General features: G+C 69.4%; 51 protein-coding genes and 4 pseudogenes (1 of these 55 cut by a window edge). 29 read left to right on the top strand and 26 right to left on the bottom strand.

Going from position 1 to position 56,425, the window contains the following annotated elements:
• The 7 genes from dxs to AC4IJH_RS10620 form a co-directional block, all read left to right on the top strand.
• Positions 1–401: the final stretch of a 1-deoxy-D-xylulose-5-phosphate synthase gene (gene dxs / locus AC4IJH_RS10650; protein ID WP_490851348.1), read on the top strand. 1,489 nt of this gene lie to the left of the window's left edge; the window shows 401 of its 1,890 coding nt (coding positions 1,490–1,890); its start codon lies beyond the left edge, outside the window; the stop codon is at positions 399–401.
• A complete protein-coding gene (gene ispG, locus AC4IJH_RS10645; protein ID WP_490851347.1) occupies positions 398–1,564 on the top strand; it encodes a flavodoxin-dependent (E)-4-hydroxy-3-methylbut-2-enyl-diphosphate synthase in 1,167 nt (388 codons plus the stop codon). Before dxs ends, ispG begins: the two co-directional genes overlap by 4 nt.
• 105 nt (positions 1,565–1,669) lie before the next feature.
• Positions 1,670–3,094, top strand: a complete 1,425-nt coding sequence (locus tag AC4IJH_RS10640) for a family 2B encapsulin nanocompartment shell protein (RefSeq protein WP_490851346.1) — start codon at positions 1,670–1,672, stop codon at positions 3,092–3,094.
• A gap of 427 nt (positions 3,095–3,521) precedes the next feature.
• Complete coding sequence (locus tag AC4IJH_RS10635) at positions 3,522–4,544, top strand: family 2 encapsulin nanocompartment cargo protein terpene cyclase (RefSeq protein ID WP_490851345.1); 1,023 nt, start codon at positions 3,522–3,524, stop codon at positions 4,542–4,544.
• Between the two features lie 17 nt (positions 4,545–4,561).
• Positions 4,562–5,413, top strand: coding sequence for a geranyl diphosphate 2-C-methyltransferase (locus AC4IJH_RS10630; RefSeq protein ID WP_490851344.1), 852 nt, complete (start codon positions 4,562–4,564; stop codon positions 5,411–5,413).
• 70 nt (positions 5,414–5,483) lie between these two features.
• Positions 5,484–6,563, top strand: coding sequence for a polyprenyl synthetase family protein (locus AC4IJH_RS10625; protein WP_490851343.1), 1,080 nt, complete (start codon positions 5,484–5,486; stop codon positions 6,561–6,563).
• Positions 6,560–7,537, top strand: coding sequence for a 4-hydroxy-3-methylbut-2-enyl diphosphate reductase (locus AC4IJH_RS10620; protein ID WP_490851342.1), 978 nt, complete (start codon positions 6,560–6,562; stop codon positions 7,535–7,537). Before AC4IJH_RS10625 ends, AC4IJH_RS10620 begins: the two co-directional genes overlap by 4 nt.
• Before the next feature lie 42 nt (positions 7,538–7,579).
• Here AC4IJH_RS10620 and AC4IJH_RS10615 read toward each other — a convergent pair whose 3' ends face one another.
• Complete coding sequence (locus tag AC4IJH_RS10615; protein ID WP_490851341.1) at positions 7,580–8,551, bottom strand: AraC family transcriptional regulator; 972 nt, start codon at positions 8,549–8,551, stop codon at positions 7,580–7,582.
• 376 nt (positions 8,552–8,927) lie between these two features.
• Here AC4IJH_RS10615 and AC4IJH_RS10610 point away from each other — a divergent pair, with 376 nt between their 5' ends.
• Positions 8,928–9,545: a DUF6214 family protein gene (locus AC4IJH_RS10610; protein WP_490851340.1), complete on the top strand. Its 618-nt coding sequence runs from the start codon at positions 8,928–8,930 to the stop codon at positions 9,543–9,545.
• A gap of 243 nt (positions 9,546–9,788) precedes the next feature.
• Here the strand turns inward: AC4IJH_RS10610 and AC4IJH_RS10605 are convergent, their stop codons facing one another.
• Positions 9,789–13,019 (bottom strand): SpaA isopeptide-forming pilin-related protein, encoded by a 3,231-nt coding sequence (locus tag AC4IJH_RS10605; protein WP_490851339.1) that lies wholly within the window; start codon positions 13,017–13,019, stop codon positions 9,789–9,791.
• Between the two features lie 220 nt (positions 13,020–13,239).
• Positions 13,240–14,583: a right-handed parallel beta-helix repeat-containing protein gene (locus AC4IJH_RS10600; protein ID WP_490851338.1), complete on the bottom strand. Its 1,344-nt coding sequence runs from the start codon at positions 14,581–14,583 to the stop codon at positions 13,240–13,242.
• A 67-nt stretch (positions 14,584–14,650) separates the two neighbouring features.
• Between AC4IJH_RS10600 and AC4IJH_RS10595 the strand changes: the two genes are divergently transcribed.
• Positions 14,651–15,700, top strand: a complete 1,050-nt coding sequence (locus AC4IJH_RS10595; protein ID WP_490851337.1) for a Dyp-type peroxidase — start codon at positions 14,651–14,653, stop codon at positions 15,698–15,700.
• A 62-nt stretch (positions 15,701–15,762) separates the two neighbouring features.
• Here AC4IJH_RS10595 and AC4IJH_RS10590 read toward each other — a convergent pair whose 3' ends face one another.
• The gene (locus tag AC4IJH_RS10590) at positions 15,763–16,485 is read right to left on the bottom strand and encodes a L,D-transpeptidase (protein ID WP_490851336.1); all 723 of its coding nucleotides are present in this window, start codon (positions 16,483–16,485) and stop codon (positions 15,763–15,765) included.
• 287 nt (positions 16,486–16,772) lie between these two features.
• Entirely contained in the window at positions 16,773–17,033 is a 261-nt protein-coding gene (locus AC4IJH_RS10585) for a hypothetical protein (RefSeq protein ID WP_490851335.1), read from the bottom strand.
• Positions 17,034–17,133: 100 nt separating this feature from the next.
• Here AC4IJH_RS10585 and AC4IJH_RS10580 point away from each other — a divergent pair.
• Positions 17,134–17,261, top strand: a pseudogene (locus tag AC4IJH_RS10580) (IS630 family transposase); the annotation flags it as partial.
• On the opposite strand, the gene AC4IJH_RS10575 reads toward AC4IJH_RS10580, so the two are convergent.
• Entirely contained in the window at positions 17,253–17,534 is a 282-nt protein-coding gene (locus tag AC4IJH_RS10575) for a hypothetical protein (protein ID WP_490851334.1), read from the bottom strand. The pseudogene AC4IJH_RS10580 and the gene AC4IJH_RS10575 sit on opposite strands and share 9 nt — an antisense overlap.
• 45 nt (positions 17,535–17,579) lie before the next feature.
• Entirely contained in the window at positions 17,580–18,287 is a 708-nt protein-coding gene (locus AC4IJH_RS10570; protein WP_490851333.1) for a GntR family transcriptional regulator, read from the bottom strand.
• Between the two features lie 198 nt (positions 18,288–18,485).
• On the opposite strand from AC4IJH_RS10570, the gene AC4IJH_RS10565 reads away from it, so the two are divergent.
• Positions 18,486–18,677, top strand: coding sequence for a hypothetical protein (locus tag AC4IJH_RS10565; protein WP_490851332.1), 192 nt, complete (start codon positions 18,486–18,488; stop codon positions 18,675–18,677).
• 412 nt (positions 18,678–19,089) lie between these two features.
• Here AC4IJH_RS10565 and AC4IJH_RS10560 read toward each other — a convergent pair whose 3' ends face one another.
• The 3 genes from AC4IJH_RS10560 to AC4IJH_RS10550 all read right to left on the bottom strand — a co-directional run bounded on the left by AC4IJH_RS10560 (position 19,090) and on the right by AC4IJH_RS10550 (position 20,021).
• The gene (locus tag AC4IJH_RS10560; protein ID WP_490851331.1) at positions 19,090–19,269 is read right to left on the bottom strand and encodes a hypothetical protein; all 180 of its coding nucleotides are present in this window, start codon (positions 19,267–19,269) and stop codon (positions 19,090–19,092) included.
• A gap of 102 nt (positions 19,270–19,371) precedes the next feature.
• Entirely contained in the window at positions 19,372–19,599 is a 228-nt protein-coding gene (locus AC4IJH_RS10555) for a hypothetical protein (RefSeq protein WP_490851330.1), read from the bottom strand.
• Complete coding sequence (locus tag AC4IJH_RS10550) at positions 19,596–20,021, bottom strand: hypothetical protein (protein WP_490851329.1); 426 nt, start codon at positions 20,019–20,021, stop codon at positions 19,596–19,598. Before AC4IJH_RS10550 ends, AC4IJH_RS10555 begins: the two co-directional genes overlap by 4 nt.
• A 497-nt stretch (positions 20,022–20,518) precedes the next feature.
• Between AC4IJH_RS10550 and AC4IJH_RS10545 the strand changes: the two genes are divergently transcribed.
• Genes AC4IJH_RS10545 through AC4IJH_RS10535 form a run of 3 tightly spaced genes read left to right on the top strand, consistent with a single transcriptional unit; the run spans position 20,519 to position 21,939 of the window.
• Complete coding sequence (locus AC4IJH_RS10545; RefSeq protein WP_490851328.1) at positions 20,519–21,412, top strand: helix-turn-helix domain-containing protein; 894 nt, start codon at positions 20,519–20,521, stop codon at positions 21,410–21,412.
• Positions 21,408–21,632, top strand: coding sequence for a DUF397 domain-containing protein (locus AC4IJH_RS10540; RefSeq protein WP_490851407.1), 225 nt, complete (start codon positions 21,408–21,410; stop codon positions 21,630–21,632). Before AC4IJH_RS10545 ends, AC4IJH_RS10540 begins: the two co-directional genes overlap by 5 nt.
• A gap of 22 nt (positions 21,633–21,654) precedes the next feature.
• Positions 21,655–21,939 (top strand): DUF397 domain-containing protein, encoded by a 285-nt coding sequence (locus AC4IJH_RS10535; protein ID WP_490851327.1) that lies wholly within the window; start codon positions 21,655–21,657, stop codon positions 21,937–21,939.
• A 1,079-nt stretch (positions 21,940–23,018) separates the two neighbouring features.
• Here AC4IJH_RS10535 and AC4IJH_RS10530 read toward each other — a convergent pair.
• The gene (locus AC4IJH_RS10530; RefSeq protein WP_490851326.1) at positions 23,019–23,795 is read right to left on the bottom strand and encodes a MerR family transcriptional regulator; all 777 of its coding nucleotides are present in this window, start codon (positions 23,793–23,795) and stop codon (positions 23,019–23,021) included.
• Between the two features lie 4 nt (positions 23,796–23,799).
• Positions 23,800–23,937 carry a hypothetical protein gene (locus AC4IJH_RS10525; protein WP_490851325.1) on the bottom strand — a complete coding sequence of 46 codons (138 nt, stop codon included), beginning with the start codon at positions 23,935–23,937 and terminating at the stop codon, positions 23,800–23,802.
• A gap of 372 nt (positions 23,938–24,309) precedes the next feature.
• Between AC4IJH_RS10525 and AC4IJH_RS10520 the strand changes: the two genes are divergently transcribed.
• Positions 24,310–25,473 (top strand): serine hydrolase domain-containing protein, encoded by a 1,164-nt coding sequence (locus AC4IJH_RS10520; protein ID WP_490851324.1) that lies wholly within the window; start codon positions 24,310–24,312, stop codon positions 25,471–25,473.
• Between the two features lie 263 nt (positions 25,474–25,736).
• On the opposite strand, the gene AC4IJH_RS10515 is transcribed toward AC4IJH_RS10520, so the two are convergent.
• The gene (locus AC4IJH_RS10515) at positions 25,737–26,075 is read right to left on the bottom strand and encodes a nuclear transport factor 2 family protein (RefSeq protein WP_490851323.1); all 339 of its coding nucleotides are present in this window, start codon (positions 26,073–26,075) and stop codon (positions 25,737–25,739) included.
• Positions 26,076–26,472: 397 nt separating this feature from the next.
• Between AC4IJH_RS10515 and AC4IJH_RS10510 the strand changes: the two genes are divergently transcribed.
• The 5 genes and pseudogenes from AC4IJH_RS10510 to AC4IJH_RS10490 all read left to right on the top strand — a co-directional run bounded on the left by AC4IJH_RS10510 (position 26,473) and on the right by AC4IJH_RS10490 (position 31,551).
• Positions 26,473–27,132, top strand: a complete 660-nt coding sequence (locus AC4IJH_RS10510; protein ID WP_490851322.1) for a HEAT repeat domain-containing protein — start codon at positions 26,473–26,475, stop codon at positions 27,130–27,132.
• A gap of 15 nt (positions 27,133–27,147) precedes the next feature.
• Positions 27,148–28,152, top strand: coding sequence for a MerR family transcriptional regulator (locus AC4IJH_RS10505; RefSeq protein ID WP_490851321.1), 1,005 nt, complete (start codon positions 27,148–27,150; stop codon positions 28,150–28,152).
• Between the two features lie 153 nt (positions 28,153–28,305).
• On the top strand, positions 28,306–29,211 hold the full coding sequence (locus AC4IJH_RS10500) for a LysR family transcriptional regulator (RefSeq protein WP_490851320.1): 906 nt from the start codon (positions 28,306–28,308) through the stop codon (positions 29,209–29,211).
• Between the two features lie 67 nt (positions 29,212–29,278).
• Positions 29,279–30,499, top strand: coding sequence for an MFS transporter (locus tag AC4IJH_RS10495; RefSeq protein ID WP_490851319.1), 1,221 nt, complete (start codon positions 29,279–29,281; stop codon positions 30,497–30,499).
• 312 nt (positions 30,500–30,811) lie between these two features.
• Positions 30,812–31,551: pseudogene (locus AC4IJH_RS10490) on the top strand (DUF6879 family protein).
• A 1,074-nt stretch (positions 31,552–32,625) separates the two neighbouring features.
• On the opposite strand, the gene AC4IJH_RS10485 reads toward AC4IJH_RS10490, so the two are convergent.
• The 4 genes from AC4IJH_RS10485 to AC4IJH_RS10470 form a co-directional block, all read right to left on the bottom strand.
• Positions 32,626–33,366, bottom strand: coding sequence for a DJ-1/PfpI family protein (locus AC4IJH_RS10485; RefSeq protein WP_490851318.1), 741 nt, complete (start codon positions 33,364–33,366; stop codon positions 32,626–32,628).
• A 42-nt stretch (positions 33,367–33,408) separates the two neighbouring features.
• The gene (locus AC4IJH_RS10480; RefSeq protein WP_490851317.1) at positions 33,409–33,594 is read right to left on the bottom strand and encodes a hypothetical protein; all 186 of its coding nucleotides are present in this window, start codon (positions 33,592–33,594) and stop codon (positions 33,409–33,411) included.
• Between the two features lie 501 nt (positions 33,595–34,095).
• Complete coding sequence (locus AC4IJH_RS10475; RefSeq protein ID WP_490851316.1) at positions 34,096–34,722, bottom strand: DJ-1/PfpI family protein; 627 nt, start codon at positions 34,720–34,722, stop codon at positions 34,096–34,098.
• A 152-nt stretch (positions 34,723–34,874) separates the two neighbouring features.
• The gene (locus AC4IJH_RS10470; protein ID WP_490851315.1) at positions 34,875–35,822 is read right to left on the bottom strand and encodes a GlxA family transcriptional regulator; all 948 of its coding nucleotides are present in this window, start codon (positions 35,820–35,822) and stop codon (positions 34,875–34,877) included.
• Between the two features lie 636 nt (positions 35,823–36,458).
• Here AC4IJH_RS10470 and AC4IJH_RS10465 point away from each other — a divergent pair.
• Positions 36,459–37,493 (top strand): FkbM family methyltransferase, encoded by a 1,035-nt coding sequence (locus AC4IJH_RS10465; protein ID WP_490851314.1) that lies wholly within the window; start codon positions 36,459–36,461, stop codon positions 37,491–37,493.
• 162 nt (positions 37,494–37,655) lie between these two features.
• On the opposite strand, the pseudogene AC4IJH_RS10460 reads toward AC4IJH_RS10465, so the two are convergent.
• Positions 37,656–37,891 (bottom strand): annotated as a pseudogene (locus AC4IJH_RS10460) (IS5/IS1182 family transposase); the annotation flags it as partial.
• A 131-nt stretch (positions 37,892–38,022) separates the two neighbouring features.
• Complete coding sequence (locus AC4IJH_RS10455) at positions 38,023–39,336, bottom strand: threonine/serine exporter family protein (RefSeq protein WP_490851313.1); 1,314 nt, start codon at positions 39,334–39,336, stop codon at positions 38,023–38,025.
• A gap of 756 nt (positions 39,337–40,092) precedes the next feature.
• Here AC4IJH_RS10455 and AC4IJH_RS10450 point away from each other — a divergent pair.
• Positions 40,093–41,088, top strand: coding sequence for an NAD-dependent epimerase/dehydratase family protein (locus tag AC4IJH_RS10450; RefSeq protein ID WP_490851312.1), 996 nt, complete (start codon positions 40,093–40,095; stop codon positions 41,086–41,088).
• Positions 41,085–41,882 (top strand): WecB/TagA/CpsF family glycosyltransferase, encoded by a 798-nt coding sequence (locus AC4IJH_RS10445; RefSeq protein ID WP_490851311.1) that lies wholly within the window; start codon positions 41,085–41,087, stop codon positions 41,880–41,882. The genes AC4IJH_RS10450 and AC4IJH_RS10445 overlap by 4 nt, the downstream gene beginning before the upstream one ends.
• Before the next feature lie 137 nt (positions 41,883–42,019).
• Here the strand turns inward: AC4IJH_RS10445 and AC4IJH_RS10440 are convergent, their stop codons facing one another.
• From AC4IJH_RS10440 to AC4IJH_RS10425, 4 genes are all read right to left on the bottom strand, one after another.
• Complete coding sequence (locus AC4IJH_RS10440) at positions 42,020–42,187, bottom strand: hypothetical protein (protein WP_490851310.1); 168 nt, start codon at positions 42,185–42,187, stop codon at positions 42,020–42,022.
• A 222-nt stretch (positions 42,188–42,409) separates the two neighbouring features.
• Positions 42,410–43,606, bottom strand: a complete 1,197-nt coding sequence (locus AC4IJH_RS10435; RefSeq protein WP_490851309.1) for a glycosyltransferase family 4 protein — start codon at positions 43,604–43,606, stop codon at positions 42,410–42,412.
• A 229-nt stretch (positions 43,607–43,835) separates the two neighbouring features.
• Positions 43,836–45,317, bottom strand: coding sequence for an oligosaccharide flippase family protein (locus AC4IJH_RS10430; protein WP_490851308.1), 1,482 nt, complete (start codon positions 45,315–45,317; stop codon positions 43,836–43,838).
• 12 nt (positions 45,318–45,329) lie between these two features.
• The gene (locus AC4IJH_RS10425; RefSeq protein WP_490851307.1) at positions 45,330–45,941 is read right to left on the bottom strand and encodes a sugar transferase; all 612 of its coding nucleotides are present in this window, start codon (positions 45,939–45,941) and stop codon (positions 45,330–45,332) included.
• Positions 45,942–46,076: 135 nt separating this feature from the next.
• On the opposite strand from AC4IJH_RS10425, the gene AC4IJH_RS10420 reads away from it, so the two are divergent.
• Both AC4IJH_RS10420 and AC4IJH_RS10415 read left to right on the top strand, forming a co-directional pair.
• A complete protein-coding gene (locus tag AC4IJH_RS10420; protein WP_490851306.1) occupies positions 46,077–47,072 on the top strand; it encodes a UDP-glucuronic acid decarboxylase family protein in 996 nt (331 codons plus the stop codon).
• A gap of 2 nt (positions 47,073–47,074) precedes the next feature.
• The gene (locus tag AC4IJH_RS10415; RefSeq protein WP_490851305.1) at positions 47,075–48,067 is read left to right on the top strand and encodes an LCP family protein; all 993 of its coding nucleotides are present in this window, start codon (positions 47,075–47,077) and stop codon (positions 48,065–48,067) included.
• On the opposite strand, the gene AC4IJH_RS10410 is transcribed toward AC4IJH_RS10415, so the two are convergent.
• Positions 47,998–49,350, bottom strand: coding sequence for an O-antigen ligase family protein (locus AC4IJH_RS10410; protein ID WP_490851304.1), 1,353 nt, complete (start codon positions 49,348–49,350; stop codon positions 47,998–48,000). The genes AC4IJH_RS10415 and AC4IJH_RS10410 overlap by 70 nt on opposite strands.
• A 180-nt stretch (positions 49,351–49,530) precedes the next feature.
• On the opposite strand from AC4IJH_RS10410, the gene AC4IJH_RS10405 reads away from it, so the two are divergent.
• From AC4IJH_RS10405 to AC4IJH_RS10395, 3 genes are read left to right on the top strand one after another with little or no spacing between them, the layout of a single operon-like run.
• The gene (locus AC4IJH_RS10405; protein ID WP_490851303.1) at positions 49,531–50,976 is read left to right on the top strand and encodes a tyrosine-protein kinase domain-containing protein; all 1,446 of its coding nucleotides are present in this window, start codon (positions 49,531–49,533) and stop codon (positions 50,974–50,976) included.
• Entirely contained in the window at positions 50,973–51,530 is a 558-nt protein-coding gene (locus AC4IJH_RS10400) for an arsenate reductase/protein-tyrosine-phosphatase family protein (RefSeq protein ID WP_490851302.1), read from the top strand. Before AC4IJH_RS10405 ends, AC4IJH_RS10400 begins: the two co-directional genes overlap by 4 nt.
• A gap of 7 nt (positions 51,531–51,537) precedes the next feature.
• Complete coding sequence (locus AC4IJH_RS10395; RefSeq protein ID WP_490851301.1) at positions 51,538–52,707, top strand: glycosyltransferase family 4 protein; 1,170 nt, start codon at positions 51,538–51,540, stop codon at positions 52,705–52,707.
• A gap of 278 nt (positions 52,708–52,985) precedes the next feature.
• Here AC4IJH_RS10395 and AC4IJH_RS10390 read toward each other — a convergent pair whose 3' ends face one another.
• Complete coding sequence (locus AC4IJH_RS10390; protein ID WP_490851300.1) at positions 52,986–54,083, bottom strand: glycosyl hydrolase family 18 protein; 1,098 nt, start codon at positions 54,081–54,083, stop codon at positions 52,986–52,988.
• Between the two features lie 730 nt (positions 54,084–54,813).
• Positions 54,814–55,605, bottom strand: a complete 792-nt coding sequence (locus tag AC4IJH_RS10385) for a hypothetical protein (protein ID WP_490851299.1) — start codon at positions 55,603–55,605, stop codon at positions 54,814–54,816.
• Positions 55,606–56,172: 567 nt separating this feature from the next.
• Here AC4IJH_RS10385 and AC4IJH_RS10380 point away from each other — a divergent pair.
• Positions 56,173–56,425, top strand: a pseudogene (locus tag AC4IJH_RS10380) (hypothetical protein); the annotation flags it as partial.

The raw sequence follows: 56,425 nt of genomic DNA, 5'->3' as shown, positions 1-56,425 counted from the left end.
TACGCGACGTTCTGTTGATCCCCGTCGGCCCGCTGGCCGGGGAGGCCCTGGAGGCCGCGAGGAGTCTGGCGGCCCGGGGCATCGGCATCACCGTCTGCGACCCGCGCTGGGTCCTTCCGGTCCCGCACGAACTGACCGAACTGGCCGCTCGCCACCGGCTGGTGGTCACCGTCGAGGACAACACGCGTTCCGGCGGTGCGGGCACGGCCATCGCCAGGGCACTGGCCGACGCCGGCTCCTCCGTCCCCGTCCGCGTACTGGGCCTGCCCGGCAGCTTTATCGGCCAGGGGACCCGCTCCGACCTTCTTGCCGCGGCCGGGCTCAGTTGCAGCGGCATCGTCCACTCCGTACTGCGGGCCCGCGCCGGACACCCGCACCACGAACGGGAGATGCCCGCATGACGGTCGATCTGGGCCTGCCCTCTGCCCGGCCCCTTGCTCCGGTGCGCCGCCGTACGCGGCAAATTCACGTCGGCGATGTCCCAGTCGGCGGCGGCGCACCGGTCTCCGTGCAGACCATGACCACCACGCTGACCGCCGATGTGGATACGACGCTCCAGCAGATCGCGGAGGTCACCGCGGCGGGCTGCGACATCGTCCGGGTCGCCGTCCCCTCCCAGGACGACGCCGATTGCCTGCCCGCCATCGTGAAGAAGTCACCGATCCCGGTGATCGCGGACATCCACTTCCAGCCTCGGTACGTCTTCCAGGCCATCGACGCGGGCTGCGCTGCCGTGCGCGTCAATCCTGGCAACATCCGCAAGTTCGACGACAAGGTGAAGGAGATCGCCGCCGCCGCGTCAGCGGCCGGCACTCCGCTGCGCATCGGCGTCAACGCCGGTTCGCTCGACAAACGCCTGCTCGCCAAGTACGGCAAGGTCACGCCCGAGGCGCTGGTGGAGTCCGCGCTGTGGGAGTGTTCCCTCTTCGAGGAACACGGCTTCCACGATGTGAAGATCGCGGTGAAGCACCACGACCCGCTCACCACGATTGCCGCCTACCGGCTGCTCGCGGAGCGCTGTGACTATCCGCTGCACCTGGGAGTGACCGAGGCGGGTCCCGCTTTTCAGGGCTCGATCAAGTCCGCGGTCGCCTTCGGCGTCCTGCTGGCCGACGGCATCGGCGACACCATCCGGGTCTCGCTCTCCGCACCGCCCGTCGAACAGGTCAAGGCCGGCTGCCACATTCTGGCGTCGCTGGGCCTGCGCCCGCGCAAGCTCGAGATCGTCTCCTGTCCCGGCTGCGGCCGCCTTCAAGTCGACATCCACAAACTCGCCAACGAGGTCGAAGCCGCCTTCGACGGCTTCCCGCACCCCCTGCGCGTCGCCGTCATGGGCTGCGTCGTCAACGGCCCCGGCGAGGCCCGCGAAGCCGACATCGGCGTCTCCTCCGGCAACGGCAAAGGCCAGATCTTCGTCAAGGGCGAGGTCATCCGCACCGTCCCCGAATCCAAGATCGTCGAGACGCTCGTCGAGGAAGCCCTGCGCTTCACCGAGACCACGGTCCAGGACACCGAGACCGCGGTCCAGGACACCGAGACCACGGTCCAGGACACACCGTCCTGAGCCCGGCGCACCCGCACCTGCCTCGCACACCGCGTGAAGGGAGACGTCCCCCGCCGGCACCACATCGCACACCACCACGGTCACCATCAGGGAGGGAACCCGATCATGACCACCCACCAGCACCAGGTCACATCCACGAAGGCCGAATTCACCGAGTCCCGACAGGCTCTGAGCACCGCGGCCGCACGCAAACTCACCACCACCACCAAGTCCGTGCCGCAGATGCAGGGAATCACCTCCCGCTGGCTGCTGCGCATGCTGCCCTGGGTGCAGGTTTCCGGCGGCACCTACCGTGTCAACCGGCGCCTGCAGCTCCGGGTCGGGCGCGGCCGCGTGCGCTTCGTGCAGAACGGGGCGGACGACGTACGGATCGTCCCGGAGACGCTCACCGAGTTCCCGGCGCTGCGCGGGTTCGAGGACGTCGACGTCCTGACCCAGCTCGCCGGGAAGTTCACCCCTCGCGACGTGTGCCCCGGCGACGTTCTCGCAGAGGCCGGCACGCCGGTCGAAGAGGCGTACATCATTGCGCACGGCCGCTTCAACCGACTGGCCACCGGCAAGTACGGCACCGACGAACTCCTCGGTGTACTGGCCGACGGTGACCAGCTCGGCGACGAGGCGCTCGGCCAGAGCGACCCCCTGTGGCTGCACACCGTCAAGGCGGCGACCGCCGGCACGGTCATGGTCCTGCCCTGGGCCGTCTTCGGGGACCTCCTGGAGCGTGCACCGCACCTGCAGGACCACATCGACGCGTACCTGGCCAACGCCCGCAGGCCGGTGAACCGCAAGGGCGAGGCATCGGTCGCCGTCACCTCCGGGCACGAGGGCGAGGCCGACATCGTCAGTACGTTCGTCGACTACGACATCGAACCGCGCGAGTACGAACTGAGTCTCGCCCAGAGTGTCCTGCGCGTCCACACCCGCGTCGCCGACCTCTACAACGACCCGATGGACCAGGTGGAGCAGCAACTGCGCCTGACCATCGAGGAGATGCGCGAACGCGAGGAATGGGAGCTGCTCAACAACCGCGAGTTCGGGCTGCTGCACAACGCCGCCTACGACCAGCGCATCAACACCTGGTCCGGCCCGCCGACGCCTGATGACATGGACGAGCTGCTCAGCATGCGCCGCAAGACCCGCATGTTCCTCGCCCACCCCAAGGCCATCGCCGCGTTCTTCCGCGAGTGCAACAAGCGAGGGCTGAGCGTGGACTCCGCCGAGGTCGAGGGGAGTCGGGTGCCCGCCTGGCGGGGCGTACCCATCTTCCCGTGCGGCAAGATCCCCGTCTCCGACACCCACACCACCTCCATCCTCGCCCTGCGGCTCGGCGAGGAGGACCAGGGCGTCGTCGGCCTCCACCAGACCGGAATCCCCGACGAGTACGAACCGGGCCTGAACGTCCGCTTCATGGGCATCAACGATCAGGCGATCATGTCCTACCTGATCAGCGCCTACTACTCGACGGCCATTCTCGTTCCCGACGCCGTCGGCATTTTGGAGAACGCCGAAATCGCCGCTCCCCGCTCCTGATCCCGCGCGAGAAACCGAGAAGGTCAGCCATGTCGCAGCACGATGGCACCATCGCGTGGCCGCGGGAGCGGGATGCGGGCGGGGCGTCGGCCACGGGCGCCCCGGCGCCCGCCGCGTCCCCCGCAAGCTCGCGCCACGCTCTGCCCGGACCGACCGGTCCGGGCACGTCGGCCCCCCTCCGCTCCCTCCTCCCCACGACGCGCCAGGCCGGCGCGCCCCCGCCCGGCGGGGGTCTTCACCCTCCCTGTGCCCCCGCCGGGTTCCGCGCCGCCCACCGCACCGAACTCGCTGCCCTACCCGTGCGTTCACCGGCCCCTGGGCGCCCCGGCACCCACCGGGACTGTCCCTTCCTCGGAGACACGCGGCGCGCACGGCCCGGAGCGACGAACAGCCCGCCGGAGGGCCTTGCCCGTCTGGTGGTCGGCCCATGAAGTCCCTGCAGACTGCCTCGCCCTGGAGGAAGACGCGCGGTCCCCGGCCCGGTGACCCCATCCCCGGCTTGTACTGCCCGCCTGCCGTACCGGCCGACCCCGCCAAGATCGCCGAGGTGGACCGCCGGCTCGAAGCCTGGTCCCGCGAGCACGAGCTGTTCCCCCAGAAGTGGCTGGAGGACTTCGCGGGATTCGGGTTCGGGCGCGCGGTCGTCCTCCAGCACCCCGGCGCGGCCGATATGGAACGCCTGGTCACCGCGGGCAAGTTGCTGGTCGCGGAGAACGTCGTCGACGACTGCTACTGCGAGGACTACGGCGGATCGCCGGTCGGTCTGGGCAGCCGGCTGCTGATCGCACAGAGCGCGCTGGACCCTTTGCACACCGCCAAGGAGTACGCCGGGCAGTGGGCATCGGGCCTGAGCGCGGACGGGCCGCTGCGCTCCTATCACGAGGCGATGCGCGCCTACCGAGTCATCGCCAGCCCGAGCCAGGCGACCCGCTTCATCCACGACATGGCTCGCCTGCACATGGGCTATCTCGCCGAGGCCGCCTGGTCCCAGACCCGCACCATGCCTCCGGTGTGGCAGTACCTGACGATGCGGCAGTTCAACAATTTCCGTCCGTGCCTGTCCATCGTGGACTGCGTCGACGGCTACGAACTGCCCGAAGCGCTCTACTCGCGCCCGGAGGTCCAGCGGATCACCGCGCTGGCCTGCAACGCCACGACCCTCGTCAACGACCTGTACTCCTTCGTCAAAGAGATGGCCAATGACCAGCGCCACCTCAACCTCCCCGTCGTGATCGCCGCCGAGGAACGGTGCGGCCTCAAAGCCGCCTATCTCAAGGGCGTCGAGATCCACAACGAGATCATGCGCGCCTTCGAGAGCGAGTCGGCGGCCCTCGGCTCCAACAGCTCTCTCCTGGCCCGCTACGCCACAAGTCTGGCCGGCTGGGTCACCGGCAACCACGAGTGGCACTTCACCAACACCTACCGCTACCGCCTCCCCCACTACTGGTGAAAGAAAGGGTCCACGCCATGACCACCTCAACCAAGCCCGCCGCCGCCTCGCTCTACCAGAAGTCGGTCGCCGACTACTGGGACCGGGAGAAGAACCCCGTCAATCTGCGCCTCGGCGACGTGGACGGCTTCTACCACCACCACTACGGCATCGGCGACGCCGACTGGTCCGTCCTGGAAGGCCCCGAGGAGACCCGGGACGAGCGGATCATCACCGAGCTGCACCGCCTGGAGAGCGCCCAGGCCGACTTCCTCGCCGACCACCTGGGCGAGATCGCACCCGAGGACCGGCTGCTGGACTCCGGCTGCGGCCGAGGAGGCGGCAGTCTCGTGGCCAACCGGCGCTTCGGCTGCCAGGTCGACGGCATCTCCATCTCCCAGGCCCAGGTGGACTTCGCCAACCAGCAGGCCGAGAAGCACGGGGTCGCCGACAAGGTCCGCTTCCACCTCAAGAACATGCTGGACACCGGTTTCGAGACGGGCGCCTTCGCCGGTATCTGGAACAACGAGTCCACCATGTACGTCGATCTGTCCCTGCTCTTCGCCGAGTACGCGCGGATGCTGCGGCACGGAGGCCGGTACGTCACCGTCACCGGCTGCTACAACGACAGCTACGGTCTGCCCTCGCGCGAAGTCAGTGCCATCAACGCGCACTACATCTGCGACATCCACCCGCGCAGCACGTACTTCAAGGAGATGGCGGCCAACCGCCTCGTCCCGATCAGCGTCGTGGACCTCACCGCGGCGACCATCCCCTACTGGGAGTTGCGCGCCAAGTCGTCGCTGGTCACCGGCATCGAGGACGCCTTCTTGACGGCGTACAAGAACGGCAGCTTCCAGTACCTCCTCATCGCCGCCGACCGCGTCTGACCCTCACCCACACCCCGGGCACGGGCCGTGGTGCGGCACGGCCCGTGCCCGGGCCGAAAGGAACCAGGCCATGTCCCCCAGCAAACTCGCAGCAAAACCACTGGACCTGGAAGGCATCCGCTCGATGGTCGATACGACCATCAACGACTTCCTCGACGACATCAACAGCTCCCTGGAGCACCCCCACCTCATCAAGTTGACCAAGGCGCTGCGGGACTTTCTCGCCGCGGGCGGCAAGCGGCTGCGCCCCTTGCTGTGCGTCGTCGGCTGGCATGCGGCCGGCGGCGTGGGCAGCCGCATTGCCGTACTGCGGCTCGCCGCCTCACTCGAGCTGCTGCACGCCGCGATGCTCATCCACGACGACCTCATCGACGCCTCCGCCACCCGTCGCGGATTCCCCACCGCCCATCACGCGCTGGCCGCCCAACGCCCGGACGCCGCCCCGGCGCACGCCCTGCGGTACGGCACCAACGCCGCCCTCCTGCTCGGCGACCTCACGCTCGTCTGGTCCGAGCACATGGCGGGCACCCAGCAGCTCACCGACCAGCAGCGTGCGAGCGTGCTGCCCATCCTGGAGGCGGTGCGCCGCGAGGTCCTGTGCGGCCAGTTCCTCGACCTGCTGTCCACCGGAGACCCCGGGCCCGATCTCGATACGGCCCTGGCCATCGCCCGTTACAAGACCGCCCACTACACCGTCGAGCGTCCCCTCCAGGCCGGTGCCGCTCTGGCAGGCGCGGCCCCCCGGACCCTGCAGTCCTGCTCCGCGATCGGCATTCCGCTGGGCGAGGCATTCCAGCTCCGCGACGACCTGCTCGGCGTCTTCGGCGACCCGGCGCACACCGGCAAACCCGTCCTGGACGACCTGCGCGAGGGCAAGCACACCCCGCTGATCGCCCTCGCCTTCCAGCGCGCCACCCCCGCTCAGCGCGCCTTCCTCCGTCAGCGGCTGGGCCGCCCCGGCCTGACCGAGACCGACGCCGCGGCCATCCGGAAGATCCTCACCGACACCGGCGCCCGCCACACCGTCGAGGAGATGATCGCCGAGCGCCATCGTCTGGCCCTGATCGCCCTGGAATCGGCTCCCTTCCACCCCGACGCGGAGTCCGCCCTCTACCAACTCGCCGAGACCGCCGTCCGGAGGATCACATGAGCAGCCGCACGGATACGCAACGCCGCATCCTGCTCGCCGCTCCCCGCGGCTACTGCGCCGGCGTCGAACGCGCCGTGGCAACCGTGGAGCAGGCCCTCAAACAGCTCGGTCCCCCCGTGTACGTCCGCCACCAGATCGTCCACAACGCCCATGTCGTACGCGCGCTGGAACGCAAGGGCGCCATCTTCGTCGAGGCCACGGACGAGGTGCCCGACGGCGCCAACGTGATCTTCTCCGCGCACGGCGTCGCCCCCGCCGTCCATGCCGAGGCCGCACAGCGCAACCTCAGCGTCATCGACGCCACCTGCCCGCTGGTGACCAAGGTCCACAAAGAAGCCCGGCGCTTCGCCGACGAGGGGTACGACATCCTCCTGATCGGCCACGAAGGCCACGAGGAGGTCATCGGCACCATGGGCGAGGCCCCCGACCGCATCCACCTCGTCGAGGGGCCCGACGCAGCGCAGGACATCACGGTCCGCGACGAGGATCGTGTCGTCTGGCTCTCCCAGACCACCCTGTCCGTCGACGAGACCACCGAGACCGCCGCGGCCCTGGGCAAGCGCTTCCCCGCCCTGGTCAGCCCGCCCAGCGACGACATCTGCTATGCCACCCAGAACCGCCAGGAAGCCGTGCGGCAGATCGCCGCCGACTGCGATCTGCTGCTCGTCGTCGGCTCCGCCAACTCCTCCAACTCCCGCCGCCTGGTCGAGGTCGCCCTGGCAACCGGGGCCGGAGCTTCCTATCTCATCGACGCGGCCGAGGACATCGACCCCGCGTGGCTGGAGGGGGTGGCGACCATCGGGCTCACCTCGGGTGCCTCCGTCCCCGAAATCCTGGTCAACGGTGTTCTGGAGTGGCTCGCGCCGCACGGCTTCGACCGGATCGAGGTGGTGACCACCACAGTGGAATCCCAGCACTTCGCACTGCCACGGGAACTCGCCTCCCTGCCCGGTTCCCCGGACGGCACGCCGTGATACCGCCGTCCTGCCGGGCAACGAGCGTCTTGCCGTGGGGGGTCAGCCGCGCAGGGTGTGGCTGGGCAGGGTGTTGTAGTGCTCTTTGTAGTAGGTGGTGAAGTGGCTGGGTTTGGCGAAGCCCCAGCGGGCGGCGATGACGGCGACGGTGGTGCCGGCGGGATCGGCGGCCTGGAGGTCGCGGTGAGCGCCCTCCAGCCGGACGCGACGCAGGTAGGCCGTGGGGGTGAGGTCGAAGTGGCGGGTGAAACCGACCTGGAGTGCGCGCAGGCTGATGCCTGCGGCCTGGGCGATGCCGGTCGCGGTCACGGGCTCGTGGGCGTGGTCCTCGATGTAGGCCATGGCACGGCGCAGCGCAGCGGGTGCCACGCGGGTGGGGCCGTGCGGGGCCGGGGCGGTGTCGGCGGTGGTGGGGAAGGCGGTGAGAATCGCGGTGGCGGCCATCTGCGCGAGTTGGGCACGGACCAGGGGCTCTTCCAGGGTGCTGCCGGGCTGGGCGGCTTCCTGGTGCAGGTAGTGCATCAATCGGCGCCAGGTAGCGGCCTTGACGGGGCTGGTGGGGGTGAGGGCTTCGAGGCGGAAGTCGGCCTCGGCGATCCCGGACATCTCCGCGGCCCGGCGCCGCAGGAGGTCGCCGGGCAGGGCGAAGACCCTGGTACGGGCCTTGTGGCAGGTCACGTGTACCTGTCCGGCCATGGGGAACAGACCGAGGGCGCCCGGCCCCAGTACCGCCTCCTGCCGGCCGGCGGACAGGTGCGTCGTGCCCTGGACCACGGCGACGGACAGCAGGTCACCGCTGGCTTCGCACCAAGCCTCGCAGTCGGCGCCGTATTCGGCCGTATCGGCGCGGAAGACGCCTGCGTCCACCGCGCGGACCACGAAGCGGAACCCCTCGCGGCGCACCGGCCGCACCGGCTGCATCGCTGTGTAGGTCTGTGAGATGAACTCGTGCGCCTCACCCGGATCACAGGTCAGGAACGAGGAACGGGTGACCGGTCGTGCCGCCTCCTCCACGCCCGGCCCCTTCCTTCCTGCCTGTCTGCCGGGCAGGCCACTGATTTAGCCGCCCGCACTCGGCTGTGATCAACGAACATGCCGTCGGGAAGTCGCAGTCGGGCCCGCCCCTCCTCCGGAGCACGTGGGGGTGCGCCGAACCCTGGGCGGCACGGACTCTCAAACCACGGAAGCACAGCCGCAGTTCGTTCCGCTCACTGCGCACTCGCCACCGGTTTCGGTTGTGCCGGTGCCGAGAAATCGATCAGGTCTGCCTCTGCGAAACAGCAGCGGACTCAAGTCCGCGATCCGGAAGATATAGACCTTATGGGTTAGTTGGGAATGGCTGTCACGTGTCGCAGCGTTCTCTCGCATGCCGAGTCATTAACCTGCCGATATGCCCGTGACAAGTCAGGGGTCGGGGCCCCGAGACATGACGCCACAAGGCCCTGTCCTTGTATGGCCGGTGTGGGAACTGCAAGGTTACGGTGGGGCCTCTCCTGACTTTTCGAGTAGGCAATGGGGCGGCACGGGAGAACAGACCCTGCCCGCATGGTTCAACGTGCGGCTCACCCTCAAAGACGGCACATGCATCGACATCCTGGCCGTAGTCTGCAATGAGCAGATCGCCATCGAGGATATCCGCTGCAACCCTCCGCTGTTTCTGGACAGCTTCGACACGATCGCTGCCCGTGTAGCCGCCCCCCTCAAAGATGCCTACCAGGCACTGTCCGGGCAGCGCCTGCAGCAGCCGGAGGAGGAGCACGCGCGCTGGGACGCCTCTGATATGCGGCGCGAGTGGTTCGAAAACGTTCCGGCGCGGCAAGGTATCAGGCCACGCGGCCGCCTGGCCCGTCTCATTACCGCTGAGGCATATCAGCGAGCCCGGCAAGAGGGGCGAGACCCCATCCTCGCAGTCATGTGCGCGACCGGCCGCAGTCGCCGAAGGTCGCTTCGCCTGATCGCCCATGCCCGTGACGACGGTTATCTTTCCCCACGCCACAACAGACGCTGAAAGTCCAGCGCCAAACATTCCGACTGGCAAAATCTCTTGCGCGGGAATCACTTGCAGGGATTTAGAAGAACCCTTCGGCTGCCGAGAGTTGAGCAGGACGGTAGCCTGCCGACGGAAACGTTGAACGGTGAGCAGAGCAGCGCCCTCGGCCGAGCCGCGGTGTGAACGGGGCGGAATGAGCGGCGCGGCGACCTCCCCGCCGGGGGAGGCCGCCGCTCCTGCGCCGTGCGGCGCGGGTTCCTGCTATTTCTTCTTCTTGCCGGATTCACCTCGTGAGTTGTAGAGGGTGGCGACGATGCGCTTGGTCGTGTCGGTGATGCGGTGCGGCCCGGAGACACGGTTGCGGGGCAGCGTGTAGCCCTCCGGTACGGCCGTCTCGTACAGGTAGTAGGCGCCGTTGGGGACGGTGAAGCGGCACTGGCCGTTGCCGTCGGTGGAGCAGCCGGCGCCGGACCGGGTGTCGGGGCGCGCGCCGGTGCGTTGCAGACCGGGCCGGCCGTTGGTCTCCCGCCAGAGCTGGAAGACGGCCCCGGGCAGGACCTTACGGGTCTTGGCGTCCCGCTTGACCACGCGCACCTCGCCCGGCTTGGGCTGGTTCTTGACCGTGACGGACGCGCCCGCTTCCCGGTTCTCCCGCGTCAGCGTGAGGGGGAAGACGTTGGGCTTGGGCAGCTGGTGGCTGGCCGGCGCCTTGGTCTCCTGCCAGTAGTACGTGCCCAGGGGACGGTCGCCGTGCCTGCACAGGCCACCGCTGTCGGTCGTACAGGCGCCGCCCACCTTGGTGTCGGCCGTGCCCGTCGTCTGCAGGTCGCTCCTGCCGTTGGTCTCCTGCCACAGCTGGAAGACGGCGCCCGCGAGCGGCCTGCCGGTCTTGGCGTCGACCTTGACCACGCGCACCCCGCCCGGCTTGGGCTGGTTCTTGGCGGTGACGGACGCGCCCGCTTCCCGGTTCTCCCAGGTCAGGGTGACAGGGAAGACGTTGGGCTGGGGCATCTCGTGGCTGGCCGGCGCCTGGGTCTCCTGCCAGTAGTACGAGCCCAGACGCTGGTTGCCCCGCTTGCACAGGCCGCGGCTGTCGGTCGTGCAGGTGGCACCCACCTTGGTGTCGGCCTCGCCCGTCGTCTGCAGGCCGCTCGTACCGTTGGTCTCCTGCCACAGCTGGAAGACCGCGCCGGCGAGCGGCCTGCCGGTCTTGGCGTCGGCCTTCCACACGCGGACTTCACCGGTGGGCTGGTTGTAGCCGAAGTCGTAGGTGTGGTTGTCCTGGCCCGCGCTGCCGGTGGTGATGGTGTGCTCGGGGAAGCGGCCGCCGGGCGGCACCTTGCCGTCGCTGTCGATGAAGTCGTTGTCCCCGGCGTCGTTCTTGGTGACGGCCCAGCGGTAGAGCGGGCCGCCCTCCTCGTAGTCGGCCGGGTTGTCGATCTTGATCGTGTACTTGGTGCGGAACTTCAGACCGTCGTTGACGCTGTCGAAGTAGTACTCGCCGCGCCGCGTGGTCGTCGTGGTGGCGACCAGATTGCCGTTCTCGTCGTAGAGGTTGACGGTCGCGCCCGGGACCGGCTTCTCGCCCGGGTCCTGGATGCCGTCCTTGTCGACGTCGTACCAGACGCGGTTGCCGATCTGGATCGGTGCCTCGTCGCACAGCACCTCCAGGTCGGCCATGGCGGCGCCCTTGCCGAAGCCCCGGAGGAGGACGTTGCCGCCCTGTGCGCCGCGCGGGCTGGTGCCGTCCCAGCGGTTCACGAACGTGGTGCCGTTGTTGTAGACGTCACCGGTCACGTCGATGCCGTTGCTCGCGACGGTGTCCTCGACCTTGGACAGCGCGATACCGGCGAAGGCGGACTCCATGTGCAGGGTCTGCCGCCAGTCGCCGGGGTAGAACTCCTTGACGTTCTGGTCCGCGGGCTGGTTGCTGTTCTGCACCGTGGCGTTGTTCTTGCAGCCGCCGTTGCCGTCCAGCACGAACTTGCCGTCCGCCCCGGGGCAGGCCCGGTTCAGATCGCCGCCCGCGACCGGGTCGGAGGACCTGGGCCCGCCGGGCGTTCTGACGAGCGCGTACGCGTGCTGGTCGTTGTACCGGTCGCGGAAGCCGAGCACCAGGTCGCCGTTGGTCTCCACGACGATGTCGGCGAGGATCGGCTGCGGGTAGGCATTGCGGGCGGCGCAGGTTCTGCCGTCCTGCTTGTCGCGCCACACATCGGCCCACGGGTACCACCGGTCGCCCCGGCAGCCGGCGGGGACGAGGTTGTCGGCGATGCCGCGGGGGAAGTCGAGCTTGTCGTTCATGATCGTGCCGGTGAACCGGCCGCTCGTCGGGTCGAACTTCTGGACCACGGCCCGCATGTCGGCCTTGTCCCCGCTCGACTGCGCCGAGCAGACGCCGCCCACGAAGACCTCGCCGTCCTGGACGCCGAGGCCGTACGGACGCCAGTCACCGGCCGTCGAGCAGCCGGGGTCGGGAATCGCGTACGACGCCTTGGGAGCGTCCGCGGTGGGCTGGGTGGCGTCGTAGCGGTAGAGCTTCTTGTCGTTGAGGTTGACGACGTAGAGGTCCTTGCCGTCCTCGGAGACCTCGACGTCGCCCAGCGACTCCTTGGCCACCACCGCCTGGAACGCCAGGTCCTGGTCCACGTCCTGGACGTGCGCGGTGGTGCCGACGTTGGGGACCGTGGTGAACTGGGTGGTCTCCTGGCTCTCCCGGTCGGTCAGGTAGATGGCTCCCGCGCCGCCCGGGCCGTAGTTGGAGCCGCGGCGGGCCATTGCGCCGGAGAAGATCCACTTCTTCGGCTTGCTGTAGCCGATGCCGTAGACCGCGCCGATGGTGTCCTTGTCCGACAGGTCGGTCGTCTGGTTGTTCTCGCCGCGGGCGTTGTACGGGAAGCCGAGCAGCGTCCTTGCGCTTCCCTCATTGGCGCCCGGGACGGTGTCCCTGCCGATGCACGCGGTCACCAGCTCGGCGTTCTTCTGGCAGTAGTCGGCCGGATTCCAGTACGCCGTGGTGAATTCGACGTCCTTGCCGCCCCCGACGTCGACGAACTCCTCGGTACTGCTCAGCTTGTCGGGGGCGCCGTCCAGGCCCTCGCGTGCGGCGAAGGCGGAGTACAGCACGCCAGGCTTGGGGTTGATGACCTGGACGCGGTACTTGCCGCCCTTGAGCGCCGAACCGGCCGGGTTGAGGGTGACGACGCCGTTTGCGTCGGTGGTGGCGGTGATGGTGTTTCCGGCGTCGTCGGTCAGCCGGACCTGCACCTTGTCCATGCCGGGCTCCAGGACCTTGTCCCAGGTGCCGTTGGCGTTGACCTCACGGACGACGCGGACCTTGACGGTGCCGTCACCGGCCTCGGCGGCCTGCGCCGGTGGCGCGGCCGCGAGAAAGGCGGTTGCGGAGGCCAGTATCGGCAGCGCCACGCCCATGGAGACAGCACGATGCAGCAGAACTCTGGGGCAGCGCGCCGGAATTGAAAGTGTGCGCAAGGTGTCTTCCTGTGGTGAGGGAGCCTTGAACGGATCGGGCCCGCTCGCCTCATAGAGCGAGCAGGCCCGTCATGGCATGATCCGAAGAATCCGCACAAAATCTTTACCAACACGCCCAATTACCGGCGAAACGGTACAGATCTCCCCGAACGGCGGTCAGGGGCATCCCGCCCCAGCGCCGCGTCGCGCTCCTCGGCCGGCTCCGCGCGCTGCGCGGTTCTCAGCCGGCGACCGGTGCCGGCAATCGGTAGTGCCCCGGGTCGACCGGGCCGGGCAGCCCCGTGGCGGGCCGCGCTCCGGCACTCTGCGCGCCGGGCATCTGCTCCTGCGGGGGCGGGGCGGCGACCTGCCGGAACGAGACACCGGGCGGGACCTTCACCGGCACGGGGGTGCCCGGGCGGGGCAGCGGCACATCACCGCCGGGGCAGGAGGCCACGGCGGGCGGCAGCGGCCGCGGGCTGGTGGCGGCGGGTCCCCCGCCCGTAAAGCAGTTCCCGCCGGTACGCGACGCGGCAAGGACGAGTGCGAGGCCGCCGCGGTCAACGGCGTTGCCCTGGATGCGGTTGCCCCGTACGGGATAGCCCTGGACGTCGCTCAGCACGAGCGCGGCCGCGCGGTGGCCCTCGATGCGGTTGCGTTCGACGCGGTTGCGGGTGCCGCCGCCGATCCCGACGCCGATCCCGAAGCCGCCGTCGGCCTGCTCCGGACTGCGGTCGTCGTTGTTGTCGGTGATGGTGTTGCCGATCACAACGGCCTCGTGCTGCGGGCCGAGCGCTTCGAGGTTGTTGGAGTTGACGGTCAGGCCGACCCGGTTGCGGCGCGCGGTGTTGGCCAGGAAGTACAGCTCCCGCGAGGCGTTGGTGACCTCGATGCCGACCGCGTTGTGCTCCACCGTGTTGTGCCGCACCACGGTGGCACAGGGGTCGCACTGCCCCACGTAGATGCCCGAGTCGGACTGCCCGGAGGCGTAGGAGTGTTCGATGAGGCCGCTGCGCGCGTCGAAGGCGTAGATGCCGTACAGGGCGTTGTTGTACGCGGTCACGTACGAGGCCCGAAAGCCCTTCAGCGGCGGGAACTTGGCGGTGTCCAGCGGGTCGTAACCCGCGCCGCCCGCGCCCGCGCCCTGCAGGCGCTCGTCCGTGACGCCGGTGAACAGCACACCGTTCGCCAGATGATTGCGTACGGTCAGGTTCTCCACCACCGATTCGGCACCGGTGACGGTGATCCCGTTGGCCCGGGTGAACTGGCCGTCGATGACGGTCTTGTTGCGGTCGGTGCCGCGCAGCACCACACGGGGCCGGCGCAGGGCCACGCTCTCATGGTAAACACCCGAAGAGACCAGCACCACGTCCCCGGATCGGGCGACATCCACGGCCTCCTGGATGGACGGGTACTGGGACGGCACCCGCAGCACGGCCGGAGGGCCGGTCGGCCCGGGCTTGCCGTCCGGGCCTGCGGTTCCGCACCCGGCCAGCGCCAGCAGCACCGCCGCGGCCAGCGCCGCGCTCCATCCGGACCGCGAACTCCAGCTACGTGTCCGGCATTTCGTGACAAGAGATCTCATGGCAGAAGGTGTATCGTCACGCCGCGCCGTCCGGCAGACCCTGTGCTATCCCTGCCCTGGAGTCCTGGTGACCGTCCTGCCCCCGCCCCGCCGCCGCACCCTGCTGACCGCTCCGCTCGCCGCGGTCGCCGCCTGCGGCCCCTCCCCCACGGACCCCAGCGCCTCCGACAGCCGGCCACTGGCCCGCCCCCAGCACGGCATCGCCACCCCACAGCCCGCCCATGTCCTGCTGGTCGCCTACGACCTGGCCCCCGCCCGGCCGACCGCCACGGCCGTCCGCCGCGCCCTGTCCGACTGGTGGTCCCACCCCGCCCCGGACGTCACCCAGACCGTGGCCGCCGGCCCGGGCCTGTACCGCAAACTCGGCCTGACCGCCCCGCCCCGGCTCAAGGACCTGCCGCTCTTCCCCGGTGACCGCCTCGACCCGCGCCGGGGCGGCGGCGACGTCCTGGTCCAGCTCTGCGGCCAGAGCGCGGCCGCCTGTGACCGCGCCGGCGCCCGCCTCACCGCCCGCTCCGCCGGTGTCCTGACCCCGCGCTGGCGGCAGACCGGGTTCCTTCCGGCCCATTCCACCGGGCAGACCCCGCGCAACCTCTTCGGGTTCAAGGACGGTACGGAGAACCCCGCCGCAGACGAACTCACCCGCTGGGTGTGGAACGGCGACGGCAGCACCTACCTCGTCTACCGCCGCATCCACATGGCCGTCGACGCCTTCACCGCCCTGTCCGTACCCCGCCAGGAGCAGGTCGTCGGACGCCACCGCGCCAGCGGAGCCCCCCTGGGAGGCCGGCGCGAGCACGACCCGGTGAACCTGTACGCCAAGTCCCCGCAGGGCCGCTACGACATTCCGGTCGACGCCCATATCCGCCTGGCCCACTCACGCCTCGACGGCGGGGCCCGGATGCTGCGCCGGGGCTACTCCTACGACGACGGTGCCGGCGACCAAGGCCTGCTCTTCCTCGCCTACATGCGCGACCCGGCCCTGTTCGTACGCGTCCAGGAACGGCTGGCCGCCTCCGACGCGATGAACGCCTTCGTCGAGCACCGGGCCTCCGCCGTGGGGCACGTCCTCGCCGCCCCGCTCCCCGGCAAGTCCCTGGGCGACGAGCTGCGCTGACCGCCCCTGCCGCATACCGCTCCGGGCCCGCGCGGTGCACCGCCGCACCGGCCCGACCGGGATCAGCCCTGGCCCGCCCGGGCGGTGCCGGGCTTCGTACCCCAGACGTAGACCCAGTTGCGCACCTTCAGCAGGCGCCACAGCCGCTTCGCATCGGCCAGCCGCAGATTGATGCAGCCCGCCGAACCGCCGCCGTTGTACAGGTCGTGCGGGGTGCCGTGCAGGGCCTGGCCGCGGTCGAAGAACTGCGCGTACGGCATCGGCGCGCGGTTGTAGAGGCTGGAGAAGTGGTTCTTGTGCTTCCGGTAGACGCGGTGCCATCCCCTGCGGGTCTCCAGCCCGTCGCGTCCGGTCCGTATCGGTACGGGGCCGAAGAGCACCTTGCGTCCGCGCTGCAGCCAGAGCAGCTGCCGGTTCATGTCCACGCACGTCACCTTGTACCGCCGCACGGGGCACTTGCCGGCCTTGTTCGGCTTCTTGCCCGCCTGCGCCACGAGCATCGTGCGATACGTCCGCAGGTTCGCCGAGCCGTTGGCCGGGCGGACCTTGTGCTTGGTCTGAAAGCGCCGGATCGCCTCACAGTCGGCGGTCGACTGCCTGCCGTCGGCCTTCCGGCGCAGATAGCGCTCCATCTGCCGCTGGTAGGGCCCGGTGTCGGCGGTACACGCGGCGACGGCCGCGGAGGCGCCGGTGAGGTCCGGCCGCTGGGCTGCCTCGGCCGCGGTGACCGGGACCAGCACGGTGAGCAGCGTCGCCGTCACGGTTGCGGCTCTGAGTCGGTTCATGGCGTTCCTTCATGCGTCGAGGAGCTCCGCTCCGGATTCGGGCGGAGCTCCATGGACAGCGGTCAGTCGCACCCCCGTGAGGCCGGTGGCTCTTCGGCATCCGGCCGCCCCTGAGGAGAATCTCGCAGGCGGCAGGTGGCGGAACCTTGTAGCGGGCGATCGGGTGAAATCCGCGGGCCCCTGTCAGCCCGGACAGCATCGGGCCGCGAGCGCGCTCGCCCACGTCACAGGACACACAGGCCGCGATGGCCGGCCCGGCGGGGTCCCTGCCGGGCCGGCCACCGGAGCTACGCGCGGGTGAGCGGGCTGGTGGCTTTGACGACCAGGAAGTCCCGGATCGTGAGACCGCCCGGCGTCGTGGTGAAGGCGTGCTCGAAGAGCGGCTCGGCGCATTCGCCCGTCGCCCCGGAGTCGGCAGGGCGCAGCGGGCCGGTGATGAGCTGGCCCCAGGCGACCGTGAAGGCCCTGCCCGTGTAGCCATCCCAGCCCTCGCCGCGCTTGACGCTGTCCGTACCCGTCGCTGCCGCAACCCGCCCGCACCCGATCAACGGCTCGCCTCGATCAACGCCCGCTGGTCGACAGGCTGATCGCTACACCGCCGGGTGTGACGCTGTGGGCGGTACCGGCGGCGGTGCGGACGTCGAACGCTGCGCCCTCGACCGGCTGGAGGCGCCCGTACGCAACCGCCTCAAGCGTCTTCAGAGCCGGCCCTCCTCCCTCGACGGATTCGTAGCCGGAACCGGCCCGGCACCCTCGACATCCCAACGTCATCCTGATAAGCCGAAATAAGTGACAAGCCTGGGGTGGTGGTGCGGCTTTGCTTCCTCCCCGGCGCGCAGATCGGGAGCCATCCGCAAGTTGATCTTCGATGTGCAGTCCTCGCCACGCCCCAGCACGAACTCCGCCTCACACGCGTTCCCGTCGAGGTCGGGAATCAGCAGCCAGTGGTTCGCTCTGACAAAAGGACTCCCGCAGAGCACCACCCGAGCCGCCAGGCTCCGCTGCCGGACCTCACGCCGTCCGTTCTCGGTAATGGCCTCGTCGACCAACTCCGGTGGAAATGCCCTTCGTCAGGCCCTCAGCGCAATCCGGGCTCAGTGCTGCGCCGGGGTGGTGATCGCTTCCTTCAGCGGCCATTCGTGGGTGATGAATCGCGCCTTGAGGACCGTGTAGGTCACCGCACACCGTTCGTCGCGGCTCCACTGCGCGAGGGTCTTGCTCTCCCCCCACACCACATAGCGGGTGCCGCGCGGGCGGGAGGGGCGGTCGGCCAGCCGCACCAGTTGGTGCCGGGGAACGTCGTTTACGTGGTTGGTGACCATCGTTCCCTGATCCCGTCGGGGCTGGGTGAGCAGGTAGAACTCTGCGAAGAGCGGATCAAGTCCGCCGCGCACCGTGGCTACCGAGACGCCGAACTCTTCGGCGAGGAGGTCCAGGGTCGGTATCCGGGTGCTGGGAGGGTAGATGCGGTCGGCGAGGCGTTCGCGCATGATCGACTCCACGTACACCGTCAGCGGAACCTGGGTGTCCCTTCCTGGGGTGTTCCAGGTTTCTCCGTCGATGACAACGCGGGTTCCCAGGCGGGGGCGGGTCTCCATCAAGCCGTCGCGGCGCAGGAGCCACAGTGCGGCTGCGACAACGGCGCAGCATGTGCTGTAGGTGTCGCACAGTTGCGGGTAGGTGACGATCTGGCCGGGGACGAGTTGTCCATTGCCGATGCCCTCGCGGAGGCCGGCCAGGACTTCGGCAACGCGTCGGCGTTCGGCTGGGGACAGGTGGCGGGACCGCGTGGGCGGCAGCATGTAGTTCTGACTCAGACATGCTTCCTTGGTGCGGTGTTCGCAGTGTGGCCGCGCTGGCAGGTTGCGAACTGTCAGGCGGCGATCCGCGGGTTTCTGCTGCGTGGGGCGGGGCTTCTTGTGGAGGGCCAGGGAACGCGGCGCCCGCTGAGCAGTTCCTGCAAGACCCGGCGGGTGCCTTCGCGTTCAGGGCCAGACTGCGTGTCCGGCCGCGAGCAGGGCGACGGCGAGCAGGCCGATCCAGATGAACCCGGATACGGGAATGTGTTCGAGCTTGGGCTGTTGGCGGACGGCGGGGACGATCTCTTGCCCGCCGCCGGGGATGTGCCGGATGCGGTGGGCGGGCCCTTGACGGTCGCAGCACTCATCTGCCGCGCTGTCGCCTTCGGCTGACCGGGGTTGCGAGGGAGGGCCCGCCAGGTGCGCGAGCCTGGCGGGCCGATGGCAGCCGTACTGTCATGGGCTGCCCACACCCGGTCCGCGTGGTTCGTACGGGCGGGTGTGGCTGGAGGTCTCCGCCCGGCCCTGCCGTTGACGGCGGGGCGGGGCGGAGGCCGTGGGGTGGCCCGCCCCGTGGGGGCGGGCCGTGCGCGTTCCCCCCTTCGTCGGGGAGGTTCCTTCGCCGACTGGGCCCGCTGGGCATGGTGGGGGCCTCCGTGAGGAACGCGCCCGTGGTGTCCGGCGCTGCTGCTGGGCACCCCGGTGGTCTTCTGCTGCTAGTGGCTTCGTGCGATGCCGACGCCGAGGACGAAGGCGATCACCAGCAGGAAGTACGCGAGATGCAGCGTGGTGCGGGTGCGTCGGGTCATGGGGTGATGACGCGGTACCACTGACGCTCGTACACGCCCGCGCCACCGTCATGCCCGGAGTCGGGGGTGGGGGTGGCCTCCGGCAGGGTGCGCCGGCCAGTGACGAAGACGCGCCCGCGCGGGGGCCTGCGGCGGGGTGTGAGGGTGGCGTAGGGGGTTCGGGTGGGGAGCGGCATGGCGGTTGGCTCCTGTCTGTTGTTGGTTCAGCGTTTACGGGTGGCGATGGCGACGATGACGCAGCCGATGACGGCGGCCACCAGGACGGGGATCAGCACCGGTCAGGCCTTCTTCACTTCGGCGATGGAGGCTTCCCAGCCGCGCCCAATCACCCGGATGGGGTGGCCTGACGGGGCTTCCTGGCGGACCCAGACTTTGCCTTGGGTGTAGGTGCCGGGGTCAGCCTGGACGATGGCGTACACGAGGCCTTTCTGGGGGTGTGGGGCGCGCACTCTGTCACCCATCGCGAGCTGCCCGGTTCCGGTGTCGGGTTCGGCGTGGATGTTCACAGGGCACCGTCAGCGGCGAGGTCGGGGACGCGCTCCAGGACGGGAAACTTCGCCCGAAGGACCCACAGGGTGACGCCGAAGTGGCGTAGCCAGTCATTGAGTTGGGGGCGGTGGAAGGGGTTCCAGTCGACCATGGGAAGCGAGGACACCAGGAGGTTGCGTACGTCGCCCTTCTCCACGAGGGCTTGCACCTTCTGGAAGGCGTCGCGTTCGAACAGCGGGGGTGCGGTGTCGATGCTCACACGGTCCACGAACCCCGACTTGGGCTGCGCCAGGGGAAGTTGGAGGCGTCGGGCTTCGGCGCGCAGACAGTCGAGCGCGACGGTGGCCGCCGCGTCTGCGCCCCGCGCAGGGGGGACGCAGGTATAGAGGACCGTCAGCCCTGCACGGTCGAGGTGCATGGTGCTGTGGGGTTGCTTCATGAGGTACTCCCGGGTCGCCGTCCTCTGCCTGGCCGTGGGGGTGCGGCCGGGGTGTGGCGTACAGGCCGGAGAGGGGCACGTGCAGCAGACACGCTCCCCGGCCTGTACGCCACCGACCACCAGTCGACAGACGGCGGCACCGCTGGGGGTGTCGCATTGCCCGCAGCACGAGAGCCGGGGCCTGCGTTGTGGTGACCGGGCTGCCACGCTGGAGCCCACTCGCGTGTCCGCGCGGCAGCACTGCCAGACGGCCCGTTGGGAGGTGGCCGGCCCGGCACCAACTACCCTGCTGCAATTGCGATTTGACATGCAACCTCATCGTCAATTCGGCTTGAAATGGCAAGTGCCCCTGCGGGAGCATGGGCACGAGCAGGGAAGCTGACGAAGGAAGCTTGCGAGCTGAGTGCAGGGATCAGCGAGCAAGGGTGCCGATTCGGCGAACTGGGTAGCTCTCATGACGAGCAGCGCCCCCAGACACGCTCTAGGAGGGCGATCAGGTGGCAGCACGACGCGGAGTCACGTTCCGCAAGCGTCAACTGGGCACAGAACTCGAGCGACTTCGGGAGCAGGCAGGACTAACCCAGGACGGCGCCGTGGACAAGGTAATAGAGGCCACGGGAGGCGGGAATCGGTCATCCCTCAAGTCCAAGGTGTCACGCGTCGAAAGCGGCCTGAGCGGCATCCGGCTGTTCGAGCTGGAGCACCTCCTGGATGCCTACGGCGTAGATGACAAGGAACATCGCCAGCTCCTGATCGGTCTACAGCGGGAGGCCACGAGCCGGAATCCGTGGACCCCGTTCAAGCACGTCATGCCGTCGGGCATGCCCATCTACGTCGACCTGGAGCAGGACGCCCGGATCATGCGGGCCTGGCAACAGAACGTCGTGTTCGGGCTGCTCCAAACCGAAGACTATGCGCAATCCCTGTTCAACATGGCCAAGCCGGTTGACGAACGCACAACGCAGTGGGTGGAGCGCAACACCCGCATCCGGATGGAGCGAAAAGACGTTCTCACGCAGGACAACCCGCTGCGCCTGTGGGTGATCCTTGCGGAGTCGGCGCTGCGCCGCATGATGGGGACGGCCAAGATTATGCGGGAGCAGTGCGAAGAAATCATCCGGCTGACGGAGCTGGAAAACGTCACCATCCGCATCATTCCAGACCAGGCACACACCTACCGCTGCGGTGACAACTTCGTCCTTCTAGATTTCGACGAAGGTCTCGACAGTCTTGTCGAGATGGATACGTCGAAAACCGTCACTGTCATGGACAACCGCGATGATGTATGGCTGTTCGGTCAAAGGTTTGACGCCATGCGCGATGGCGCGCTGCCGAAGGCCGAAACGCCGAACTTCATCGACCGACTAATGAGAGAGGTGTGGTCCGATTAACACTCACGTCCGGGCGTCTCAACTAGCGCCGGAAGAAGCATGGGTCAAGTCGTCTTACAGCAACGAGGGCGGCGCCACGTGTATAGAGATCGCGATCGTGTCGGCACGCTTGGCTGTTCGGGACTCCAAGGACAAAGCGGGGCCCGCGCTGCTATTCACCGACATTGCATGGTCTGAGTTTGTCGACCACGTGTCAGCGGGCAGGATCGACGGAAGCTGACCGACAGAAGGAAGTGAGCACCATGGGACGGAGCTCGATTCCGGAACCCACGTGGCTCAAGTCCTCCTACAGTGGCGAAGGTGGCGCAGCGTGCGTCGAAGTCGCCGACCTGATCCCGAGTTCTGCGTGGTTCACGTCATCTCATAGCGAAGCGCAAGGCGGGGCCTGCGTTGAAGTTGCCGGATTGGCGACACGTGTGGCGGTGCGTGACTCGAAGGACAAAGAAGACCCGACCCTGATGTTCAGCGCTCATTCCTTCGCGGCCTTGATTACCAGCGTCACAACCGATCAGTTCACTACCTTATGACAGTGGCCCCCTAGGAGAAGTAGGGGGCCACCCCGGGACGGTGCTGCTTCAACTATGGAGCAGCACCGTCCCTTTGTCGCCACACCCGATCACCCATGTCGGGCCTCGTTGCACCACAGAGTATCGTTCCGGCCACATTTCCCACACTCGTTGAACACCCCGCGCACCGCCCAGGACCATAGGGGCTACGTGGGCCCCGCTCTCTCGCCGTCACGGCGGGGGGCCCACGGCCTATCCAGACCGGCGCCTGCCCGGCGCTGCCTCTACTCCGTGCCCGTCCCGTCCCGGGCAGCCCGCACACAGCAGTGCTTGGCTTCCAGCAACTTGCGTGGTCCTGCTGTCAGCTCCAGTCCATCTGGCAAAGCTGCAATCATCTGCGCCGCCGGGGCTTGGAATGGACAGCTGATCTGCTGACGGTTCGCAGGCAGGTGCACATAGTCGGAGTACCAAGCCAGACGCGCCGTCGCCGGATGCACTCCGCTGGCTTCCATTCCGCACTCTCCCTATCACGCCCGAAGCTGCATAAGCCGTGTGAAGACGTCTTCGTCTTCCACCACGTGGCACTTGTACGTCGCCCGCAGCACGTACCGAGTAGCGGCGTCCGACCCCGCGGCGTCCGCTGCCTGCCACAAGAGCGATGTCCTCTCGCGAATCGCGTTGGGGTATTTCTTCGTGTCGCAGACGCACCGGCCGATATGTACAAACGCCTGACGGGATTTGAGGCACCCGCGATCCGAAGTTCACCGCCGAGGCCGCACCGTCCGGACAATGAAGGATGTGAAGGGCCATCCGTGCGGGACCCTGTTAACCAACGTACCGGGTGTGCAGGGCATCACGGTCACAACGGCCAACGGTGCCTTGCGCATCGAGGTCCGGGCGATCGGGACAGGAGGCACTCTGTCTGGCGTGTGACAGTTGTCTCCGCGGGTGCGCGGCTCGCATGTGCGGTGCCCTGCTGAGCTCCCGGTCGCCGGTGAGCATGTGGTGATCAAGCTCAGAGTCCGCCGGGCGGATTCCCATCCAGGAAGCGGCGGGACAAGGTGGGTGTCCCGCCGCGGCACCAGGTCTGCTGGGGGCCGTCACTGACGCGGGACATCGATGCCGGCCGCGCGCAGGTTCGCCTCGACCAGCGCGTTCAACCGGGCGATGGACGGCGATTGGCCTTCCCGGTGGTGGTTGACCAGTCCGTACCGGGAGGCGGCGTCGGACCGGTTCTCGAATCCGGCCGGCATCGTCAGCAGCGCGCGGTTGGCGAGCAGTTTGTCGGCCAGCGCGGACGCCAGTTCCTCAATCCGCGGGTCGTCCGGATTCCAAGACCTCGCATCCCAACCGCGCTTGGTCAGCTCTACGTCCTCGGGATCGTCGAGGAGGTTTTCGAGTCGGGTCAGGAAGCTGTCGAAGATCTCCGGAACCAGCGCCCGGGTCAGCACCAGGGCCTCCCGTTGAGCGGCCAGGTAGTCGGGGCTGAAGCCGAGATCGGCGAGTTGGTCCAAGACCGCGCAGGCCCGTTCGGGCAGCAAAACTCGGTCGCCATGTGTGAGTTGGTGCAGCGTGTCGCGGCGCGCGATCAGGTCGTCGATCCGTTCGGTGAGCCGGCGACGGACGTCGTCCAGGGCGGCGGCGAACCGTTCGGGATCGGCGTCGAGCAGGTCACCGATCTCGGCCAGCGGTACGCCGGCCCCGGCCAGGGTCCGGACCTGGATCAGCCGGAGCAGGTCGGCCGATCCGTATCGCCGGTAGCCGGAGCCGTCACGTTCCGGCTCGGCGACCAGGCCGAGCCGGTGATAGTGCCGCACGGTCTTGATCGTGATGCCGACGAACGCCGCCGCCTGTCCGATCGTGAGTCCGTCTGCCATCGGCTCAGCGCACCTCCAGATCGTGGGCCGCTGCGATCTCGCGAATCGCGTCGGCGACGGCCGGGGAGTCCTTGCGCAGGCTCGAGCCGTGGTCGCCGGCGACCTTCGCGCTCGCCTGGCGGTACGGGTTGTGGGCGATCACAGGGGCGAGGGTAGCGCGCCTCTGTTCCAGCTCATCCCCCTGGTCGCCGAGGCCGGCACCCGAGCGACCACGTACCGCGCCGCGACGGTCAACGTGCCGGGGGCCGGGCCGAGGGCGGCGTGGAGCGCGTGGGACTCGATGGCGATCGCGGAGTACGGGTCGGCGCGGTCCGCGGCCAACGTCTGCTCCAGGCCGGGGACTTGCGATCGGTCCCGGTCAGCCCATGGTCGCGATGGAGGTTGACCTTGACCTTGGGTCAGGGTGCACGCTCATCGCAGTGCCCCTTCGAAGGGGCCGGTCGCCACCAGGGCCACGCCACGGTGTGCTGTCGAACTGCGCCGTACACCTGCTTTCGCGAGACAAGGAATGACCATGGGTGAGTCCCTCCACACCACGAAGAACTCCGTTGCCGGGCCGGATCGCCCGGAGCTGCAGAAGGCCATCCAGGAGATCGTCGATGCCGGTATCGCCGGAGTGCAGCTGCGCGTGCACGACGAGCGGGGTGAGTGGGTGGGCAGCGCCGGGGTGGCCGAGCTGGGCAAGACCGCCGAGCCGCCGACCGACGGGCACGTCCGGATCGGCAGTAACACCAAGACGTTCACCGCGACCCTGGTACTGCAACTGGTGGCCGAAGGAAAGGTCGGACTGGACACCCCGGTGGCCGACTACCTGCCCGAGTTCGGGCTGGACGAGCGGGTCACGGTGCGCAGGCTGCTGCAGCACACCAGCGGGGTGTTCAACTTCACCGGTGAGCTCTACGAGGACGGGACGGTGGTGCCGGGGATCCCCTCCACCATCGCGGGCAAGGAGTGGGTGGACAACCGGTTCAAGACCTACCGGCCCGAGGAGTTGGTACGGCTGGCGCTGTCCAAGCCGGCGCGGTTCGAGCCGGGGGCGGGCTGGAGCTATTCCAACACCAACTACGTACTGGCCAGGCTGCTGGTCGAGAAGGTCACCGGCCGCTCGTGCGCCGGGGTGACGCAGGAACGGATCCTGGGGCCGCTCGGCCTGTCGGGCACCGTGGTGCCGTACACCTCGCCGGAGATCCCCCAACCGCACGCCCACGCCTACTACCGGTACGAGGAGAACGGCGAGCAGAAGACGGTCGACGTCACCCGCCAGAACCCCTCCTGGGTCTCCGCCGGCGGCGACATGATCTCCACCACCCAGGACCTGCACACGTTCATCTCCGCCCTCGTGGGCGGCAAGCTCCTGCCGGCCCCGCTCCTTGCCGAGATGCGCACGCCGCATCCCGAGAGCGGCTTCGGCCTGGGGTTGCGCGTGCAGAACGTGGGCGAAAACGGCGGCACCGTCCTCTTCCACAACGGCGGTCACGGCGGCCACGCGGCGCTGATGTACAGCACGCCCGACGGCAGCAAGACCCTGACCGCCGCGCTGAATTACGTGGACGACGCCGCACTGTCCCTGGCCCAGGCCTTTCTGAAGGCGCAGGAGCGGCTCGTCGAGGTGGTGTTCCGCGGCGGGCAGACCGAGTCGGCTGACGAGGCGGCCGATCCCACTCGGCCGACGGGCTGAGCACCTCGGGCCCGTACGCCTTGACCGTGGGCTTCCTACGGCCGCACGTCGGCCAGAGCGCGAACCGGGCCGCGCTGAGCTCGCTCAACTCGACGCGGCCGGGCCACGTGCGCGGGACACCGGGTCGGCCGAGCAGGCACAGCCGGTCGGCGCTCCCGTCGGGGACGAGGTCGGCCGGGGAATTACCTGCTCGGCCGCGCCTGTCGGAAATAGTGGCAGGACGGCGTGCGTGCTCAGGTCCCGAAGGTGCCTCAGATGGTGCCTCAGATGGCGAACCACACCTTCTCGATACGTTCCTCGCCCACCTGATAGAGGGCCATGGCGGTGCGGACCTGGTCGCCCATGAAGCCCGTGACCCGTTCCTGGTCGATCACGATGCGACCGTGCTGGACGCGGGATACCAATTCGGCGTGCAGGTCCGGGCTGGACGCGAAGAGCCGGGCATAGCGCTCGCGGAACGCGGAGCCCGAGCGGTCGGCGAGGACCTCGCCCGAGGGGAAGGCGTGGACCGGTATGTCGTCGATGTAGAAGCTCAGGAATTTCTCCAGGTCGCCCGCGTTGTAAGCGGCGAGCTGACCATCGACGATCTCTTCCGGAGACATGGTGATTCCCTTCTTCGCCCGGCCGGTACGAGCGCCGAGCGGATACGCGTACGGACGGAGAACAGCGCGGTGGCCGGCGCGAGGCCGCCCGCAATGTGAAGCAGGCCGGAACAGGGGCAACCCTCACCGCAGCTCCAGCAACAGACCGACGTACTGCCCCCGACGCCGAGCACCAGGCCAAGTTAGAAGATCATGATCGCCCTGACCAGCCTGATGCGGGCCACAGGGGCCGGTTCGAGGCTGCGTGCGCTGGTGAAGTGGATCCAGTCGCACGTCTCGTCTGACATGACAAGCGCCGGACTCGGCGGGCAGAGGGTGCCTGGTGTTCTCGCGGCGTGGCCCCGCTTGACCTTGTCACAGTGACAAGGCTTTCACTGTGGCCAAGGAGGTGGTCCCGATGACCATGCCGAAAGAGGACACGAACACGATGCGAGCCCTCCAGGGGCTGGAGAACAGCAGTTCTTCGGTGCGGCTGCAGGCAGCGCTGGCGGTCGGTACGACCCCTGACCCGCGGTTCATCGACAAGCTCATCGAACGATGCGCGATCGAGCCCGAATTTTATGTGCGGGAAATGCTTACGTGGGCGCTCACCCGCCATTCACCATCCATGACGGTCCCGGAGCTTCTCCACGAAGTCCGCTCGGAGCGTGCGCAGGCACGGAGCCAGGCGTTGCACACCCTGTCCAAGATCGGGGACCGGCGAGCGTGGCCGGCGATCACCCGGGCGCTTCTGACCGACGCCGACGGTGAGGTGGCGCGGAGCGCCTGGCGGGCAGCGGTCGTGCTCGTACCCGAAGGTGAAGAGCCCGGGCTGACCGCGGTGTTGGCGACGCAGCTCGGGCGCGGCGAGCGTGAGATGCAGTTGAGCCTCAGCCGGGCGCTGATCGCGCTCGGTGAGGTGATCATGCCGACTCTGCGGGGCGCGATGGAGGATCTCGACCCGCGCGTGCGTCAGCACGCGATCGCCACGGAATGGCTGTTGCGCAATCCGGATGCCGGGTTCGAGTTCGCGATCGAGGAGGCGAAGCGCATCATTGCCCTCGGCATGACCAGCTAGGAGTGGTGATAGGCAGTGTTGATCGGTGATGTGGCGCGACGGTCCGGGGTCAGTGCCCGCATGCTCCGGCATTACGAATCGCTCGGCCTGGTGCGGCCGACGGGGCGTACCGAGGGTGGTTATCGGGAGTACTCCAGCGAGGACATCCGGCGGATCTTCCATATCGAGAGCCTGCGGTCATTGGGGCTGTCGCTGCGTGAAGTCGGGAGCGCCCTGGACGATCCCGACTTCGCACCCTCCGAGCTCGTCGACGACCTCATCCGCCAGACGCGAGAACGCATTGCGGGTGAGACCGCGCTGCTGACGCGACTCCGTCGGATCGGTGCTGCGGAGCCCGCCGACTGGGAAGACGTCCTCCAGATCGTGGCACTCCTCCAGGCATTGGGATCCGAGAGCGCTGGCAAGCGCCAGCGCGCGGCTCTGTCCTCAGCCGAAGAGGTTCCGGTGCCGGTGGAAGCTCTGGTCGAGGCAGCGTTGAGCGAGACGGACCCGAACGTCGCCGGAGCCCTTCGATGGGCTCTGGCGCAATCGGGCGATCGCGGACTGGCACTGCTGGCGGAGGGCCTTGGCTCGCCAGTGGCCGAGGTGCGGAAGCGCGCCGTCCAGTCCATTGCCGAGATTCCGAGCGGTGAGGCGACCGCGCTGTTGCAGGACGCCCTCGCGCATTCCGACATCGTGGTCCGCAGGTATGCAGCGCTGGCGCTCGGGGCGCGTGGAGTAGCCGACGCGGTCCCGACGCTCATCGACATGATCGTCGGGGAAGCGAACGACGCCGATGCGGCCGATGCGCTGAGCGCGCTGGCGAGTGACCCCGCATTGACGGATCAGATCGCCACCAGACTCGTTGGCTGCCTCGCCGACGGCACCCTTGAATCGCCTGCACGCCGACGGCTGACACAGGCGCTCGCGGATATCCCGGGAATCACGGCGTCACGTGCTCTCGCGGATCTGTCACAGGACGACGACCGTGCCGTTGCGCTCACCGCGACATACATTCTCGGGATGCGCAACGCACGCTAACCATTCAATCCCGGGTTGCTGTGTATGGGGCCCAGGGTTGCTGGTCGCCGCCGAAAAGGCCGCAGCAGCGGGCTCGCCGAGACGCACACGCCGAGCATGACGGTCTCCTCCCTCTCAGCCTGGCCGATCTGACGGCCAGGTAGTGTCGGCCGGATGATCGAGCGGCTCGAAATCGAGAGTTTCCTGGTGCTGGCGGAGGAGTTGCACTTCGGACGTACAGCTGAGCGTTTGCACGTCACACGGGCCAGGGTGAGCCAGGTCATTCAGAGCCTGGAGCGTCGCATAGGTGCTCCGCTGTTCGAGCGGACCAGCCGCCGGGTCCGTCTCACGCCGCTCGCACAGCGACTGTACGAGGAGGTGCAGCCGGGCTATCAGCGCATCGAGCAGGCTCTGGCGAGTGCCCGGGCCGAGGCCAAAGGCGTTGAGGGAGTCCTGCCGGTCGGCTATCTGGGCAGCGCTGCCGGGGAGTTCGTCATGGACGTGATCCGGATCTTCGCCGTCCGGCACCCGGGCACAGAGGTGGAGATCCACGAGACACAGTTCAAGGACATGCTGGGACCGCTGCGCACCGGCCAGGTGGACCTACTGGTCACACAGTTCCCGGTGGAGGAGGACGACCTGGTCCGGGGCCCGGTGGTGCTGCGCGTGCCACGGATGCTCGCCGTCCCGGCCAATCACTCGCTGGCCAAGCGGGACGGAGTATCGGTGGAGGACCTTGCCCGCGACCGGGTCTTCGCTTGTTCCGGCGATGTGCCGCAGTACTGGCAGGAGCACCTGGCACCGTCGCGAACTCCCGGTGGTCAGCCGGTGCGGCGCGGCCGGTCGGCGGCGACGTTGCACGAGACGCTCACCCAGGTCGGCGCCGGGCAGGGCATCTCACCGGTGGGCGCCGACGTCGCGCGGCACTACACGCCGAGGGGCGTCGTCTACCTCCCCTTCCGTGATGCCGACCCGTTGGAGTACGGGCTGGTGTGGCGCACGGCCGGGGAGACGGCCCGCGTACGGGCCTTCGCCGCGGCGGCCGCAGAGGTTGCCGATACGGCCCCACAGGATTGGTAAGTCAGCCTTACCAATCATTACGCAGACCGCGGCTGATCAAGGCCCGCCGTCAGGCGAGCCTGAAGCCATGACCAACAACCTTTGCGCTGCAGAAACACAAGCAGCGCCACGTACCACCTCGTCGCCAGGCACACGCGGGAGAGGGAGCACCGCAGCGCTGCTCGCACTCGCTCTGGGAGCCTTCGCGGTCGGCACGACCGAAGTCGTCATCGCCGGACTGCTGCCCGAAGTGGCAGCCGACTTCGACGTTCCGCTGCCCACCGCGGGATACTTGGTGTCGGGGTACGCCTTGGGGATGGTCGTAGGTGCCCCGCTGCTGACCATCCTGGGGACCAAAGCACCACGGAAACGGATGCTGCTGGGGCTGGTGGGCCTGTTCATCGTGGCCAGCCTGGTCAGCGCCCTGGCGCCGGCCTACCCGGCGCTGCTGGCGGGGCGCGTGCTGTCGGCTCTGGCAGGCGGGGCCTACGTCGGCATCGCCGCGGTGGTCGCCGCCGGCATCGTCGCGCCGCAGCGCAAGGCCAGCGCGATCGCCATGGTGTTCATGGGACTGAGTCTCGCCAACGTGCTCGGCGTTCCGGGTGGAACAGCACTGGGGCAAGCGTTGGGCTGGCGGGCCACGTTCTGGGCCGTGACAGTGATCGGTGTGGTGCTGCTGGCCGCTCTCGCACTGCTCGTACCGCTGGTGCCGCGCGAGGCGGAGGCGGACATCAGGCGCGAGCTGGCGGTCTTCCGCCGCGGACGGGTCTGGCTGGCGCTGGCCGCCACGGCCTTCGGGTGGGCGCCGTTCTTGACCGTCCTCACCTACATCTCCCCCTTGCTCACCGAGGTGACCGGCTTCGACTCCCGATCCGTACCGCTGCTGCTGGTGCTGCTCGGCATCGGGATGCTCATCGGTACTCCGCTGGCCGGACGGCTGGCGGACCGGGCACTCATGCCGACGCTGTACGGCGCGCTGGCCGCGACCGCGGCTGTCTCGGTGCTGCTGCTCGCCGCGGTGCACAGCAAGCCGGCGGCCGTCGTCGGCTTCCTCCTCTTCGGCCTGGTCGGCGCCGCGGTCATCCCTCCGCTGCAGGCCCGGGTGCTGGCCACCGCGCAGGGCGCGGACAACCTCGCCTCAGCCGCCAACATCTCCGCCTTCAACGTCGGCAATGCCGGCGGCCCGCTACTGGCCGGCGCAGCTCTTGCCGCAGGCAGCGACTACACCACACCGCTGTGGATCGCGTCCCTACTGGCAGCCGCCGGGCTGCTGTTCGCCCTCGCCCAGCGCCGCGGCCGAGCCACCTGACTACGGCCACGGCCCTGTTGCGGCTCGGGCGGCCTTCGCTCCCGTTCGTACCGAGGAGTTACGACGTACATCCGCATGACGGTCAGCCCGCGCCTGTGACCGTCGTGCGGGTGTCCTCGCACCACAGGCGGGGCAGGAGTCGCGGACTGCTGAGGCCTCCAATCCGGCATCGGCCAGTTCGTTGTCGGGGCGGATTGCGCGCAATCAATAACTCGACTGCCAGCTCACGCAATCTTCCGCAATCTCGAAGCGGAGTGGAGTGGAGGACGATCCGCGCATGCTGAGGCATCAACCAGCGATGGGGAGGCGCACATGGGGCTCAGGTTCATCGGCACGACCAGCGACCACGGAGACTGTCCGACCCTGTACGAGGTCGAGGGCACCGAGGACATCCTGGTCCAGGGCGAGCGGGTGACCGATCCCGAGCATCTCGCCCAGCTCCATGACGTGAAAGAGACGGAGGCGTTCGTCGTCGTCCCGCGCTCGCTGCTCACTCGGTTCGCGCCGAGGAGCGCGGCCTCCGAGCTTGTCCCGTTCTCCGACGTCACCCCGCCCGTCCGGGAGTTCAAGCACACCGCATGGCGGCTGGAGACCCGGCGCGGCTACGCTTCGGACCGCCGCAGCCCCAAGTGGCAGCGGTTCCTCGACGGGGAGGACATCGCCGCCGAGCCGGACGACGAGTGGCGTGCGAACGTCCGGCCCATACTGCCCAGGGCAAGCGCTTTGAACGGGTCCGGCTGGTCGATGACCCGCCGACTGACGGGCAGCGCTTTCTGCTGGCCAGTGGGCTGGGGAACGTCGCGGCCGGCGAGGACATCCGCAACCTCGGCCGGGCCGAGGCCGAGCGGATCGGACTGCCTAACTGGGACTTCTGCCTCTTCGACTCCCGCCTCCTCATCCGGTTCGCATTCGACGACCAGAACACCACCCTCGGCGTCGTCCTGAGCGAGGACCCCGCTGACGTGCTCGCCGCGTGCCAGGCCCGCGACGCGGCGTGGCATCACGCCACGCCTACAACGGAATTCCAGGCAGGGGTACGTTCCACCATGTGACTTCCGATTTTCAGGCCGGACGGGACAACCTGGGCGCGCGACTCCGTGAGCTGCGCACCCAGACCGGGCTCAACGGCAAGGACAGAGGCGGCCCCCATCTGCCGTGGCGGAATGGACAGCACCGTCCCCCGGGGCTCGGGCTGACCGATTCACTGGGGCGGACGCGTCAACTCTGTTCCGTCCGAGCCATGTTGGCGTCTGGGATCAGTGCCGCGCGCTCGCTGGGGGGAAGGGGGCGGCAACCCACGCCCAGGCGCGTCCGTAGTCAATGCTGATGGAGCCGTAGTGGCCACTTGTGTGTGCTGAGGATGAGCCGGCGCGGCTCCATGACCACGCGGTTCAGAACACCAGCGTTCCACTGGCCAGGGCAGCGACGGGAAGTGATTGGCTGAAACTTTCTCGCGGCTTCACAATCCTTCTTTCCATGCCCTCCACGCCTCATCCCCTTAGGCCGATGCGGAATGAGCCATGCCCACTCTGCATCTGACACATCTCCTCGTCTCTCATAGAGCCCACCGAGTCACCTGTCAGATCATTACGCGTCACACCGGACAGCCCCCGGGCCGAGTGAGCATGGGATAGCAATGAATTCTGGAGCGTGTCATACGAACCGTTCCCGGAAGGTGCCGTCGTGACTCTTGTAGTCGTTGGCGCCAATCCAGAAGTCGCGCGGGCTACCGCGGGCCCATCCGGAAACCTGGAGTATGTCCGATTGCCTGGCGACCCCGCTCTGGATGCCAGTGCACAGGTGCCCCCGAGGAAGCGGGCGAATGAGGCGACGGAACTGGAGGCAAGGACGGAGACAGGGTGCGAAACTCCGGGCACAAGGACGGTTCTCACCATCGACTGCCATGACCGACCTGTCCTCCGGCGGGGAACCGGAATACATCCGCGACGACCACTGTGCGGCGATACGGGACAAGAATTCCACGGAGGCGTCAAGTCCGGCCTCTTCCTCGCCGGTTACGTCGTCGACGGTGAGAGTGAGGCCGACGTGGCGGTAGAAGAGACCCATCGGCGCGTCGGCCTGAGGCTTTGGAAGGCTTTCGGGGGTTGACGTGCGGTCAGAACCCTCTAGGAGGTCCAGACGGTGCCGCGAGTCTCGTACTCCAGCATGGACTCCAGACCGAGCGCGGCGTCGACGCCCAGTTCACGGCGGACCAGCCACAGGGCGAGGTCCAGGCCGGAGGTGACACCGCCGGCGGTGACCAGGTCGCCGTCGTCGACGACCCGGGCCTTCTTCAGCACACCGCCCTGCTGTACGAGATCCGGCTGCGCTCTGTGGTGGGTGGTGCAGGGACGGCCACGAGTGACACCGGCGGCGGACAGGAGCATCACGCCGGTGCACAGGCCGGCGATAGTCAGCCCCGGCCGGCGGGCGGCGGCCAAGGCACGAGGCAGGACGCCCCGGCGGATCTCGGCCCAGACACCCGGACCCTCGCGGCGGGCGTATCCGCCGCCGGGCACGATAAGGAGGTCCGCCTCCTCGGGGGCCCAGCGGTTGTCTGCACGGAGCCGGGTGCCAAAGGAGGCGGTGACGGCACGGGGACCGTCAAGGGCGACGTAGCGCACCTTGACGTCGCGGTCGGTGAAGCGGTCGGAGGCGGAGAGCACTTCGTACGGGGCGGCGAGGTCGAGCTCCTCGACACCCTGGAAGAGCACGACCTGGACGCGCAGGGGGCCGCGGCGGCCGGGCCCGGGGGGTGAGGCGGTTCCGGTTGCCGCGACCGCGGCGGTCGTGGTGGCGGTGACGCCGGTCGCGAGGCCGGCGGCGCCGAGGGCGGTCGCGGTGCGCAGCAAGGTACGTCGGTTCACGCGGATCTCCTGTGTTCGTTGTCGACGGGGCGGTTGGAGCGGTCAGCGGGCGAGTGGTTCGTCCGCGAGGTAGGGCAGCGCCGGGTCGTACCGGATCTCACGCCGCACTGCACGGGCGTGCTCGCGGCCATGCGGATGTCCTGCGAGCCGGAGCGCGCTGTCCGATTCCGGCGGAACTCCCTGACTGGTCAGCAGGCGGTCGTCCACGACGTACCGGGCGTCGGACACGACGGTGACGTTGTCGCGGGCCGCCAAGCGCTTCCTCGTACTGCCAGGGTGGCGACCCGGCAGACGCGCGCCGGGCCGGCGGCGTGCAGGAGGAGCGCGCCGGTGCGGACGCTGACGGCCGACTCGGCCCGTGCGGCTGGGGCGTCGATTCAGCCGGTGACGCGAGGGTTACGCGGTTCGGTCTCGCGGGCGCCGGATCCTCCGGGGAGGGGGAGCACGTCGATCGGGGGCGTCCGGAGTGTGATCCGGCAGAACTCTCATCCCCTTGGCGCAGCGGACAGGGCCGGGGCCTGCGGTCAGGGCAGGGCGCTGGCCAGCCCTTCGCGCAGGGCGGCGGAGGTGGTGAAGACCTCCCGGGGACCGACGAAGCCGAGTTCCTCGGCGGTGTCGAAGAGGAGCATGCCGTAGGTGGTCATGGGGAAGTCGTCCGTGTCGGGTGTGGTACGTCCGCGATACGCGGAAGCCGGAGCACGGTCGGCGGCGTACCGGGAGCGGCGCCGGTCACGCGCTGTTCACGATGCCGCGGCGCTCGTATTCGAGGACCTCCTCGGCGAACAGAGCCGTGTCCGGGCCGAAGAACCGCTCGATCAGCCAGATCCCGAGGTCGACGCCCGAGGTGACGCCTCCGCAGGTGACCAGGTCACCGTCGTCGACGACCCGGCCGCCGACCACGCGACCCCCCTGGGCCCGGAGGTCGTCCAGAGCGATGTGATGGGTGGTGCAGCGGCGTCCCTTCGTCAAGCCGGCGGCGGACAGCAGCATGGTGCCCGAGCACACCGCGCCCAGGACCAGGCCCTCTCTCCGGGCCGCCGCGACTGCCCGGGGCAGGATGCCGCGGCGGATCTCCCGCTGGAGGCCGGAGCCGTCGCCGTAGCCCCCGCCGGGGACGATGATCACGTCGGCCGAGTGAGGCGCCCAGGCATCCCGGCAGACGATCTCCATGCCTGCGGACGTCGTCACCCGGCGAGCTCCGTCCACAGTGACGAAGGACTGGGTGAGGCGCTCCTCGCCGACGATGCCGAACACCTCGATATGGCCGGCGAAGTCCTGTTCCTCCACACCGTCGTAGAGCACGGTGTGGACTCGCAGCGGGCGCGCGGGGCGCGGAGGAACGGACGGGGAAGGCATGAAGGACCTCCGTGACGTGAGGACGTGGCGCGTTCCCGGAACGGGCCGGGAAGCGGGAGCGCGATCAGTCTTCCGGCGCCCGCCGACCGGCAACACCGGCGCGCGTGCCCATGGTGCGCAAGATACGGCCAGGCTCCGGGCCCGGGACGCCGTCAGTGGCGGAAGGTGGCCCGGTACGCGGACGGGGTCGTGCCGACCTGCCGGGCGAAATGGTGGCGGAAGGTCTCGACCGATCCGAATCCGGTCGCCTGCGCAACCTGCGTCAGGGGCAGCCCCGTCGTCTCCAAGAGTTCCCTGGCGCGCTGGACGCGCTGAGCGAGCAGCCAGCGCAGCGGTGTCGTGCCGGTTTGGGCGCGGAAGTGCCGGGCCAGGCTGCGCCTGCTCATCATCGCGTGTGCCGCGATGTCGGCCAGGGAAAGCGGTTCGCCGAGCTTGCCCTGCATCCACTGCAGCGTCTCGCCAAGGTCGGCGGAATCGGTCTCGGGTGCGCGGTGCTTGATGAACTGCGCCTGCCCGCCGGTGCGCTGGGGCGGCATCACTAGCATCCGCGCGGCGTCCGCCGCGGCAGCGGCACCGTAGTCGCGGCGCACCAGGTGCAGGCACAGATCCAGGCCCGCGGCGATGCCGGCCGACGTGAGCACCTGCCCCTCGTCGACGTACAGCACGGACGGGTCGACGTGGATCTCCGGAAACTGCTCGGCCAGCGCATCGGCGAACCTCCAGTGCGTCGTCGCGCTGCGCCCGTCCAGAAGCCCGGCGTGCGCCAGGGCGAAGGCGCCGGTGCAGATGGAAGCGATGCGGGCTCCGCCGTCCGCCGCCTCCCGCAGCAGCCGTATTGCCCGGGGGTCCGGGGCGCCTTCGGCAGCGATGCCGGGCACCATGACCGTGTCCGCGCCGAGCGCGTCGTCCCAACCGTACGAGGAAGAGATACGAAAGGGCGCCGTGCACCCGGCCGTTGCCGCTGTCTCGTGGTCGACGCACACCCGGACGTCGTAGGCGGGCGTCCCGTCGGGACCGGTGACGAGCGCGAACACCTGGCAGGGTATGGCGAGATCGAAGGCCGATACCCCATCGAGCGCGAGAACCGCAACCACATGCATGCGCATGAGGCTACCTCCGGCCGTGCGGCATCCACGCAGCTGCATTCGCCGTGATCGCCGCTGTCGCGGTCCTTGGTGCCGTCCTTTGTCTTTTACGCGACCAAGGCGTTCGTCGGCCGCTTCGGGGGGCGCTGGTGGCACGTTGTCGCAGCTATTGCTGTGCTAGTCACCTTGGGTGTGTCCGCACCCTCAGTGGCTGCGAGTGCGGCGTCCGCGCCGTCGTCCAGCAGCTCGCGGGTGATTTGATGAGCCGTCAGTTCGCCTTTGTGGGCGGCTGATTCGTCGGCGTGGATACAGCTGGTACGAAATGCGCGGCTCCCGATCACGCGAGGTCGCCAGTTTCACACAACCCGGAGCCCCGCGAGTCCGCGAAAACCGAAGGGAACCACCCAGTGCCGCCCGCGGTGCCAGCCCCGGATCTTCAGGTCCGGGTGCGGGCACAGGCTCTCGCGACGGCATCGGCACTCGCCGCCCGCATCCCCTTGGACATGAGTCAGCGAATTCCTTTCAAGGGCTGCATCGACTTCGATGCGGGACAACTCCACACTCGACGTGAATCCGACAATCATCCGTTCGGCGCAGCGCGGACCGTGCGCCTCGCACCACCGCACGGATATCGCATCGTCTAATGCATCCATGAAGCAGACTCGCATTGCCCCGCTGACGGCCCGTCAGCGTCTGATGGCGGCACTCATCCAGCGGGGCAGGCGCGCTTTGCGCGGCACGCCCTGGCAGGGAAGCCGCCTCACCCGCGCCGTCTCGTCCCGTCTGTACCGCTCCGCCTTCCCGCCGTCACACGACATCCCCGCGGTCACCTACCGCGGCCTGCGGCTGACGGCGGCCCGTGGTGACCGCTGCGTCCTGCCCGCGCTGCAGGCAGGCGGTCACGAGAGCCTGGAAATGGAGCTCTACGAACTCCTGGCGCGACGCAGCAGGTGCATCGTGGACGCGGGAGCGAGCATCGGCCTGTACGCCTGCGCGGGAGCCGTTCAACTGCCCCCCGGCGGACGGGTGATCGCCTTCGAGCCCGTACCGGACAACGTCGCCGCCCTCGAGCGCAATCTCGCGCTCAACTCCTGCTCCGACGCGGTACGAATCATGAACATGGCCGTAGGGGACGCGGAAGGCTCCCTCACCCTCCACCTCTCCACGGTTAACAGCGGCGGACACAGCGCGGCGGCCGCGCTGAACGGCCCGAGCGCTGCCACGGTCACTGTCGCGCAGACGCGCATCGACGCCTGCCTGGCCGCCGCGCCGGGCCTGGGCGCGCCCGACATCCTCAAAGTGGACGTCGAGGGGTACGACCTGTTCGCGTTGCGGGGCGCGGAGCAGACCATCGAGCGCGCCCGTCCGGCCCTCTTCATCGAGTTCCTGCCCGAGCAGCTCGCCCACTGCGGGGCGGATCCCGGGGAGCTGGCCCGCTTCCTTTTCGATCACTACGAGCAGGTCTTCGCGATCGATGAGGTCTGTGGGGAACTGCGCGCTGTCAGCGGCGCGGACCTGGCCTCGTGCCTGACCGACGACGAGCACCGCTCGAACCTGCTCGCCGTGAGTCGGCCCGACCACCTCGAAGCCGTACGGCCCTATGCCACGGCGCGAACCACGTGCCCCCAGGCCGCTCGGCGCCACGCAGGTGCGGGGAGCGGAGCCGCGCCGCGGCACGGTCAGTAGCGAACGCTGGATCCATGACCGGGCCGCCGTCCTCATCCTCCGGGGACCGACAAACCGATGCCGCGAAGGTGAAGACCCGCGTCGGGTGTCGGCTGGGCCGCGGCCCGCTCGTTCGCGCCGTCTTCGACGGGCGGACGCGTGAGTTGAACCACGTGCCGGAGGGCGCCCGGGCAGCACTCGCGAGAACCACAACGGGGTGCCGTCCGGGCGAGCGACGACCTGGGGGTTCATGCCGTGCCTCGTGTGCTTCCGGCTGCAGTACGGCTGGTCGCGGGGATCCGGCCGATGGGAATCAGGGAGCCGCCAACGATGACGAAGTCCCCTCCGCCCAGGCCCACCAGAGCCTCACGCAGGCCCGGCGCCCGCGCGGCCAGGGCCTCAACCGTCTCGTCCACGTGAGTTGGAAAAGGGGTTCATGGACGTCATCACAGGCAGCAGAGAGCGGTTGCGTTGCCTTCGTTGGCGACGTGTACGGCAGCCCCTGCCGCGTGCCCGGACCCACTCCTCGTGGCTGTGACCAGCGCTGGTGCTAGGTCCTTCCCATGACGCCACCTTGCTGGTGCCGACTGCGCAGTTGGCGTAGAAAGGCGACCGCTTCGCTGCTGACGCTGACCCCTACCGCAAGAGTGATCCACAAGGCGATGGCCTGAACCAAGTGCGAGGTACCGCCCTGTGTGTTTCCGACGGCCAGTTCGCTCAGGGCCCGGTACAGCATGCTCCCGGGCAGGAAGGGGGCGGTGGCAGGGATGACCCAGGGCAGCGCGGAGACGCCCTGCCTGCGGGCCAGGAGCTGGCCGGCCGTGCCGATCGCCACGGCCACGCATCCGATGGACAGCAGCCGGGAGAGGCCCGTGTCCCGCAGGGCGATGTAGGCCACCAGGCCGCCGACCCCCATGGCCATCACGATGATCCACCCGCGCGGCGGGACCCGCATGCGTGAAGCGATGGCGAGGGTGAACAGCGCCACTCCCAGCAGGCGCCAGGAGAAGTAGTCCAGCTCGCTGGTCTGCGGAAGCAAAGGCAGGCTGTTGCCCAGCCGAGCGGCGAGCGTGAGCGCGGCGCCGATACCGGATACCAGGGCGAGGAAGGCCAGCAGAGCGTCCATCAGATGCGCGTACGCGGTGAGGTAATGCCCGGTGAGCGAGTCCTGGACCGCGCTGATCACGGTCAGGGCGGGCAGCAGCGCCAGCACTCCGCCGACAATGATCGCCGGGCTGTCGTGCGCGTGTCCGATCTGGTCCATGAGGACGGCCACCGCGGCGGCGGGCAGCGCGGCCACGGCGAAACGGTAGAAGGGCAGCACTCCGTAGGCAGCCAGGGTCGTGGCGATGTGCAGGGCCAGCGTGGCAGCGATGAACGACGGCAGGATGACGTGCAGGTCGCCTCCGGCGACCAGGCTGCCGGCCGCGGCCACCACTCCACCGTGCGCGGCATTCCTGCCCCAGCGGGCCGCCCGGCTCTGCCTGGACAGGTCCACGGGTTCCGGGCGCAGGGCGAAGACGCGCTCGCGCGCCTCGGGCGCGGACACCTTGCCTTCGCTGATCTCCTGAATCAGCTGCTGTGTGGCGGCCAGGGTGGTGAAATCCGTGGTCCGGCGGCGCACCACGCGCTGCTCGACCGTGGGCACGGTGTCGTCTACCATCCGGCCGGACAGAGACACCACCCACAGCGTCACGTTGGGCTCGCACCACCGGAGTCCGTACGCCTCCGAAGTCACCAATATGCCGGCCGCCGTCTCCTCGGCGGACGCGCCATTGGCCAGCAAGGACTCGGCGATCAACAGGGACAGCGCGATGACGAACGCGGCATCGGGAGCGTCGGCGTCCGCCGGTGGATCCAGCATCGGATCCGGATCGGCCTCCAGCCCTCGCAATCGCCCCAGGCTCCGCTGCAGCCACGGCAACGACTTGCTCGGCACCGCTCTCCCTTCGTCCCAGGGCCCGTGACGCGCAACTCAAGCACCCGCGAGCCGGTCTGCCCCGTGTCCCGTGGGCGTGTGCCGGCAGCATCCACTGTCCGGCGCAACGGCGGCGGCATAAGGAGGTGCCCGCGCGCTGCGGGTCGACTCCCCCGGTGCCGAACGCGCGCTGCTGGGTGGTCACCAGCCGCTCGTCTGAGCGCAGCGGTGGGCCCAGCCCCCGGAGACCACAAACCCAGTTCGGGCTCTGCCCGGAAGGCAATGGGCACCTCGCCGGCCCTCTCACGAAGAAGGCCGCCGCTCTCCCCGGGAACGCGTTCTCGTTCTCCAGCTCACGCACTGAGCGCTCCAACTCACGCACTCGGTGCTCCAGTTCAGCCATCCTGAGCCCGGTCGCGCCCCTCCCGCGCCGATGACGTGTGCCCCGGATCCTCTCCTTCTCCCGCAGCACCCAGATGCGAACGGCGACCACGACCGGACCATCATCACGAGCCCTCACTGCGCCGGCACCGGCTTCCAGGGACACCTTTCGCAGCCCCTGCCCCAGGTGCGCCGTCCGGGCTGTTCGCGTTGCCCCAAACGGATGGGGACGCCGTCGCCCGCTGCGTTCATCCACGTCGAGCGACGGCACGTATGTAACTTTTGCGGCGATTCATTCCGTCCACTAGAAGGAGGGCGACCATGCCGCACATCGATGCCGTGGTGACCGGTGCGGGAGGGTTTATCGGTGGCCACCTCACCGGTGCGCTTCTCGCGGAAGGCAAGCGCGTGCGGGCCGTGGACCGCAAGCCGCTGGACGCCTGGTACCAGCTCCACGACGGTGCGGAAAACGTCGTACGCGATGTCTCGTTGCGCGACTCCTGCATGCGGACGCTGGACGGCGGCGCCGAGGAGGTCTACCACCTGGCCGCCGACATGGGGGGCATGGGCTTCATCGAGTCCCACAAGGCCGCCTGCATGCTCTCGGTCCTCTCCAGCACCCACATGCTCCTCGCCGCCCGCGACTGCGGTATCGAACGGTACTTCTACTCCTCCTCGGCCTGCGTGTACGCCGCGGGCAAGCAGACCTCCACCGTCGCTCCGCCGCTGCGGGAGGAGGACGCCTACCCGGCCATGCCCGAAGACGGCTACGGGTGGGAGAAGCTCTTCAGCGAGCGGATGGCCGGCCACTTCCGCGAGGACTACGGCCTGGCCACCCGGATCGCGCGCTATCACAACGTCTACGGCCCCCACGGGACCTGGGACGGCGGCCGGGAGAAGGCTCCGGCGGCGGCCTGCCGCAAGGTAGCCACCGCCGTCCTCACCGGCTCGAACGAGATCGAGATCTGGGGCGACGGGGAGCAGACCCGCAGCTTCACCTACATCGACGACTGCGTCGAGGGCACCCTGCGCCTGACCCGCAGCGAGATCACCGACCCGCTCAACATCGGCTCCGATCAGCTCGTCTCCATCAACCAGCTCTACGCCATCGTCGAGCAGATCGCCGGAGTACAGCTGACGCACCGTCACATCCCGGGTCCGCTGGGCGTGCGCGGCCGCAACAGCGACAACGCCCGCATCTTCAAGGAACTGGGCTGGGAGCCCTCCATCCCGCTCCTGACGGGCCTGGAGGCCACCTACCGCTGGGTGTACGACCAGGTGAGCGCCAAGCTGGCGGGCCTTCCGTGCCTCGCGTGACCGAGCTTGCGGCCGAGCGCCGTCCACCGCGTATCGCACGGGTCGATGTGCTCGGCGTCGGCATCAGCACGGTCGACCCCGCGATGGCACTGGATGAGATCACTCGCTGGATCGACACGGGCGAGCGCTCCTATGTGTGCGTCACCGGCGTGCACGGGGTGATGGAGAGCCGGCGCGACCCGGCACTGCGCACGATCCACAACCGCTCGGGGCTCACCGTCCCCGACGGCATGCCCATGGTGTGGGCCGGCCGGCGGGCCGGCGCACCGTGGATGAACCGTGTGTACGGCCCCGACCTGATGACCACCGTACTGGCCAAGGCGGCCGAACGGGGCTGGAGTTCGTACCTCTACGGGGCTGGAGCGGGCGTACCCGAACTGCTCGGCGAACGACTGGCCGGACGTTTCCCCGGTCTGAAGATCGTCGGTGGGTACTCGCCGCCGTTCAGGCCGCTCACGCCGCAAGAAGACGCCGCGATCGTCGAGCGGATCAACGCCAGTGGAGCGGATCTGGTCTGGGTCGGCCTGTCCACCCCCAAACAGGAACGGTGGATGGCCGAGCACCGTGACCGACTGACCGCTCCCGCCCTGATCGGCGTGGGCGCCGCCTTCGACTTCCACGCCGGGCTCAAGCCGCAGGCACCCGGCTGGATGCAGCGGCACGGACTGGAGTGGTCCTACCGGCTCGCCAAGGAGCCGCGTCGGCTGTGGCGACGCTATCTGCGCAACAACCCGGCCTACCTGGCACAGATCGCGATGCGCCCACCGCGCCTGACTCAGGGCGAACTCCCCTGACGACTCTGCGGATCGTGCTCGTCCACAGCCTGCAGCCCAGCGGTGTGAACGGAGTCAAGCGGAGGATGCCGAACTCGTAGCCCTGTCGGGTTCGCCCCGCGCCAGGAGCGTGGAGCGAACCCGACAGCCATGCTGCCCTACGCGTTCGTATGCAGCCTGACAAGAGCCGCCAGATCGCCCCTGCCGCCGCTGACATCGAAGGATCGCGCTTCGCCCCAGCCGCACACCCACGAGCTGTAGTCGGTGTCGCCGGACTCCGGGAACTTGGCACGCACGTCCTCGGCTTGAGGCTTGAGCGAAGGCATCCGCGATCACCACCTCCAGCGCAGGGACGAGCGAGGCGGTGCACCACTTGTGCCCGTCACCGCGGGCCCGGTCGGGGAGGGAACCGCACCGTGCGGCCGCCTCGGGGCGCGACTGGTCTCGAAGACACAGGCCAGCGTCGGCGAGCTCCTTGCCGGGTCGCCGGCAGAACAGCAGCCGGGAGAGAGCGAGACGGGACCGCACGTCGGTGATGCGGCGCCGCTTCACTGCTGTGACACCTCGTGCGCCGTTACGCCTTGGTGCGACGCCGACACGTGCTCGTACAGGGCGGTCATGCGCCTGACCCACACCGGCTGCGCGTATCGCTCCTCGAAGACGCGCGCGCAGTGCCCGCGCAGGGCAGGGAAGCGCGCGGCGGCCTGCGCGAGCGCGTCGGAGAGGGCTGTGTGTGCGGCGGCGACCAGTCCCGTACCCTGCTCGCGCACCACTTCCGCGACGGATGTGCCCTCGAAGGTGAGGACCGGCAGTCCGGCAGCGAGCGCCTCCAGGACGACCAGAGGCGGGCAGGCCGCCTCCCAGCCGAGGCCCGGGAAGACGAGGCCGCGGCATTGCGGGAGGCGGGTGCGGAGTTCGGATCGGTCCAGCTGCCCCAGAAAGCGGACGCCGGGAGGGGCGATTTCCCTTGCCCTGTCGAGGAGTTCGCCGGTTCCGGCCACGTCCAGGGCAGCGCCCTCCGGCCACTGTCGCAGGAGTTCGAGCAGGCCTTTGCCCTCGGTGAGGCGGCCCACGAAGATCCAGCGTCCACCGTCCCCGTTCGGCGGGCCCTCCGCTGAACTCCGGTGGAACGGGACGAAGTTGGGGACCAGTGCGAGCCGCTCCGCCGCCACACCCGACTGCTCGTACATGGCCCGGCTCCGCTCCGACAGGACGACCAGCCGGTCGGCGCGGGCCAGCAGTGGATCTCGACCGCCGCCACTGCGCCCCGCCCAGGCCAGCGGCGCGGTGGCGGTCCGGGAGTCGCGATAGCAGCCGAAGCGCAGGCCCGCCCAGCGGTCGCCGTCGGGGCAGCGGGTGCAGGGGGCGCCGGCCCGGTAGAGGGTGGCGGCGGCGCACAGCGGGCGGTGGTTGTGCAGGGTCGCGACCAGTGGGCCCGGCCACTCCCGCGCCCAGGTCCGGCCGAAGTTGGGGAAGAGGTTGTGGACGTGCACGACGTCCGGGGCCAGAGCGCGCAGCGCGGCGAGGGGGGATCGGCCGCGGCCGGTTGCCACCCGGGCTGCCGCCCGCACGGGGTACAGCGGCTCGCTCACGAGGTCGTCGGTCCGCGCGGCAACCAGCTCGACCTCGTGCCCGGCCGCCCGCAGCGCCGCCATCTGGTCGTGCACGGTCTCGTTCTCGCCGCTTGGCTGACCGGAGGCGTAGAAACTGTGCACCAGCGCGATCTTCATGGGGCCATATCTCATCAGCTGACGGTGGGTCACACGCGAGAGGGAGGGGGTAAGGTGACGATTTTCGGGCGATATTCCATCATTTGCCCTATCTCTGCATGGGCGGCATGACGACCCTCCCGGCCCAAAGGGCCCACCAGGTGGTCTGCGGCACGCTCGCCTCCATGCTTCGCCGAGTCCATGCTTCGCCGAGCGCGCCCGGGCCGGGCCCTCGCAGTGACCCTTCGGCGAGGTAGTGGCGAGGTCACCCCGTGACCAGCCCGCGCGCCACCGCCGCGGCGTACAGCGGGAGTCGGCGCCGCAGCACCACGCACAGCAGGGCCACGGGCACCATGCCCAGCACTCCGTACGCGATCTTGGACAGGGGCCCGGCGCCGAAGTGCGCCCCCAGCGTGCCGCAGGCGTACAGCGCGACGCCGATCGCCGCATGCGCCAGATAGGGCGCCGCCAGCGACGGCATCGGGCACAGACCGGCGCGGTGCCAGCGGACCAGCTGGTGCAGATGGCCGACCGCTGCGGCCACCGCCCCCGACACGGCGATCAGCACCGGACCGCGGGATGCGACGACCGTCAGGAACAGCACGGTGCCCGCCAGCACGAGCAGCTGGCTGTGCAGCAGGGCGCGCAGCGCTTTCATGACCTCGTCCACGGCGTGGCCGACCTGGCACAGGAGCACGAAGGCGGCGCCGGCGGCGAAGTACGGCACCAGTGAGCAGGCCTGCTCCCACCCCGGCCCCAGGAGCAGCGCGAGCGCGGCCGGCCCCACCGCGGCCAGGGCGCCGAAGGACACGAAGGCGATGGCCGAGGCCGCGCCGAGCGTATCGGGCAGGGCGCCGCCCAGGCTGCGCCCCTCGCCGTTGGTGCGCGCCAGGGACGGTACGAGCGCACGGCGCAGGCTCTGGCACAGCAGGGCGACCGGCAGTCCGACGGTCAGGGAGGCGCGGGAGAACTGGCCGGCCGTGACCGGCCCCAGGAAGCGGGCGACCGCCCACAGCGGGACATTGTTGATCAAGGCCTGGATCAGTCCGTATCCGGCGAAGGCGGCGGACAGCCCGAGCACCGCGCGCGCCGGGACCGGCGGGCCGTGCGGGACCGGGAGGCGGGCCAGTCGCGGCGCGGCGACGAGGAGGGTGACCGCGGCGGTCACGGCCGGGGTGGCGGCCAGGCCGTACGGACTCCAGCCGGCAGCGAGCAGGGCGCAGCCGGTGGCCATGCCGGTGAACTGGGCGAGGGTGTCGGTCATCGCACAGAAGCGGGCGCAGCCCAGCCTGCGCAGTGCCGCGGTGGCCGCGTTCCCGGCGGGCTGAGCCAGGAAGAACAGTCCCAGCAACTGCACGATGGTCGAGGCCTCCGGCATGCGCAGCAGCTGGGCGATGACGGGTGCGGTGGCCTGTGTGGCGGCGCAGCACAGGGTGCCGGTCACTATCGAGACGCGGTAGGCGGTGCGTACCGTCTGCCGCGTCAGGTGTTCGGCGCGCAGCAGGTAGCCGGCCAGGCCCGCCCCGGCGAAGTAGCCGACGACGGTCAGGGCGCTGCTCGCGGTCGCGTACGCGGCATAGCTGCTGGGGAGGACGGCGCGCGCGGTGTAGGCGGTGTAGGCGAGCTGCAGGACGGTGCCGGCGATGGCCGAGGAGTAGTTCCATACCAGTGCGCGCAGCGTGCTGCGCGCCCGTGCGGCGCCCTTCTCGCCGGGCCCGGCCCTTGTCCGGTCTGTTTCATCGCCCATGGCCGTGCCGGGTCAGTGTGCGCCGCGGGCGGTGAGGACCGCGGGGATCGTACGGACCAGGAGGGCGAGGTCGAGCCGCGCGCAGTGATGCTCGACGTAGTACAGGTCCAGGCGCAGCATCTCCTCCCAGGACAGGTCGGAGCGCCCGCTGGTCTGCCACAGCCCGGTGATGCCGGGCGGCACCAGCAGTCGGTCGCGGGCCCGCCCGGTGTAGTCGGAGTCCTCCATCGGCAGCGGACGCGGCCCGACGAGGGACATCTCGCCGCTGAGGACATTGATGAGCTGGGGCAGTTCGTCGAGGGAGAGACGCCGCAGCAGCCGGCCGACCGGTGTGACGCGCGGGTCGTCGCGCAGCTTGAACAGGTGGCCGTCGGCCTCGTTGTGACCCGCCAGCGCCGCGCGCGCCGCGTCGCTGCCCGGGCGCATGGTGCGGAACTTCAGCATCGCGAAGGGGCGGCCGTGCCGGCCCGCCCGCGCTTGCCGGAACAGGACGGGGCCGGGCGAGGTGGCCTTTACGGCGAGGGCGATGCAGGCCATCAGCGGTGCCGACAGCAGGAGGAGGACGGTCCCGAGGGACAGGTCGATGCACCGTTTGACGGATGGTCGAGCGGCCAGTTCCTGCATTCTGCACCTCCTTTCGGACGAATCGGTCAATAACGTCACGAGCTATCACTTTTCCGGCAAGTACTTTCGCATGGTGAACACGGTGATCGAGGAGTGCCACACGCCTTCGCGTTCCGATCAGAGAGGGAGAGCCAGATGCGCGCAGTAGTAACGGGAGGGGCAGGATTCGTCGGTTCGCACTTGTGCGAGCGGCTCCTGGCGACCGGATTCGACGACGTGGTGTGCCTGGACAGCTTCCTGACGGGCAGTCCGCGCAACGTCGCCCATCTGGCGGGACACACGGGATTCCACCTCGTCGAATGCGATGTCGCGTGCGGTATCGAGGTCACGGGGCCGGTGGACGCGGTCCTGCACTTCGCCTCCCCGGCCTCCCCCGCCGACTACCTGCGATATCCACTGGAGACGCTCCATGTGGGCTCCGAGGGCACGCGGCACGCGCTGGAGCTGGCCACGGAAAAGGGCGCGCGGTTCGTCCTGGCGTCCACCTCGGAGTCGTACGGCGATCCGCAGGTACACCCGCAGCCGGAGAGCTACTGGGGGCACGTCAACCCGGTGGGCCCGCGCAGCTGCTACGACGAGGCGAAGCGTTTCGCCGAAGCCTCGGTCATGGCCTACCGAGGGACCCGGGGCACCGACGCGGGGATCGTACGGATCTTCAACACCTTCGGCCCACGGATGCGGGCGGGCGACGGCCGCGTGGTACCGACGCTCATCCACCAGGCCCTGCGCGGCGCGCCCATGACCGTGACCGGCGACGGGTCCCAGACACGATCGCTGTGCTACGTCGACGATCTCGTCGAGGGCGTCCTGGCGATGCTGCGCTCGTCGACCCCCGGGCCGGTCAACCTGGGCAACACCCGCGAGATGACCATGCTGGAACTCGCCGAGTGGATCCGCCGCCTCACCGACTCCTCCTCGGAGATCGTCCTGGTGCCGCTGCCGCACGACGATCCCAAACGCCGCCAGCCCGTCATCGCACGGGCCCGCACCGAACTGGGGTGGGAGCCCCGGACACCGGTGGAGGCCGGGCTGCGGCAGACCATCGCCTGGTTCGCCGAACAGGCGGATGCGGGCGCCGTGCCGGCGCCGGCCTCCTCCGTGGGCGAGGGCGTCGACCTGGTCGGGGCGTAGGCATGCCGGACGAGACACCGAAGCCGGTGCGCCCGGCCTCGCGCCGACGGAAGGTGGTGCGGGCACTGATCGCGGTGAGTGTCCTCGCTGCCATGACGGCGGGGCTGTCCGGGTGGTGGGCGTACGAGAAACTCGACGGCAATATCCGTACGGACGACACCACGGAGAAGCTGCTCGCCCCGCAGACCGCGGACCGGCCCCGCAAGGTGGACTCCGCCCTGAACATCCTGGTCATGGGCTCCGACTACCGCCCCGAACTGGGCAGCGCCCGTTCGGACACCGTATTTCTGCTCCACCTGTCCGCCGACGGCAAGCGAGCCGAAGTCACCAGCGTGCCACGGGACTTGATGGTGCGTATCCCGCGCTGCCAATCGGCCGACGGCGGCGCCAGCCGCGCCATGTTCGCGCAGTTCAACTGGAGCTTCCAGTTCGGCGGCGCGGCCTGCACCATCCGCACCTTCGAATCACTCACCGGCATCCCCGTGGACCACCATCTGGTCCTGGGGCTCGACGGGTTCAAGAAGATCGTCGATGAGGTCGGCGGCGTCGAGATGACCCTCCCCCGGGCCGAGCGCGACCCCAACGTGGGACTCGACCTGCCCGCCGGACGGCAGGTCCTGCACGGTACGGACGCGCTCGCCTACGTGCGCGCACGCTCGTACGTCGGGGACGGCAGCGACATCAACCGGATGGCCCGCCAGCAGCGGTTCATGAGCCGGCTGTCCGACAAGGTGCGCGCCGACGGGTCGCTGCTGCGTCCGGGCCGCTTCTACCGGATGCTGGACGCGATCACCGCCTCGGTGACGGCCTCCCCCGGCCTGGACTCGCTCGGCGAGCTGTACGGGCTGGTCAAACGGTTCCGGGCCGTCCCCGAGGAGCGGGTGCGCTACGGCACGGTGCCGCAGCGCCCCTACCCGGCAGACTCCTACCGCGTCGTGCTGCGACAGCCCGCCGCGTCCGAGCTGTTCGACAGGCTCCGCACCGACCGCCCGTAGGCGGCCGGCCGGGGCAGGGAACACGGCGGATGGGCCACGTGCCCATCCGCCTCCTTGCTGTCGGCGCTCAGCACGAGGGCGCTCACCAGGACGACCAGGAGAAGGTAGGGGCTGAAGCCGACGCCGCGCAGCGGGGCCTCGGATACGCAGAACACCAGGACGATCGCGGCCAGCGCGACGGTCAGCCCGGCGCTCGCCCGCGCGCAGCGTAGGGCCGCGAACAGCAGCGTGGCCACGAACAGCACCAGGCCGACAAGTCCGACCAGCCCGGAGGTGCCAAGGGTCTGGTAGAGCTGGCTGTGCGCATGCTCGAAGGCCCCGTGCGCCGGGGAGGCGGGGTCGGTGAACAGCGTCGGCCCGTAGCCCCACAGGGTGTTGGTGTGGAAAGCGTCCAGCGCCACGTCCCAGACCATGGTGCGGCCGTGCAGCGAGGTGATCTCGCTGTCGGACCAGGTGGCCGTGAGGAGCTTCGTGGTCGCCGGCACGAGCAGCGCCGCGCAGGCCGCGAAGGCCAGCACGAGCCCCCGCATGACCAGGGGGTGCACGCGGTGCGCCACGGAACGGCGGTACAGGAACGGCAGGCCGGCCAGTGCCGCCATCCAGGCGGTGCGCGACTGCGCCAGCAACAGGACCGCGGCGGCCGCTGCCGCGTGCGCGGCCCACAGCCGCGTGCGCAGCAGCGGTGCGACTTCCACGGCCAGGGCGGCGGTGGCCAGCACACCCAGCAGGATGGGGTGGTTGGCAAGCCCGATCAGGCGGTGCGAACCGACGCCCGGCAGCCGGAAGTTCACGATGTGACTCACGGCCAGCGCCCAGTCGGGGGCGATCGCCATGACACCCAGACTGCCCCACGTATAGACCCGAAGGATCATACGGAACAGGCGCAGCAGGTCGTCCGACGAATAGGCCGGTGCCGCATGGAGGGCGACGATGGCCAGCGGGGCGAGCCAGAGCCGCCAGTCGCCGACGCCGCCATGGCCGCCGAAGACCCCGGACAGCACCGGGCCCGCGTACACGGCCAGGGCGGCGAGGGACAGGGCGGTGCCCAGGCGGCTCGCCCGGGGCCGGGGCCCGGCCCAGGAGCAGACCACGACCCACAGCAGCAGCCCGATCGTCACCAGGCCGTAGAGCGTCCCGGCGTACAACCGCCAGGCGTCCGGGACTGCTTGCACTTTCGTCTCGCCCCAGAGGGCAGGCTCGCCCGTCGCCGACCGGGCGTCCCCCCAGACCACGACGGCGAAGAAGGCGGGGCTCAGGCCCACGGCCCATAGTGCGGCCGTCATCGAGCGAGCAGCCACAACAGTGGAGCGGTATCGCACACGGACTCCTCGGATGGGTGAAGGCAACTCGCTGAAGGGTGATGCGAATTGGCCTGAGGTCACAAAAGGGATATATCAAATCTTGCTGCTCAATTCCGGACACTGCGGCCGCCGTGCCCGGGACAACCCGATGAGGGGTACAGGTTGGATCTCCGCGATTGCCTCAAGGCGCTGCGCCTACGATGGCTGACCATCACCGTGCTGACCCTGCTCGGCCTCGGTGCCGGCCTCGGCGTCACCGCCGTCTCCCAAGACCAATACGAGGCGCACAGTCAGCTGTTCGTCGCCGCACGCTCGACATCCGATGCCGCATCGCTCAACCAGGGCAGTGCCTTCTCCCAGGCACGGGTGAAGTCCTACGCCGCCGTCGTCACCAGCCCCCGTGTCCTCAGCCCCGTCATCAAACGGCTGGGCCTTAACACCACACCCAGCCGCCTGGCCGAACGGGTCACCGCCGCCGCCGAGCCCGACACCGTCCTCATCGACATCACGGTCGTCGACTCCGACGCCGCCCGGGCCGCGCAGGTCTCCGACGCCCTCGCCGCGGAAGCCCGCCGGCAGATCATCCTCCTGGAGACCCCACCCGGGGGCGACTCCTTCCCCGTGTACATCGGCATCACCCGCACCGCAGCCATCCCCACCGCCCCCGTCTCCCCCAGGCCCCTGCTCAATGCCGCAGCCGGACTCCTGGCCGGGCTGTGCGCCGGCGTCGCCTTCGCCCTGCTGCGCCACACCCTGGACACCACCTTGCGCACCGGCGACGCCCTCGCGAAGGTGACCGGACTGCCGGTGCTCGGCTGGCTGCCCTACGACAAGGACGCGTCAGCCGACCCGGTGGCCGTGGCCCCCGGCACGCACAACGCACGCGCCGAGGCCTTCCGGCTGATCCGCGCGAACCTCCAATTCGCCCAGGTGGACCGCAGACCCAGGGTGATCGTGGTGACCAGCCCGCTGCCGGGCGAGGGCAAGACCACCACCGCGGTGAACCTCGCCCTCTCGCTGGCCGAGACGGGCCAGAGCATCTGCCTGGTCGACGCCGACCTGCGCAAACCGTGCGTCGCCCGCACCCTCGGACTCATCCAGGACGCCGGACTGACCAGCGTGCTGATCGGCGACGCGAGCGCGGCCGAGGTGATGCAGCAGATCGGCGAGAAGAATCTGCGGGTGCTCACCTCGGGCCCCGTACCGCCCAACCCGTCCGAGATTCTCGCCTCGCAGCGCATGCGGCAGGTCCTGGAGGACCTCGCCTCCTCCTTCGACACGGTCATCGTGGACAGCGCTCCGCTGCTGCCCGTCGCCGACACCGTGGGCCTGGCCCCGGCCGCCGACGGCGCGATCCTCGTCGTACGCGCCGGGCGCACCCCCAGCGACCGGGCACGGGCGGCGGCCGGCGCGCTGAGCTCCGTGGGCGTCCCGGCCCTCGGCGCCATCCTCAACATGGTCCGGCAGCACGAATCCAAGGGATACGGATACGGATACGGCGAAGCCGCCGCCGCTTCCCCGGCCCGCCTGAACCCGCCCCGCCCCCGCGACACACGCCGCACGGACACCGTGGCCGCACAGGCGACCAACCCGGACGCAGGAACATGACCGGGGCCCAGGTGCTGTTCGTCTGCACCGGAAACCTGTACCGCTCCCCCCTGGCGGAGCGGATGCTCGCGGCACGCCTGCAGACGACAGCACCCGGCATCCGCGTCAGCAGCGCCGGCACACACGCCCAGCCCGGTGCGCCGATGCACCCCCTGGCGGCCTCGGTGCTCGGCGAACTGGGCGGGAACGCGCACGACTTCGCCACCCGACGGCTGACCGCCGACCTCGTGGCGGAAGCGGATGTGGTCCTCGGCCTGGCCCGCGAACACCGCGAGGCAGCCGCACGACTCCACCCCAAGTCACTGCGGCGCTGCTTCACACTCCGGGAGTTCGCCCGCCTCGGCGGCGGGCCAGGGACCTCCCCCGACCCGGTGGGACACGCGGCGGCCATGCGCGGCGCAACGCCCCCTGCCGCGCCCGGCGATGACGATATCGGCGACCCGTGCGGCCTCCCCATCGACGACCTGCGCTCGTGCGCCGCCCGCATCGACGAAGCGCTGAGCCAGGTGGCCGACTCACTGGCCACCCTCCATTCCGCCGCACCGAAAGGCTGAGCGGTCCATGCCCTCGTCCCCCACTCCCCTGCCCCGCCCGCGGGTAGCCGTGGTCGTACCGCTTCTCTCGGAGTTCCGGCGGCCGTTCTTCCAAAAGCTCACCGAAGACCTCGACGCCGGCGGCATCGACCTGGTGATCGCGCACGGCGCCCCGTACGACACGGACCTGCGGGCCCGCGAGGACGCCGTGCCCGTCGAGGAAGCGGTGCGGCTGCCGCAACGGACTCTCCGGATCGCGGGCCGCTCCCTGGTGCACAAGCGGCTCGGGGCCACCGCCCTGGTACGCACCGCGGATGTCGTCGTGGTGGAACAGGCCCTGCACAACCTGGAGTTGTACCCCCTGCTGCTCCGGCCGAGGGCGAGCGGGGGCCCCGCGGTGGCCATGTGGGGGCACGGCCACACGTACACCAAGCGCCACTCGCCGCTGGAACAGTCACTCAAGGCCGCCCTGACACGCCGCGCCCGTTGGTTCTTCGCCTACACCGAAGGCGGCGCCCGGTCCGTACAGGCGCGCGGCTTCCCCCGCGACCGGGTGACGGTGGTGCAGAACGCGATCGACACCACGGCCCTGCGAGACACGCGCCAGCAGCTGAGCAGGCGCCAACTGGCCGACATGCGAAGGGAGTACGGCCTCACGGAGGGCAAGACCGCGTTGTTCGTCGGCGCCCTGAGCACCGGCAAACGGCTGGACTTCCTGCTGGAGGCGGCACAGCGAGCCGCCGCGCTGCTCCCCGGTTTCCGCCTGCTGGTCGCGGGAACCGGCGAGCAGCGCGATCTGGTGGAGGCGGCCGCGGCCCGCACACCACAGATCCTCCCCGTCGGGCAGGCGTTCGGCGCACGCAAGGCCCTCCTCGGCGCGCTCAGCGACGTCTTGCTGATGCCCGGCCGGGTCGGACTGTGCGCCGTCGACTCCTTCGCCCTGGAGACCCCCATCGTCACCACGCCCTGGCCCTACCACGCACCCGAGTTCGAGTATCTCCAGGACGGCCATAACGCTGTGATCGCGCCGGACGACGCCGAGGCGTACGCCCGCGCCGTGGTGGACCTGCTCAGCACCCCCGAGCACTTGGCTCGCCTCAGAGAAGGCTGCCGCGCGGACGCTCGGCAGTACACCGTCGAAGAGATGAGCCGGCGCTTCAGCCAGGGCCTGGCACACCTGATCACCGAGATCCGCTGATCCAGGACCACCTCCAGGCCGTGCTGGCGCCGGCCCACCGCCGTCTCAACGTCCTCTGGGCCGTGATCCGCGACAGCACACGCGCACAACTGCGTCGGGAAGCGTGACACTTCGGCGAACGCATCCCGCAGGACGCCCTGATACCCGAAGCTCACGACCACGGCCTTCGTACTGATTCCTCTGCCTCTGTGACGGAGCACAGGATCAGACGAAGGCCGCTCTCATGTCCGCTGATGTATACCGCGCGGGCGGGCTCGCCGCCCGAGGCGGTGCTGCGGCTAATGATCTCGGACCGCGCTCCAGAACTCCGGGTCCTCCTGCCCGAGCGCCCACAGGCCGGTGTTACGTACCCCGTACTTCTTCAGCACCGGCAGGTGGACCGCGACTCCGTCCCCGTCCTGGTACCACACCTCGTGCTCGGCCTGGCCCTCCTTGTAGTTGAAGTGCGCGTTGCCGGAGGTGTGCAAGTGGTAGGGGATGTTCTTGCTGCGGCGCAGGTCCTCCGCCTGCTGCCACGTCACCAGGCGCGCGCGGCTCTTGACGCCCTTGGTCCACTTCAAGCCGTACCCGGGCAAAGCCATCTCGATCTTGTGTCGGGGGGCGCGGGCGGTGGCGTAGCGCAGGAGGGATTCGTACCAGGCGCGGGAGGACAGCGGTCCTGGTCCGCTGAGCGACCAGTGCAGGTTATAGGCCATGATCCGCATGCGGTCGGCGGTCTTGCCGATGTGGCGGTAGTCGTACGCGCCGCCGTCGCCGGTGAAGCGGGGCATCACCGTGATCACGCAGACCTTGCCGCGGGCGTGCAGCCGGGAGCACAACTCGCTGATCAGCGCGTTGTATCCGTTCCGTACCCGGGACCGCAACTGCTTGTCGGGGGTGACGTCCATCTTCTCGTAGTTCAGGTCGATGCCGTCGTACGGGCGGCTTGCGACCACCTTCAACAGCGCGTTGACATGCGCGGTGCGCTGGGCGGGGTTTCCCAGCACAGCGGCCATGGCCTTGGCGTCGAGGCTCTCGACGACGGTGGGGACGACCTTGATGCCGGCCGCGTGCAACCCGTCGATGATGTGCTCTGCGCCCGCTCCCTTGTAACTCCTGATGTCCGTGACGGATTTGGTTCTGTACCAGAACGGGCTGACGGTGTGCAGCTGGCTCGCGTGGCGAAGCGCGTCGGCGTAACCGGTCTCCACGTTCCAGTAGGGGAGCCAGGCGGAGACGGTACGGGAGTCCGGCGCGGGGACGGTACGGGGGTCGGCAGCGGCGGCCCGTGTGGCCGATGCCGGTGTGCCGACGGCGACCGCAACAGTGGCTGCGGCGGCCAGCAGGAGTACGGGAACCCGGCCGGGCCGCAGCCTGGCGGCTGGTGTTTGGTCCATGTGCTGAGCGTTGCCCGGCCAGGGGCGACATGCCGCGCTGATTCGTCCGAACGGGCACGCCGGCTTGGCCGTCCGCTTCAGCCGGGAAACCGCCGCGCCGGAGGCGCGATTGCTTCGGGACGCAGAGGCCGTGGGTTCACATCCCGCCACTCCGACAGAGAAGTAGCAGGTCAAGGGCCTGGTCCTCGCTGGGAGCCAGGCCCTTCCTGTGACTGCGATGCTCGTCTGGGAGAAACCGGGAGAAGATCTTGGTTGGGGTCCCCGAATGGCGGCCTGCACCACCTCGTGCGGCACGCCACGGGTCCGGGCCGGCCTATGCCTCCACGAATCCGAGGACGGTGGAAAGTTCCCGCGAGTTCCCTAACCGGCGCGTCAGGCACGTCGCGCTCTACCTGAGGCCATCCGGCCCGTGCCCCATGCGCCGACCGTATCCGGACGACCGCGGGTCGGCATCCTCTGACAGTCCCGTACACCCATGTACAAGGCCCCGTGCCGGTGATCGCAACACCGGTCGAGGCCACTCGCGTCGGGCGTGTCGTACGCGCAATGACCGGGGTCGGGACAGGTGAACTTCGCACCGTGGCGGCGTGGCCGCCCCGTTCCTGGCGTCCTTCGGGGGGGCGGGTCGGCGTAGAAGGAGCGGTCGGAGCGGACCCGGACAAGGGCGCCAGTGCGGCCAGGGGCCTCCACTAGATCGCCCCCCCGTGCCCCACAGCAGTGCCCGGGCCTGCTACTGATGTCCAGCCGCGTTCTGCCAGGGCTGGGCCGGGATTTTCAATTTCCTGTCGCTGCCCGTGAATTCCACTCGGGCGGGCCGGGGCAGCGAGGCGAACCGGATCTCGACGCGGCCCAACCGGCCCTGCTGATCCACCCAGTACGTCAGCGGGGACGCCGCCGGGCGCTCGGCGACCGGTGCGCCGGATGCCGGCGCAGTCGTCTGCGGGCGGGGCCGCGGACCGGAATAGAGCGTGTATGTGCGGCCCGCCTCGCTGCGCTCTTCCAGACGGCGCGGCCCGGACTGGGCCAGCAGCTGGGCGTTGTCCGGCCGATTCGCACCCAGGCCCATGGCCACGCGCAGGGCCCTGTCCAGAGGGTCACTCGAATAGACGCGCGGCGACCAGGCGCGTGGCGAGAGCTCCCCGGCTGCCCGCAGGATGCCCGCGGGCGGCCGCGCGGCACCTGGCTGCGGAGGTGACGGAGGCTTGTGCGCACCTGGCGAAGGTGAGAGAGCCACCGCGAGGCCGGTGGCGTCCCAGGCGAGCATGCCGGTCTGCCGCGGCCTGCCGCCGCTCTCCGCGGCGAATGTCCCGACCGCGCGGTGCGCTCGGTAGTCCACCACTCCGTGGACGACGGTGTTGTCGGAGCCGTCGGGGACCGTCACCGTGACCGTGACGGGGCTGGACTCGTAGGCGTTGAAGCGGACCATCGCCAGCTGCTGCGCTTCCTCGGTGGTGAGGGGCCTCGGCCCCTCCTCCTCGTCACTCAGGGCCACCACCCCCGCGACGGCCGTGAGGACAGCCACGACGGCTGCGCCTACTCTGACCTTGGACCGAGGTACGGCGCGACGGAGGAGTGCTTTCAGCCGCATCGCGGACATGCCTTTCGTAACGGATCCGGGCGTACAGCTCGTACGGTCACGGATGGCGAGCCCTCCCAAGGGACTGAGAGCGCCCGAAAGGGATCGCCACCCGCCGTGAGCGCACGGTACTGCCTGGCCCCGTCTTCCTGGCCGTGCCACCACGGCGTCGTACACCTCGGCCATGGCATACCGGCCCTTCGGCCTAGCTTCGGTGGCAGTCCGTCAGCAGCACGGCTACCTGTGGGAGAGGTCCTCACTCCTCGCAGAACGAATCCGGGAGCTCACGTGGCAGAGGCAGACCTAGGTGCAGTCGCCGGCAGACCGGTCAGAAGACGACGCGGGCTCGTTCACCTCCTGATGCTTGTCGCCGTCCTGGGAACCGCTCTGCCGGGCGGGCAGTCGGCTGCAATCGCGGCTCCGGCGCTCCCCTCCGCGGCGACGTGCCGCGCGGACACCGGGCCGTACCAGTGGCAACTGGAACAAATGCTGAAACTGCCATGGGACGGAGCGATGTCACAGCAGGACTGCCTGGCAATCCAGCGGGTACAAAAACAGCTCGGCATCAAACCCGCCAATGGCGCAGCAGACCAGAAAACCTATCGACGCGTCATCGCCGTATGGAAAAAGCACGGCACCGTACCCCTGTCCCGGCCCCACAAGCCCCCGCGCCCCCAGCCCGCGCGCAAGTGCCGCGCGGACACCGGGCCGTACCAGTGGCAACTGGAACAAATGCTGAAACTGCCATGGGACGGAGCGATGTCAC

It is taken from the genome of Streptomyces sp. UF-297, assembly GCF_058245575.1.
The sequence above is the reverse complement of the archived record's forward strand: the minus strand, read 5'-3'. Positions and strand labels throughout refer to the sequence as shown.

What these genes read in the sequence shown, in the direction of transcription:
- ispG (WP_490851347.1), top strand. Translation starts at nt 398, where the DNA reads ATGACGGTCGATCTGGGCCTGCCCTCTGCCCGGCCCCTTGCTCCGGTG.
- AC4IJH_RS10640 (WP_490851346.1), top strand. Translation starts at nt 1,670, where the DNA reads ATGACCACCCACCAGCACCAGGTCACATCCACGAAGGCCGAATTCACC.
- AC4IJH_RS10635 (WP_490851345.1), top strand. Translation starts at nt 3,522, where the DNA reads ATGAAGTCCCTGCAGACTGCCTCGCCCTGGAGGAAGACGCGCGGTCCC.
- AC4IJH_RS10630 (WP_490851344.1), top strand. Translation starts at nt 4,562, where the DNA reads ATGACCACCTCAACCAAGCCCGCCGCCGCCTCGCTCTACCAGAAGTCG.
- AC4IJH_RS10625 (WP_490851343.1), top strand. Translation starts at nt 5,484, where the DNA reads ATGTCCCCCAGCAAACTCGCAGCAAAACCACTGGACCTGGAAGGCATC.
- AC4IJH_RS10620 (WP_490851342.1), top strand. Translation starts at nt 6,560, where the DNA reads ATGAGCAGCCGCACGGATACGCAACGCCGCATCCTGCTCGCCGCTCCC.
- AC4IJH_RS10610 (WP_490851340.1), top strand. Translation starts at nt 8,928, where the DNA reads ATGCCCGTGACAAGTCAGGGGTCGGGGCCCCGAGACATGACGCCACAA.
- AC4IJH_RS10600 (WP_490851338.1), bottom strand. Translation starts at nt 14,583, where the DNA reads ATGAGATCTCTTGTCACGAAATGCCGGACACGTAGCTGGAGTTCGCGG.
- AC4IJH_RS10590 (WP_490851336.1), bottom strand. Translation starts at nt 16,485, where the DNA reads ATGAACCGACTCAGAGCCGCAACCGTGACGGCGACGCTGCTCACCGTG.
- AC4IJH_RS10570 (WP_490851333.1), bottom strand. Translation starts at nt 18,287, where the DNA reads ATGCTGCCGCCCACGCGGTCCCGCCACCTGTCCCCAGCCGAACGCCGA.
- AC4IJH_RS10560 (WP_490851331.1), bottom strand. Translation starts at nt 19,269, where the DNA reads ATGCCGCTCCCCACCCGAACCCCCTACGCCACCCTCACACCCCGCCGC.
- AC4IJH_RS10550 (WP_490851329.1), bottom strand. Translation starts at nt 20,021, where the DNA reads ATGAAGCAACCCCACAGCACCATGCACCTCGACCGTGCAGGGCTGACG.
- AC4IJH_RS10535 (WP_490851327.1), top strand. Translation starts at nt 21,655, where the DNA reads ATGGGACGGAGCTCGATTCCGGAACCCACGTGGCTCAAGTCCTCCTAC.
- AC4IJH_RS10530 (WP_490851326.1), bottom strand. Translation starts at nt 23,795, where the DNA reads ATGGCAGACGGACTCACGATCGGACAGGCGGCGGCGTTCGTCGGCATC.
- AC4IJH_RS10520 (WP_490851324.1), top strand. Translation starts at nt 24,310, where the DNA reads ATGGGTGAGTCCCTCCACACCACGAAGAACTCCGTTGCCGGGCCGGAT.
- AC4IJH_RS10515 (WP_490851323.1), bottom strand. Translation starts at nt 26,075, where the DNA reads ATGTCTCCGGAAGAGATCGTCGATGGTCAGCTCGCCGCTTACAACGCG.
- AC4IJH_RS10510 (WP_490851322.1), top strand. Translation starts at nt 26,473, where the DNA reads ATGACCATGCCGAAAGAGGACACGAACACGATGCGAGCCCTCCAGGGG.
- AC4IJH_RS10500 (WP_490851320.1), top strand. Translation starts at nt 28,306, where the DNA reads ATGATCGAGCGGCTCGAAATCGAGAGTTTCCTGGTGCTGGCGGAGGAG.
- AC4IJH_RS10495 (WP_490851319.1), top strand. Translation starts at nt 29,279, where the DNA reads ATGACCAACAACCTTTGCGCTGCAGAAACACAAGCAGCGCCACGTACC.
- AC4IJH_RS10475 (WP_490851316.1), bottom strand. Translation starts at nt 34,722, where the DNA reads ATGCCTTCCCCGTCCGTTCCTCCGCGCCCCGCGCGCCCGCTGCGAGTC.
- AC4IJH_RS10470 (WP_490851315.1), bottom strand. Translation starts at nt 35,822, where the DNA reads ATGCATGTGGTTGCGGTTCTCGCGCTCGATGGGGTATCGGCCTTCGAT.
- AC4IJH_RS10465 (WP_490851314.1), top strand. Translation starts at nt 36,459, where the DNA reads ATGAAGCAGACTCGCATTGCCCCGCTGACGGCCCGTCAGCGTCTGATG.
- AC4IJH_RS10455 (WP_490851313.1), bottom strand. Translation starts at nt 39,336, where the DNA reads ATGCTGGATCCACCGGCGGACGCCGACGCTCCCGATGCCGCGTTCGTC.
- AC4IJH_RS10450 (WP_490851312.1), top strand. Translation starts at nt 40,093, where the DNA reads ATGCCGCACATCGATGCCGTGGTGACCGGTGCGGGAGGGTTTATCGGT.
- AC4IJH_RS10440 (WP_490851310.1), bottom strand. Translation starts at nt 42,187, where the DNA reads ATGCCTTCGCTCAAGCCTCAAGCCGAGGACGTGCGTGCCAAGTTCCCG.
- AC4IJH_RS10435 (WP_490851309.1), bottom strand. Translation starts at nt 43,606, where the DNA reads ATGAGATATGGCCCCATGAAGATCGCGCTGGTGCACAGTTTCTACGCC.
- AC4IJH_RS10430 (WP_490851308.1), bottom strand. Translation starts at nt 45,317, where the DNA reads ATGGGCGATGAAACAGACCGGACAAGGGCCGGGCCCGGCGAGAAGGGC.
- AC4IJH_RS10425 (WP_490851307.1), bottom strand. Translation starts at nt 45,941, where the DNA reads ATGCAGGAACTGGCCGCTCGACCATCCGTCAAACGGTGCATCGACCTG.
- AC4IJH_RS10420 (WP_490851306.1), top strand. Translation starts at nt 46,077, where the DNA reads ATGCGCGCAGTAGTAACGGGAGGGGCAGGATTCGTCGGTTCGCACTTG.
- AC4IJH_RS10415 (WP_490851305.1), top strand. Translation starts at nt 47,075, where the DNA reads ATGCCGGACGAGACACCGAAGCCGGTGCGCCCGGCCTCGCGCCGACGG.
- AC4IJH_RS10410 (WP_490851304.1), bottom strand. Translation starts at nt 49,350, where the DNA reads ATGACGGCCGCACTATGGGCCGTGGGCCTGAGCCCCGCCTTCTTCGCC.
- AC4IJH_RS10400 (WP_490851302.1), top strand. Translation starts at nt 50,973, where the DNA reads ATGACCGGGGCCCAGGTGCTGTTCGTCTGCACCGGAAACCTGTACCGC.
- AC4IJH_RS10395 (WP_490851301.1), top strand. Translation starts at nt 51,538, where the DNA reads ATGCCCTCGTCCCCCACTCCCCTGCCCCGCCCGCGGGTAGCCGTGGTC.
- AC4IJH_RS10390 (WP_490851300.1), bottom strand. Translation starts at nt 54,083, where the DNA reads ATGGACCAAACACCAGCCGCCAGGCTGCGGCCCGGCCGGGTTCCCGTA.